Here is a 55,382-nt window from a genome sequence, read left to right on the forward strand (position 1 = left end):
GCCCGCTGCCCGCTGCCCGCTGCCCGCTGCCCGCTGCCCGCTGCCCGCTGCCCGCTGCCCGCTGCCCGCTGCCCGCTGCCCGCTGCCCGCTGCCCGCTGCCCGCTGCCCGTCGCCCGCAGCCCGCTGCCCGTCGCCCGCGGTCCCGCGCCGGCAGCCCTCGCGCTGTGCGAGCGCCAGCCCTTGAGCCGGGCCAGCAGGAGCCCTCGAGCCGGGCCAGCGGCCGCCGGGCGGCCGCCGGGCGGCCGCCGGGCTCGTGGACGGCCGGGCCGGCGTCCTCAGGCGTCCAGCGGGGCCGGGTTGCCCGCGTCCTCGGGCCGCGGCGGATAGCCCAGCTCCTCCGGTCGCGGTGCGGTACCGCCCAGGTGCGCCGGCAGCCACCACCGGTCATCGGGCCCGGACGGCTGCTCCGGATAGTCCTGCTGCGCCCGGTCCAGCAGCGCGCTCAGCCGCTGCCGCAGCACCACCGTGGTCGCGTCCGCGGTCGTCACGGTGATCGGCTCGCCGATGCTGATGATGACCGGCACGTGACGCTTGGTCAGTTCCTTCTTCCGGCCCTTGGTCCAGAGCCGGTGCGGCCCCCACACCGCCATGGGGATCAGCGGCACCTCGGCCACCTCGGCGAGCCGGGCCGCGCCCGACTTCAGCGCCTTCACGGTGAACGACTCGCTGATCGTCGCCTCCGGGAACACGCCGACCACCTCGCCGCGGCGCAGGGCGTTCTCGGCTTCCTGGAACGCCGCCGTGCCGGCCTTGCGGTCCACGGAGATGTGGCGCATGCCGCGCATCAAGGGACCGCTCACCTTGTGGTCGAAAACCGACTTCTTCGCCATGAACCGCACCAGGCGTTTGGTCGGCTGGGCGCCCAGCCCGCAGAAGATGAAATCGAGATAGCTGGCGTGATTGCTTGCCAGGACCGCCCCGCCGGTCGCTGGGATGTGGTGCGCACCCTCGACCTGGATCCGCAGGTCGAGCACCCGGAACATCGTCTTTGCCAAGGCGATCACGGGGGGATACACGATTTCCATCCGGTTACGGTACCGGGGCCGCATGAACCTTTCCTGGGAGAGATGCAACCGATCTGCCGTCGGCTGCGTCTTACCTATGACTGCGCTGAGCCGCGCCGGGGTCCACGCTGACGGGGATCATCCGGTTCGCACTTTCCGGGAGGACCCGCATGGACACCGTGTCCGCACGCCGCGAGCTCGCGATCGTGGTGGCGCTGGCGGTCCTGGGCCTGTGCCTGGTGCTGGTGGTGGCCTTCGCCCCCTGGTATGCGTCGTCCGGCTACGGCGGGACGGGCGCGGGGGTCGTCGAGACCGTGCCACCCAAGGCGGCACCGGTGGCCGCGGCCCGCTGACCGGCCCGAGAGAAACCGTCGCGGCCCGCTGGCAGAAGAACCCGCTGGCGAAAGAACCCGCTGGCGAAAGAACCCGCTGGCAAAAGAACCCGCTGGCGAAAGAACCCGCTGACGAAGCTGGGAAGAGAACCCGTGGCCCGCTGACCGGCGGGAAGGCGCCGCCGGAGCCGGGCGATGACCCGTCACATCGCCCCGTGGTGTTCACTGGGATGATGTCCGACGGCACGCCCACCCCCACCGCCTTCCCGCGGCCGGGTGGCGCGTGGGCCTCCGGGACGGTCACCGCTTACGGCGTACCCCCGCTCGTGCCGCCTCCGCCGCCCGCCCCGCCGGAGCCGCCCGGCGGTGACGGGCCACGACGGCGCCGGCGGCAGATGATGGTTTTCGGTGGGATCGCCGGCGCGATCGTCGTGATCGGTCTGACCATCATCCTGATCGTGGCGCTGACCTCGGACGGTGACGCCTTCGGCGGCAAGAAGGCGTCCGGTCCCACGGACGTACGGCCGCCGCTCGCGCAGATGTGTCCCGCGCCGACCGTGGCGCCGAGCCAGGGGCCGACCGGCAAGCCGCAGAAGGTCCCGCCCGCCACCGGGGAACGGACGACCGACACCGAGGCGGGCATCTCCTACCGGAAGTACGGCGCGCCGTGGGTGCCCTGGGACACGACGTGGCGGGCGGGCACGCTCGAGGTTCCGTACAAGGTGGGGCAGCACTTCGTGACGGAGACGTACAGCGGGGGCACGTATCACGCGTCGATCCTGTCGGCGGCGGTGCCGGCGGCCGACAACGATGCCGTGACGCTGAACCTGGAGTGCGTGGGGCGGCAGGTCGCGGCGGACGTCCGCGCCGAGTATTACCCGCAGCCGAACACGCTCGAGCCGCTGCGCGACGGGATGACCACGCTGGGCGGGCGGCCTGCGTACCTGAGCGAGTTCCGTCTTCACTTCAAGGCCGAGGGGCTGACGGCCACCGAGGAGTTGTCCGCAGTGGCCGTCATCGACGTCGGCAAGACCACGGCCGCCGTGCTGTACGTGTCGATCCCCGGCACCCACAAGCAGTTCGACTACGTGATCGACGACGTGCTGAAGTCCGTACGGCCGCTCTGAGCGGGGTCAGGAGCCGGTGAGGCCCCAGCGCTTGCGCAGCGCGTTGTCCGCCGCGTTGAAGAGCAGGTCGATCAGGATGCCGATCACCAGCACCACGATGATGAAGCTGATCACCAGGCTGGACTCGTTGAGGTCGCGGGCCTGCTGCATGCGTACGCCGATCGACAGCGCCCCCGGCACGATGACCAGCAGCTCGCCGGCCATGAGGCTGCGCCAGGAGAACGCCCAGCCCTGCTTGAGCCCGGAGATGAAAGACGGCAGCGACGCCGGCAGGATCAGGTGGCGGTACTTGGCGAAGCCGGTCATGCCCAGCACCTGACCGACCCGCAGCCACGTGCGCGGCACGTAGTCGATGCCGCTGATGAGGCCGTTGGCGACCGACGGGGCGGCGCCGATGACCACCACGAACATGATGGCGCTCTCGCTGATCTGGAAGAGCAGGATCGCCAGCGGGAACCACATGATCGAGGGCATGGTCTGCAGGCCGGTGATGAGCGAGCCGATGGCCGCCCGCAGCGGGGCGAACCGCGAGACCGCGGCCCCGACGATCGTGCCGATCAGGACGGCGAGCGCGAAGCCGGTGACCGCGCGCGTCATGGTCAGCCGTACGCCGTCCCAGAAGTCCCCTGTGGTGATCAGCGAGCCGAGGTCCTCGAAGACCGTCGCCGGGCCGGGCAGCACGTACGCCGGTTTCCATTCCGCCCAGACGACGGCCTGCCACGCCACCACCACGATGGCGACCGCGAGGAGCTTGGGCCAGGCGCTGCGCCAGATGCGCTTGCCGAGCGCGCTCTGCTCGCCCTTGCCGGCCAGTTCGAGCGCGTCGAGCCCGGTGACCCGGTCGGCGGCCCGGTCCGACTCCGTCCGCTGGTCCGGGGCCTGGGTGGGGATCTCAGCCTGCATGACGGGCGACCTCCGCGCGGAGCCGGTCGGTGATCTCGGCGGCCTGCCCGGCCACCTCGGGGGAGTCGATGCGCCGCGGCCGCTGATGGGTCACCGGGAAGTCCTCGATGACCCGGCCCGGGCGGCTGCTGAGCAGGATCACCCGGTCGCCCAGCCGGACCGCCTCGCGCACGTTGTGGGTGACGAACAGGACGGTGAGCTCCTGCTCGCGCCAGATGCGCTCCAGCTCGTCGTGCAGGATGTCGCGCGTCATCGCGTCCAGGGCGCCGAACGGCTCGTCCATCAGCAGGATGTCGGCGTCCTGGGCGAGGGCCCGGGCCAGCGCGACGCGCTGGCGCATGCCGCCGGAGAGCTCGTGCGGCCGCTTGTGGCCGAAGCCCTTGAGCCGCACGATCTCCAGCAGCTGTTCGGCGCGTTCCCTGCGGGTGGCGCGGGGGATGCCGCGCAGCCGCAGGGGAAGCTCGACGTTGCCGGCAACCGAGAGCCACGGGAAGAGCGCCGCCTCCTGGAACATCAGCGAGACGGCCCGGCCGCCGGTGTCCAGCGTGCCGCCGCTGATCCGGTCGAGCCCGGCGACGAGCGAGAGCAGCGTGCTCTTGCCGCAGCCGGAGGCGCCCAGCAGGCAGACGAACTCGCCCTTGCCGACGCTCAGCGAGACCTTGTCCAGGGCGAGCAGCGCGTCGGCGCCGGTGCCGTACCGCTTCGAGACGCTGTCGAGGCTGACGACCGCCTGCCGGGTGCGCTGGTGGGTGGCTTCGAGAATGCTCATGACGTGACTCCCGGTTGTCCGGCGGCGATCAGGAGGCGGCGGCGTCGCTGACCTCGGGCTGACCGTCGGCCTTGAGCAGCTCGTTGAGCGGGCCGAGGTCGTAGATGCCCTTGAGGTCCACCGGCTTGAGCAGGCCGACGTCCTCGGCGTGCTTGGCGCTGGTGTAGAGCGACGAGGCGATCGGGTCGTTGGTGAACGTCAGGTTCTTGAACGCGGCGGCGAGGATGTCGTCCTTGAGCGGCTTGCCGGACAGGGCGGCGAGCTGCTCGTTGGCGGCCTTCTGGGCGCCGGCGCTGTCCGTGGCGATGTACTTCTCCGCGGCGATGTGGCCCTGCAGCAGCTTCTTGACGGTGTCCGGGTGCTTCTTGAGGAACTCCTGCTTCACGATCAGGTGGGTGGTGACGAACTGCCCGTTCGGCCACAGGTCCTTCTCGTTGACCAGGATCTTGCCCTTGGACTCGAGCACCATCTTGCTGAGGTTGGGCTCGGGGACCCAGGCGCCGTCGATCGCACCCTGGGCGAACGCCTGCACCGCGGTCGCGTTGTCCTGCGGGAGCACGGAGACGTCGCCGCCGCCCTGCTGGTCGGCGTTGAGGCCGTTCTCCTTGAGCCAGGCGCGCAGCGCGACGTCCTGGGTGTTGCCCAGCTGCGGCGTGGCGATCTTCTTGCCCTTGAGGTCGGCCGGGCTGTTGATGCCCTGCTTGACGACCAGGCCGGCGCCGCCCGAGGTGCTGCCCGCGATGATCTTCAGCGCGGTGCCCTTGGAGGTGGCCCAGCCGTTGATGGCCGGGTTCGGCCCGATGTACGTGGCGTCGATCGCCCCCGAGAACAGCGCCTCGATCGCCGCCGGGCCGGCGTTGAAGGTCTTCGGCTCCAGCTTGGTGTCGCCCAGCGCCTGCTGGAAGAGGCCGTTCTTGACGCCGACGAGCGCGGGCGCGTGGGTGATGTTCGGGAAGTACCCGAGCCGCAGGGTGTTCGCGTCACCACTCGCGGCGGCGTCGTCGCTGCCGCAGGCGGTCAGGGCCGAGGCGGACAGCAGCGCGGCGGCGGCAACGGCAAGCGCACGAAGAGCGCGGGATTTCATTGTCACTCCTAAGCGGAGACGGTGAGTTGGGCGAGGGTGCGGTGGTTCACGACCCCCTCGATGGCCTCCTCCACCGCGAGCCAGACGTCCTTGAGGCCGGTCGCGACCCCGTGGTACGTCGTGGTCGTGGTGGGCAGGCCACGAACGGTGGTCAGCGCCCCGCCGACGGCCCGGACCACGTCGCCGACGGTGATGTCGTCGGCCGGCCGGGCCAGGGCGTACCCGCCGTCGACGCCGCGGTGGCTGTGCAGCAGGCCGGCGCGGCGCAGGTCGAGCAGGATGCCCTGGAGAAAGCTGAGCGGGATGTCCTGGCCGGCCGCGAGCGACGCGGCCTTGACCAGGTGGGGGTGGTCAGCGGCGATCGCGAGCATGGCCCGGACGGCGTAGTCGGTGCGTGCCGAGACGTACACGGGGGGATGTCCTCTCGGTCCGGCGGAGCAAACTCTGCTTTCTCTATCTGATGGATGGGAATAGTGGACGAGGTGCGGTATCGGCGTCAACCCCGAACCGCATCATGGGATGTTCCTCTGCCGGATTAGTAGGAGAAGCCCCCCGATGGGGTGACGCCGGCCGGGCGCCGCCCGCGCGGGCGAAACACAAATGACCACGAGCTGTGGCACTATCTGCGCGTGTTCGCCGTGTCCGAGCGCCGTCGGACGTCACAGGTGGTTCGCCTGGCGCCCGGGGTACGGGTCCGCGGGTCGATCGCGTACGTCCCGCGCCGGGACCACTTCTTCGCCCTCGACGCCCGCCACGAGGCCGTCCTGCGCCGCCGCACGGGCGACGACGAAGCCATCCGTACGCTCGCCGAACTGGGCATCTGTGACACCGAGCCGGCCACCCCGCGCCGCGCCTTCTTCGGCCGTTCCGTGGTCGGGCACCTCGCCGCGCTCCCCGCGGTCACCGAGCCGCTGGTCGTGAACTGCTTCTCGACCGCCTTCTGCCCGCTGCGCTGCCGCTACTGCCACGCCGACGACCTCATGACCCCCGGCTACCGGGAACGCGAGGACGACCGCGGGCTCGACCGGGTGCTGCGGGTCGCCGGAGCCACCCCCGCGATGGTCGGCGTGGTCACCGGCGGGGAGCCGCTAGCGCGGGCGGAGCGTACGGAGCGCCTGGTGGAACGGCTCGCCGCCACGGGCAAGGCGGTCGTGCTGGACACCTCGGGGGTCGGCGACTTCAGCCGCATCGTGCCCCTGCTGCAACGTCACCACGTGCACGTACGCGTCTCCCTGGACAGCGCCGACCAGGCCGTCAACGACGCGCTGCGCCCCGCCAACCGGCAGTTCGTGCCGCCGGGCACCAGCTCGGCCGTGTACGCCCGCGACGCGATCCGGCGGGCCGTACGGGCCGGCGTACCGTGCAGCGTCCAGACCGTGGTGACCCGGCGCAACGGTGACCTCCCCGGCCTGCTCGCCCTGCGCGACCAGGTGGCGGATCTGGGCGTGACCACGTGGGTGCTGCACGTCGTCGTACCGGTCGGCAAGGCCGCCGACCCCCGCCGCGCGGACCTCCTCGCCCCGGAGGGCGTGCACGGCGTCGTGGAGGAGCTGGTGCGGCGCAGCGCCGCGGACGGTGTGGCCATGGACATCCGGCTCACCAGCACCCACCGGGCGCCGAACTCGACGCTGCTGATCAGCGCCGACGGCGAGCTGGCGGTGGAGGACGTGATCAACGGCGGCAAGAGGACGTTCCGCCTGCCGCGGGTCGGCGCCCGGGCGGCGGTGCTCCGGCACTTCCGCGAGCACGTGGACCTGACCGGGCACGCCAGCCGTTACCTCAACGGCTCGCTGGCACCCTTCGAGAACGCGACGGGCGCTACCCTGCCGCGGGGCTGACCGACCAGGCCGCCGCGGTCTCGAGCAGCGCCTTCACGCTGGTCTCGTCGCCCTCGGAGAGGCGTAGCACCCGGGCGGGCACGTAACCCTGCGGGTCCATCTCGCGCAGCCAGGCCGCGGCGAGCGCCGTCCGGTTGGCCGTCTCGAAGACGCTGACGATCTCGGCGGCCGCGGCGAGCCGCCGGCGCACCAGGTAACCGGGGCGGGTCGGCGCGGCGAACCAGGACTCGAACTCGCCCACGCTCGAGGCCCCGGCGACGTACGCGGTCAGCTCCCGGCCGAGCACCGTGACGCACAGCTCCGCGTGGTCGTCGACGGTCGCGATGCGGTGCCCGACGCGTTCCACAACTGCGGCAGTCATGCCTCGACGCTAGCTCCGTACCGCCAAGACCGCGACCGCCGAACGGTCTTTCATGGCAGAAAGACATTTGTCACCCGGGCGGCCAGGTCGTCGAGGACCGGCTTGCCGTCCTCGTCCGCGGCGACGAAGGCCGCCCATGAGTCCAGCGGGAAGTCGTCGGTCTCCGGTACGGGCTCGTGGTTGAGGTAGCCGGGCAGCAGCAGCGCGTTCTGGAACAGCCAGGGGATGTAGCTGCCCTCCGCGTCCCATCCCGGCAGCTCCCGGGTCCGGTGCAGATGCCGGGTCAGCTCCTCCTGCGACGACCAGCGCAGCATGTGGGCGTCGTGTTTCAGGTTCCTGATGTACGGGTTGTAGAGGTGCCCCGGCCCGAACCCGAACGTCTGCCGCCACTGCGCCCACAGGATGGCCTCGTCGCGCCCGCCCAGCGTCATCACGTCGTTGGTCGTGCTCTCCAGGAGCATGCTGTTCAGGTACGGCCACAGCGTCAGCGGCGTCAGCAGGTTGCGCGCGTCCGTACGCAGCACCGCCTGCACGATCGGCCACGCGTTCTTCTCCAGCTCGTCCCACGACGTCAGGTTGGGTACGGCCTTCACCGCCGCGAGCAGGCTGTACAGCGACGGGTTGTGCTCGCCGTAGAACATCCGCGCCACCGACCAGGGGTCCGTCGGGCGCAGCAGTGCCTCGGGGTTGCCGGCGGCCGGATACCGGGCGCCCCGGTCGAGGAACTCCGACAGGCTGACGAACTCGCGGACCGCGCCGTGACCGGTGTGGTCGATCCAGCGGTCGAGGTCGTCGCGGAAGCCGGTCTGCGCCTCGGTGTCGCGCAGGCCGACGTCGTCGATGCAGACGCGCACCTCCACGCCGAGACGGGCGAGAGCGCCGGCCACGAACGCCTGCACCATGTGGATCACGGAGGCGCGGGGGCGCAGGCGTACGGGCCAGAGCAGCCGGATCGGCTGGACCGTGCCGCGCTGCTGCGTCACCCAGCCGAACCGGCGCTCGAGCTGGAGCAGCAGCCCCGGCACGTCGCGCGGCGGGCTGCTGTCCGGCTGGGAGACGAGCTGGCGTTCCCAGGCGTGGTGGCGTACGCGGTTCTTGAGCCCGGTGGCACGCGGCGGCACGGCGACGCCGGCGCGTTCGGCCAGGGCCGGGAGGAGCCGCTCCGAGTCGACGCCGGGGAAGCACTCGACGGCCACACCCGTGTTCTCGCGCAGCCGGGCGGCCGCGCTGAGGGCGGTGGCCGCGTCCGGGTCGTTGAGCGTCCAGAGCACGCGTACGGGCCGGGTCCGGGCGACCGCCGCGGTGATCGTCCCGGCCCAGTCGCTGCTGCCGATCACGCACACGGTGTCGCCGCGGATGAGGTCGGCGGTGGTGGCGACCAGGGGCGCGTTCTCTGCCAGGTGCGCCGGATCGTGCAGCAGCTGGGGGCCGCGTACGTGCAGGGTGGGCCGCCAGAAGCCGTGCAGGTGGAAGACGCGTACGGCGCCGTCGGAGCCGCCGGCGTGCCCGAAGCCGCCCGCCGAGTCCAGCGGCAGGCTGACCGCCCGGCCGCCCGCGTCGCGGATGGCGATCTCGAGCAGCGGGTCGAAGTTCGTGGTCAGCACCCGGTGGTCGAACGCCTCGGGGATGCTCGCGAGCAGGTGACCGAGCGCCTGCACCCCGCGCGGGAGCAGCCAGGAGAAGCGGTCGTTCTCCACGCCCTCGCCGACCGCACGGTCGAGGCGCTGCCCGAGCCCGTGCGTGGCCAGCGGCGACTCCATCGGGTCCGGCGCCGCGTACGCCTTCAGCACGGCCTGCTGCGCGATCACGTCGAACGCCCCGCCCGACACCCAGTCGGTGAACACCCGCCGGTACGCCCTGTACACGTCCACGGGCCGCGCGCCGACGAGCTCCGCGCGCGCCTGGGCCAGCGCCCGTTCCAGCGCGCCGTCGTCGTTGCGTCCCGCCGCGTAGCTGTCGGCGATCTCCAGCACACCCTGCACCCGGGGGACGGCGGTGGCCGTGACGCCCGAGCCGATCACCAGCGTGATCTGGTCGGCGTCCTGCAGGGCTGCCGTCAGCCGGTCGATCAGCAGGCGCTCGCCGGGGCTCAGGCCGTCGCCCGCCGGGTCCGGCTCCGGCGCCGTCATCGGCCCGCCTGCAGCGACTGCCACAGCTCGCCGGGGCGTTCGGTGAACACCTGGCGGGCGGTGTGCCGGCTCGCGACCAGGGCGCCGCGGTCGAGGTATTCCTCGAGCTCGCCCGAGCGCCAGCCCAGGTAGCCGACGAACACCCGCATGGCGTCCACGCTGCCGGTCACATCCTCCGGGTTACCCGAGAGGTGCAACGTGCCAAGCCTTTCCCGTACGGGCGTGAAGCGCAGCGGCTTGGGCGCGCCCGCCCGCAGCAACGTCACGACGATGTAGCCGTCCTGGGCGACCGGGCCGCCGTGGAACAGCATCACGGGGTTGCGCAGCAGCCGCCGCCACGAGTCGGGGAAGTCGGCCGGCAGCTCGCCCTCCGGCCGGGTGATGCAGACCCCGAGCGCGCCGGTCTGGTTGTGCCGCAGTACCAGCATCGCCCGGCGGCCGAGGTCCTCGTCGACGAACCAGGGCGCCGCGTACAGCACCGTGCCGGCGAGGTTGTGTCTGGGCGCGGCGGGGTTGTGCACCAGCGCGATCTCGCCGCCGGAGTCGCGGGCGCGCAGCTCCGGACGCTCGAACCCGCGGCGCAGCATCGCGCGGCGTACCGTGCGCCAGACGGCGTGGACGGTCAGCGCGGGCGGCGCCGGTTCGGGCGGTGGCGGTCGCAGGCCGTCGCGGAGCAGCCGGATCAGCTCGCCCGTGAAGGCGGTGTGGACCTCCCCGCGCGGCGCCATCGCGGGCCGGTTGGCGGGAGCGGAGACGAGCAGGCACGTCCCGTCGGTCTCGGCCTTGTCGGCGACCGCGTCGGTGCCGCTGCTGTCCCCGCCGATCTCGGCGCCCGCGCGGCCGGAGTAGCAGCAGTCGAGGATGACGACCCGGCGGCGGGCGCGGGAGTCGGCGACCGCGCGGCGGATCCACTCGTACGGGACCCCGCGCTCGTAGGGCACCTCCGGGTCGCAGCCGGGCAGGCCGAGGATCAGCCGGTCGTCGTCGGGGTCGACCAGGCCGTGCCCGGCGAAGTACACCAGCAGCAGCCCGTCGCGCTCGGTCGCGGCGGCGGCCCGGCGGACCGCGCGGCTCACCTCGGCCGGATCCTCCGGATCCACCAGCACCTGGCAGTTGTCCGCGGGGACACCCCAGAGATCCTCGCCCGCCAGCAGCTCGCGCAGGTCGGTCACGTTGCGCCCGGCGGCCGGCAGCTCCGGGAGCCTCCGGTACGCCGAGACGCCGATCAGCACGACCTGCGAGGCGGCCGGGTCGGCGACGTCACTCATCGGTCCCTGCCGCCCGCCCTCCGCCCGCCTCTTCCAGCCGCGCCAGGGCGTCGGCCAGCGTCCGGTGGTCCGCCGCCTCGATCCGCGTCGTGGCACCGTCCGCGGCCGTGTGCACGATCGTCACCTTCGGGGACGGCCGGCGCGAGTCCCGCCACGAGGCCACCGCGAGCGCGAGCTGACCGGCCGACAGCCCGCTGCCGATGACCAGCGTCAGCACGTCGAGCAGGGTGCCCATCGTCTGCGGGTCGTCGCTGCGGGCCCGGGCCAGCCGGCCGTCGACGCGTACGGCGTCCTCCCGGCGCAGCCAGCGGTGCAGCGACTCGGCATCCTCCGGCGACGGACACTCCAGTCGGAGCTCAACCGGCATGAAAGTCTCCCCGTGTCATATCGATGCACGTTTCTGGCTTCGCGGACACTGCTAGGCGAAGCTAGCATCGAGCGTCGACGCGGTGACCGGGCGTACCCGTCGGATGCCGCGGCGGGATAGATTCTTGGGGTGGCCCGCACAATGAAGATCCCCGCGACGAAATACCCGGTCGAACGGTTCACCCTCGACAACGGCCTGCGGGTGGTCCTCACGCCCGACCGCAGCGCTCCCGTCGTCGGCGTGGCCGTCGTCTACGACGTCGGCATCCGGTCCGAACCGGAGGGTCGCACCGGCTTCGCCCACCTCTTCGAGCACCTCATGTTCCAGGGCTCGGAGAACCTCGAGAAGCTCGCCCACTTCCGGCACGTCCAGGGCGCGGGTGGCAGCTTCAACGGCTCCACCCACCTCGACTACACCGACTACTTCGAGGTGCTCCCGGCGGGCGCCCTGGAGCGCGCGCTGTTCCTCGAGGCGGACCGCATGCGCGGCCCCCGGCTCACCGAGGAGAACCTGCGCAACCAGGTGGACGTGGTGAAGGAGGAGATCCGGGTCAACGTCCTCAACCGCCCGTACGGCGGCTTCCCCTGGCTGAAGCTGCCGCCGGTGATGTTCGAGACGTTCCCCAACGCCCACGACGGGTATGGCTCCTTCACCGACCTGGAGAGCGCCACGGTCGAGGACGCGCAGGAGTTCTTCGGCAAGTACTACGCCTCGGGCAACGCGACGCTGGCGGTCGCCGGCGACTTCGACGTGGCCACCGCCACCAGGCTCATCGAGGCGCACTTCGGCGACGTGCCGGCCCGGCCCAAGCCGGAGCTGCCCGACTTCGCCGAGCCCGGCCTGAGCGCCGAGCGCCGGGAGAGCTACGTCGACCGGCTCGCCCCGCTGCCCGCCATCGCGGCCGGCTACCGGGTGCCCGACCCGATCGCCGACTTCAGCGCCTACCTGCCGTACGTGGTGCTCGCCGAGGTCCTCACCGACGGCGACGCGTCCCGCCTGGTCGAGCGGCTCGTGCAGCGCGACCGCATCGTCACCAGCGTCGGCGGCTACATCGGATTCATGGGCGACGAGTACCAGGTGCGCAACCCCACCGCGCTGCTGCTGCAGGCGCACATGCCGCCGGGCGGCGACGCGGACAAGGTGCTGCGGGTGGTCGACGAGGAGCTCGACCGGCTGGCCACCGGAGGCCTCGCGCCCGGCGAGCTGTCCCGCACCCAGGCCCGCATGGCGACGCACCTGCTGCGTGACACCGACGCGGTGCTCGGCCGGGCCCTGCCGATGGCCGTGCTCGAGCTGCAGCGCGGCAGGCCCGAGCTGCTCAACGAGCTGCCGCGGCTCGTCGGCGAGGTCACCGAGGCGCAGATCGTCGCGGCCGCCGCCAGCCTGCGGCCCGAGAGCCGTGCCACCGTCGAGGTCGTCCCGGGAGCCAACCAGTGAGCGTCAAGACCCTGCCGGACCTCGTGCCGGATTCGAAGATCAAGCTGCCCAAGCAGGCCGAGCGCACGCTCAGCAGCGGCCTGACCGTCATCGCCATCCGCCGGCCGGCGGTGCCCCTGGTCGAGCTGCGGCTGCGGGTGCCGTTCGGGCGTGCCCCGCTGGCCCGGGCCACCCTGCTGTCGCAGGCGCTGTTCACCGGCACGGCCACGATGTCCAGCATCGACATCGCGGCCGAGCTGCAGGCGGTCGGCGGCGGCCTCTCCGCGGGGCTCGACCCGGACCGGCTGCTCATCACCGGCAACTCGCTCGCCGCGGGGCTGGACCGGATGCTGGAGATCCTTGCCGCGGTGCTGACCGACCCGGCGTACCCGGCCGATGAGGTGGGCACCGAGCGGGACCGGCTCGTCGACCACATCCAGGTGGCGCAGAGCCAGCCGGCGCACCTCGCCCGGACGGCCCTGCTCAAGCGGATGTACGGCAAGCACCCGTACGCGGTCCAGACGCCCGAGCCGGAGCAGGTCAGGGGCGTACGCCCGGGGCAGCTGCGGACCTTGCACGCCGAGCGGGTGCGCCCGGAGGGCTCGGTGCTGGTGCTCGTCGGCGACATCAACGTCGAGAAGGCGATCGACGCGGCGGAGAAGGCGCTCGGCGACTGGATCGGCTCGGGCCGCGACGGGGCCGTGCCGCCGACGCCCGCGCTCGAGCCCGGCCCGCTGCTGCTGGTCGACCGGCCGGCGTCGGTCCAGTCGTCGCTGCGGATGGCGTTGCCGGCGGTGCCGCGCACCGATCCCGACCACGCGGCGCTGCAGCTGGCGAACATGGTCTTCGGCGGCTACTTCTCCTCGCGGTGGGTGGAGAACATCCGAGAGGACAAGGGCTACACGTACGGCCCGCACACCGCCATCGAGCACTTCGTCGCCGGCTCCTCGCTGGTGGTGGCCGCCGAGGTCGCCACCGAGGTGACCGGCCCTGCGCTGCTCGAGACGCTGTACGAGCTCGGCCGCATCGCCAGCCTCCCGCCCGGTGAGGAAGAACTCGAGCAGGCCCGCCGGTACGCCCTCGGCACCCTGCGCCTCGGCATGTCCACGCAGGCCGGCCTGGCGGGGCTGGCCAGCATCTACGCCAGCTTCGGGCTGCGGCTGGACTACCTCACCGAGCACTCGGCGGCGCTCGCGGCGGCGACCCGCGAGCAGGTGGCCGAGGCCGCGGCCCGCTACCTGGCGCCGTCGCGGGCGGTGTCGGTCGTGCTCGGCGACGCGGAGAAGGTGGAGGGGCAGCTGTCCGCCCTGACGAGCGTGGAGCGCGGCGCCGCGTGACCGGGCCGGTGCAGGAGGACCAGCCGGACGTCGGCGAGCAGCCCGGCCTCGACGGTCCGCCGCTGGCGCGGACCAGCCTGGACCGGGCCGCGCACCGCCGCAAGGACGACGCGTGGCTGGCCGAGGCGTGGAAGAGCGGCCTCGTCCTGGTGATCGACATCGCCAAGGGCGGCCGCGCGCTGATCGCCGGAGCCGACGGGGACAAACCGTCGCTCGTGCTGGTCGGTGCGGAGGAGGCGCCCGAGGGGGAACGCCTGTTCCTCGGCGTCGACCCGGCCGGGGTGCCCATCTTCGCCGTCGACGCGCCGCTGCCCGAGGCGGCCGGCGCAGAGGTCCGCAACCTGCGCGACATCGGCGACCGGCTCGACCCGCGCGACGCCGGCATCTTCACCACGGCCGCCGCGCTGGGCAACTGGCACGCCACGCACCGGTTCTCCCCGCGCTCCGGGCAGCAGACCCGGGTGGTGGAGGCCGGCTGGTCGCGCGTCGACGAGGATGGGCGGCAGATGTGGCCGCGGACGGACCCCGCGATGATCGTGCTGGTGCACGACGGCGTCGCCGGGCCGGACGGCCGGTGCCTGCTCGGCCACAACGCCGCCTGGCCGGCGGTCGACGGCATCCGCCGGTTCTCCTGCCTGGCCGGCTACGTCGAGCCCGGCGAGTCGGCCGAGACCGCCGTCGTCCGCGAGGTCCGCGAGGAGGCCGGCGTCCGGCTCCGCTCCGTCGTGTACGAGGGCAGCCAGGCGTGGCCCTTCCCGGGGTCGCTGATGCTCGGGTACACCGCCGAGGCGGATCGCGACCAGGCGCTCGCCCTCGACCCCGAGGAGATCGACGAAGCGCGCTGGTTCACCCGCTCGGACATCGCCCGGATGATCGCCGGTGATTTCGTGGACCCGGCGAGCGGCGTACGGATGAATCTGCCCATGCGCTCTTCCATCGCCTTTTATCTGGTTGAGCGATGGTTGGGGGATTCCGCCCGATAAGGGATTCACATTTCTCTAATCAGAGGGATCTTCACACGGAATTAGCAACCATCGGGGCAGGCTCTCGCGTCTGGGAGATCAGACACGGAGAGGTGGTAGTGGCATGTCGCTGCTTGCGGAGCAGACCTGGACCCCGATGACCGCTGACGAGCGCGCGCAGTTCCAGCGCGACGGTTTCCTCGTCATTCCCGGCGTACTCAACGAGGACGAGGTCGCGGTCGCACGGACCGCGATCCTGCGATCCAAGGAGAAAGCGGCTCGGGAAGGAGGTCTGGGGCCCACCGGCGCCCTGCACCAGTTGTCCGCGGTGACCAACAACCCCGAGCTGGCGTTCCTGCTGGACCACCCGAAGGCCTTCAAGTACATCTGGTCGATGCTGGGCTGGAACGTGCACGTGTACCACTCGCACGTCGACGTGCACCCGCAGATCCACGAGAAGCAGAAGGACTGGTGGCACTGGCACCAGGACGGCGGCCGGCAGAACCGGGAGCTCGAGACCGACCCGCGACCGATGATGAGCGTCAAGCTCGCGTACTGGCTGTCGGACGTCTCCGAGACCGGGCGCGGCAACTTCACCGTGCTGCCGGGCAGCCACCTCACCAACTGGCTTCCGGGCCCGCCGTCGCGCGGCGTGCCGTGGCCGCAGCCCGAGGGCGCCCTGCAGATCACCGCCAACCCCGGCGACCTCGTCGTCTTCGACCGCCGGCTGTGGCACGCGCGCTCGGACAACTACTCGCCGATCACGCGCGTGGGTGCCTTCTTCGGGTACACGTACCGCTGGGTCGCCGGCCGCGACGAGGTCGCCCACCTGCCCGGCACGCCCGAGTGGGAGACGTTCAACCCGGTGCAGCAGCAGCTGCTCGGCGGCGCGGGCGACGGCACCGGTGACCACGCCTGGGGCCACTACCCGGAGACCACCCCGCTGTACGTGGAGCTGAAGCGGCAGGGCCTGCTCGACTCGAGCATCCCCGCGCTCATCCCGTGACCCGGGGCGGGCCGGCCGGCCTCTCCCCGCCGAGCCCGCTCCGCCGGATGTCCCCGCACCTTCGCCCGCCGCCCCGGGCTGGGTGCGGGGCGCGACCACCGGCCCTCGCCCGCCGCCACGGGTGGGGTGCCGGCGCGGACAGGAACGGGCCGCCCCCGGGTTCCGGAGGCGGCCCGTTCCGTTGCCGTCAGGCCGACAGGCTCGCCAGGTGCTGCTTGACCTGGACGATCGACGGGTTGGTCATCGCGGTGCCGTCGTCGAAGCGCATCGTCGGGACCGTCTGGTTGCCGCCGTTCACGCTCATCACGTAGTCGGCCGCCTTCGGGTCCTGCTCGATGTCGATGACTTCGTACGCGATGCCCTCCCGGTCGAGCTGCGACTTGAGCCGGTGGCAGTAGCCACACCAGGGCGTCGAGTACATGGTCAGCATCGGTCTGGTCCCTTCGCAGAGGTCACATGGCACTACGCCATCCGACGAAACGTCGGACCCGGGTGCCATGATTCCCGGTTGTGACAGCGGAACGCGTTCTTGCCGGGCTCGACCCCGATCAGCGCCGGGCGGTCACCGCTCCCGCGGGGCCGGTGTGCATCCTGGCCGGGGCCGGCACCGGTAAGACCAGAGCGATTACCCACCGCATCGCATACCGAACACTTTCCGGGGAGATCGACCCGCGGCACGTCCTCGCCGTCACGTTCACCGCCCGGGCCGCCGCGGAGATGCGCGCGCGCCTCACCGGGCTGGGCGCGGGCCGCGTGCAGGCCCGCACGTTCCACGCCGCCGCGCTCCGGCAGGTGCGCTACTTCGCCCCGCGGCTGCTGGAGGGCCGGGCGATGCCCGAGCTCGTGGAGAGCAAGGCGCGGCTGGTCGCCCTGGCCGCCGCCAAGGCGGGCGTACGCGCCGACCGCACCGCCGCCCGCGACCTGGCGAGCGAGATCGAGTGGGCCAAGTCGTCCCTCGTCGAGCCCGGGGAGTACGTGGTCGCCGCCACCAAGGCGCTGCGCGAGCCGCCGTACGACGCCGCCAAGGTGGCCGAGGTGTTCTCCGCGTACGAGTCGCTCAAGCGGCGCCAGGGCGTCATCGACTTCGAGGACATGCTGCGCGCCGCGGTCTGGGGCATCGAGGACCACCAGGACGTCGCCGAGCAGGTCCGCTCGCAGTACAGGCACTTCGTCGTCGACGAGTACCAGGACGTCAACCCGCTGCAGCAGCGCCTGCTGGACGCCTGGCTCGGTGGCCGCGACGACCTCACGGTGGTGGGCGACGCCAGCCAGACCATCTACTCCTTCACCGGCGCCACGTCGTCGTACCTTGTGGATTTCCCCCGGCAGCGCCGCGACGCCGTCGTGGTCCGCCTGGTCCGCGACTACCGCTCCACACCCCAGGTGGTCGGCCTCGCCAACGCGGTGATCCGCCAGGCCCGCGGCACCGAGGCCAAGCTGCGGCTGGAGCTGATCGGGCAGCGCCCGCCCGGCGCCGAGCCCGACCTCAAGATCTTCCCGGACGAGTCGGCCGAGGCGGTCGCCGTGGCCAAGCGCTGCCGGGAGCTCATCGCCGCCGGCACCCCGGCGCGGGAGATCGCGGTGCTGTTCCGCACCAACGCCCAGTCCGAGACGTACGAGAAGGCGCTGGCCGAGGCCGAGGTGCCGTACGTCGTCCGCGGCGCCGAACGCTTCTTCGAGCGCCCCGAGGTGCGCCAAGCCGTGATCGCCCTGCGCGCGGCGGTGCGCTCCACGCCGGGCGAGACCCCTTTGGTCCAGGCCGTCGTCGACGCGCTCTCCGCCACCGGCTGGGCCCGCGACCGCCCTCCGCCCGGCGGCGCGCAACGCGAGCAGTGGGAGGCACTCGCCGCGATCGTCGCCCTCGCCGAGGAGTACGAACGCAGCCCCGACGTGCTGCCGCTGGGCCAGGCCGGGGCGGTGCAACGCGACGTGTCCCTGTCCGCGTTCAACGAGGAGCTGGCCCGGCGCGCCGAGCAGCAGCACGCCCCCGCCGTGGAAGGCGTGACGCTGGCGTCCCTGCACTCCGCCAAGGGCCTCGAATGGGACGCCGTGTTCCTGGTCGGGCTCGCCGACGGCACGCTGCCCACCACGTACGCGAAAACGCCCGAGCAGTTGGAGGAGGAGCGGCGGCTGCTCTACGTCGGCGTGACCCGGGCGCGGCAGTGGCTCTGGCTCTCGTACGGTCAATCCCGCTCGTCCGGCGGCCGCAGCCGGCGCCCCTGCCGGTTCCTGCCGCAGCTGACCGACACGCGGCACCGCACGTTCGAAAAGGCCGGAGCGGGCAGTCGGAAACCCGTCACCCGGCGCGCCCAGGTGGTCTCCTGCCGCATCTGCGGGGCCACCCTCCTCGCCGGCGCCGACCGCAAACTGGGCCGCTGCCCGACGTGCCCGTCCGACCTCGACGAGGAGCTGTTCGAACGGCTCCAGACGTGGCGCGCCCGCACCGCCGCCGAGCAGAAAGTCCCTGCGTACGTGGTGTTCACGGACGCCACGATCGTGGCCATCGCGGAGCGCCGCCCCGGCACCCCGCCGGAGCTGCTCGCCATCGCCGGGATAGGCCCCCGCAAGCTCGGCCAGTACGGCGCCGCGGTGTTCGCTCTGGTGGGCGGCGCGGACCCGGCTGAGGTGTCGCCGGAGGACGCCCCAAAAAACTTTGAAAACTAGTGCGTTAATTCGTTTGCCCTCGCTTGCGGGGACGGCATAGCCTCAGTTCACACCTTGGCGAGCGGCATGCTCAACGGGGTTTCTACGACGAGTGCAAGGCGATGGAGGAGGTGGCACCGATGAAGCTCAACTACACGATCGAGCGACCGTCGACGCTGCCTGCTGTCTGCACTCCGTCCGCTTCCTGGCTTGCCGTCTCCGCGCCCGTGGCGAAGTCCGTCCTTGCGACGGAGTCCGCCTATGTGGCGGTGCCGGCTGCCGAGCGGGCCCCGGCTTCGCAGGCGCACCAGGTCCAGATCCAGGCCGAGCTGGTCCGGATCCTGGCGTCCGTCGATGGAAGCAACGGGACCACTGGGTTCGTGGGCAGCAACGGCATGAAGCGTCGTCTGACGGATGGTGCCGACGGTGTCCCGCCTCGAGGAAGGCCGGTCTGAGCGATCAGACCTCCGGCTCACCTCGAGGCCGCGGAACCCGTAACCGGGATCCGCGGCCTACTTTTTTTGCCGGCTTACCGGCCGGTGCGAACAGCATCACGATCCAGAAGATCGACAAAGAGAGAGGTGACCGGGCTTTATGAGTCTGGCGCTGGCCCCCCTCGACGTGAGCGTCGAGATGGAGGCAAACCTGCCCTGTCGGAAGTTCGACCCTGACCTGTGGTTCTCCGACTCCCCGGCCCAGCTGGAGCTGGCCAAGTCGCTCTGCGGGGACTGCCCGCTGCGCGTCGAGTGCCTGGCCGGCGCGGTCGAGCGAGCCGAGCCCTGGGGTGTCTGGGGCGGCGAGATCTTCGAGCGCGGCGCAGTCGTCCCCCGCAAGCGGCCCCGCGGCCGCCCGCGGAAGGTCGACGTGGCCCGCGACGCGGAACTCGCGGTCGAAGTGGAGGAGCGGCTCGCTGCGAGCGGCGTCGAGACCCGCAACTCGGTCCGGCTGGCGGCCTGACATGACCACCCTCACCACCCCATACCGGAAGACGGAAGACGTAGCTATGAGCCCGAACGGAGCCCCGAAGGTGAAACTCATCCAAGAAGCGCTCTCCCGAGCACGAATGCGTCGGCCTCAGGCCGACCAGCACCCTGAGGCGCACCGCCCCGCACGCCAGATCGCCATCACAGCCCGCCACCGTACGGCGCGGGAACTGGGTGGACGCCTCTGAAACGACGGACGGCCCACTACGGCCCCGCCCGCAGTCACATCGGCTGCGGGCGGGGCCATTTCCATGCGCTCGGCGTTGCTGCGGCAGGCTCGGGCTTGGCTGCGGTGCGCTCGCGTCGCTGTGGAAGGCTTGCGCGTCGCTGCGGCTCGCTCACCGGCGTTGCGCCGCGCTCAGCGCCCCCTTGCGGTGCGCTCAGCGCCCTTGCGCCGCGCTGAGCGCGCCCTTGCGCCGCGCTGAGCGCGCCCTTGCGCCGCGCTGAGCGCGCCCTTGCGCCGCGTCCCTCTTTTCTGCGGCCGGCCGTTGCTTGACGCTGAACCGCGGCGCACCCCGCCGCGTCATCTGCCGGTGGCGGGCGGGCGTACTGCTACGGCACGGGGGCGAAGCCGGGTAGCCACTTCTGCAGGATCGCCCGGTACGGCGCCTTCGCCTCCAGCTGGCAGAGGACGCCGATCGAGCCGAGCGTCACCCTGTGGATCAGCAGGTACGACGGCGGCAGGTTGAGCTTGCGGCTCAGCTGGAACGCGGGGGAGCGAGGGCTCGAGAGGCGCGTCGCCTCGGAGCGGATCCAGCTGCGGGTGAAACGGAACTCGTCGACCGCGACCGGCTCGATCATCGGGCGCAGGAAGTCGAGGACCGCCTGGGCGTCCAGGTCGTCGTCCGGCTTGATGAAGCCCTCGTCACGCAGCCCGTCGACGACCGCCGCGGCGTCGCCGTCGAGCGCGAGGCGGACCAGGCGGCCGATCGGCTCCGGGTGGCCGTCGGGCAGGCGGGCCACCGCGCCGAAGTCGATGACGCCGAGGCGCCCGTCCGGCAGGATGCGGAAGTTGCCCGGGTGCGGGTCGGCGTGCAGCAGGCCTGCGCGGGCCGGGGCGGAGAAGTGCAGGGTGGCCATCAGCCGGCCGGCCTCGTCGCGCTCCGGCTCCGTACCGTCGCTGATGATGCGGGACAGCGGCGTGCCGTCGACCCACTCGGTGACGAGCACCGTCGGCGCCGAGGCGACCACGCGTGGGACGAAGATCTCCGGATCGTTCGCGTACGCCGCCGCGAACGCCTTCTGCGTCTCGGCCTCCATGGCGTAGTCGAGCTCCTCGGTGATGCGCTCCCGCAACTCCGCCAGCAGGGGCTTCATGTCCATGCCCGGCTGGATGATCTTGAACATGCCGGCCAGGCGGCCCAGCTGCTTGAGGTCTGCGAGCAGGGCGTCGCCCGCCCCCGGATACTGCACCTTGACGGCCACCGGCAGCGTCTTGGGCCGGGCGCCCTTGCGCGTCGGCGGAAGCTTCCAGACCGCCCGGTGCACCTGCCCGATGCTCGCCGCCGCGGCCGGGCTGTCGTCGAACTCGGCGAACTTGTCGCGCCAGTCCGCCCCCAGCTGCTCCGTCAGCACCCTGTGCACGCTGGCGACCGGCATCGGCGGAGCGGCCTCCTGCAGCTTGGTGAGCGCCTGCCGGTACGGCCCCGCCATCTCCTCCGGCATCGCCGCCTCGAAGACCGACAGCGCCTGCCCGAACTTCATGGCGCCGCCCTTGAGCTGCCCGAGGACGCTGAAGAGCTGCTCGGCGGTGCGCTGCTGGATGTCGGCGGAGATGACGTCGGTGGCGATCCCGGTCACCCGCTTGCCGAGCCCCAGCACCGTACGGCCGGCGAAGCCGAGGGGGAGGGCGGCGAGCTTGGCTGTCCGGGACGCCGCACGACGCGGGATGTCGGTCACCAGATCATTGTGACCGAGAAATGGCCGATCGACCGCTCGGGAGCGGAGGCCCGGCCCGGGGCGAGCGTGGGGACGACCACCCCGGCATGCAGAAACAGGCGGGATGCGAGGTCCAGCTCCGGCGGCGGACGCGGCCCGGGGCGCTGATCTCGATCTCCGCCCCGAACGCCGTCGACGGGTCGCCGTCGATGAAGGCGAGAACCTCCCCGGCGGCATAGCCGGTGGCGGCGAGCAGGGTCGAGACGGCGCACGGCTCCGCCTCTGCCGATCCCGGACGGGGATGTGCCCAGCCCGTGTTGTCAGCCGTGGCCGGGCTGCTCGCGGCCGTCGAGCCGTCGAGGATTCGGGTTTCGCGGTCTCGGCGGTGCAGGTCCACGCAGTTCAGGCACGGACCGCCGGGCGCGCGTACGAGCGGTCCGATGACGGGGACCGCCTCGCGGATGGTGACCGGCAGGTAGGGCTGGCGCCGTTGGGCGTAACCGGCGGCGAGCAGGGCCACCGGCTGGTCGTACTCGAGCTGGACGACGAGCGAGGCGCCGCCGCGGCGTACCGGTCGGGTCTCCGCGGTGGGGGCGGCCCGGCGGATGGCGGCGCCGATGGCCTCGGCGCGGGGCCGGCCGAGGTCGGCGTCGCGCAGCGGGCTGCCGGGGCGGTCGTGGTGGGTGACCGCTCCGGGCACGTCGGCGTGGACGTGCCCGACACCGGCTTCGGCCAGGGCTACCGCGATGCCGGCGGCGAGCCTCCCGCGGCCGGTGACAGTGACTCGCGCGGCCCGTCGCCGGCGCAGGACGACCGCCGGAGCAACCGGGTCGGCGGCGGATGTGGCCGGGGGCAGGGGCGGGAGCGGGCGGAGAGCGATCGCGGCGGCTTCGCTGGAGAGGCGGTGGCGGGTGTCTTCGTCGAGGGCGGCCGGGTACAGGGCCGGCGCCGGCAGCACGAGGCCAGCTTCGCGGAGGCCGTCCAGGAGGGCGAGGGCGTCCTTCACGGGTACGCCGAGGGCCGCGGCGTGGCGCAGGATCGTGCGTTCCGGGCGGGAGCCGTCGAGCAGGTCGAGCAGCGCGGCGGCCGAGGGGTCCGGGAGGTCCAGCAGGTAGGCACGGGTGGGGTGGGTGCCGAGTTGCACGGTGCGGGCGTCTCGCCAGATGCGGCGCAGGCCCGGCACGAGGGTGGGGCGCGGCAAGGGGGAGCGCGAGGCCGCCGAGCGGGACGCTGCTGACCCGGGGCGTGGCACTGAGGGGAGCGGTGCTGAGGGGAGCGGGAGGCGGCTCATGCGTGACAGGTTGTCACGGCGTCGACGCGGAGGGGTGTGGTTGTCCACAGGCGCCCGGTCGCTCGTGCTCGGTTGTCCACAAGCTGGGGCGAGTTATCCACAGGGGTGCGGCACGCGTGGATAACTACTCAACGTTGCGGGGCGAACACGGTTATGCCCCGGGCGGGTGAGTCGTCCAGGGCCGGGACGACGGTAGGGGCGGCCGCGCGGCCGCCCCTACCGTCGAGTGCGTCCGGTCAGGCCTTGGCCTTGCCCAGGATGCGGTTCACCGTGGTGCCGCAGACCGGGCACTTGCCCTTGGCCATGTTCATGCCGGTCTTCGAGACCTCGACAGTCCCCTGGAAGTCGCGCTTCTCCTTGCACTTCACGCAATAGCCGTTGTACGTGTTGTCGGCCACGGTTCCTCCTCGTCATGTTGTCGGCCGGGTCGGCCCGATGGTCCGGGCGCGGCCAGATCCTGGAGAGGACCTGGACCTCCCGGGGTCCCTGCTCGCGGCGACAGGCCGCGATCTGTGTTCGGCGCTGGACCGCTCCGCGACCACGTGGATGTGGCCACCCGTTCGGGGCGGTCACTACCCAGCTCCGGCCATTTCCATGTCAGCGCGGCGCCGGCGGTGTCGTCGACGTCGTGAGTCTGCCGGTCAGGATGCTGCTTTTCCGGAACATTCAGGCAGACACGCCGACGAAGCGCCCAGAAAACCCAAAACAGGACTAGGCGGGAGCTTCTGCCGTAGTGGCTGGGTGGGCTGAGTGGGCCGCGGAGGTGGGCGGCGGGGGGTGGGGGAAGAGGCAGGTGGCAGAGGGGGGAGAGGAGGGCGGGGCTGCCGAGGCAGACCCGTGCGAGAGGGCGGACGCGGGTCGGACGGGAAGCGGACGCGGGGGCGGGCCTGGAGGCGGACGCGGGGGCGGGCCTGGAGGCGGACGCGGGGCGCGCGTGGAGGCGGACGCGGGGCGGGCCTGGAGGCGGGCGTGAAGGCAGTGCGTGGGGGCTGGCGCGAAGGCGGGCGTGGAGGAGTGCGAAGAGGGCGGCGGCGGTGGCGGTCGGTGGCACCGGACCTCAGAGCTTTTTCTGGAGGCAGGAGGTTTAGGGGCGCCCGCGGTGGTCACGTTGACGGCGTATAGCGTGGGTCGTGCTCCCCGCTGCATGTTGCAGCTTTGGAAAATATTTTCGGATTTTCTGGGGCGAAGCTCACATTTTGGGTGCGTGTCGTTTGCCGTACCCTTGCGGCCACCTGGCCCTGACGGATTAACGTCGCAATGTGAACCCCAGTGTGGGCTGCGCAGGCCGGTAATGGCCAGGACGCGCAAGCCTGTCGTCGAAGTGCGGCGCAGCCAGCGCCGTCGTCGCACGGTGTCCGCGTACCGCGAGGGCGAGCGCGTCGTCGTCCTGATTCCCGACCGGTTCTCGCGCGCCGAGGAGACCGAGTGGGTCGCGCGGATGCTCGAGCGGCTGGCCGCCCGTGAGGAGCGCGTCCAGCGTACGGACGGGGAGCTGCTCGCGCGGGCGCAGCGGCTCACGGCTCGATATCTGCCCGACCATGCGAGGCATGTGATCCCGGCCAGCGTGCGATGGGTCACCAACCAGAACGGCCGCTGGGGCTCCTGTACGCCGGACGATGGCACGATCCGCATCTCCCACCGTATCCAGGAGATGCCGGACTGGGTCATCGACTATGTGCTCCTGCACGAGCTCACCCACCTGGTCGTGCCCAGCCACAATGCCACCTTCTGGGAGCTGGTGAACCGCTATCCGAAGGCGGAACGGGCGCGTGGCTACCTGGAGGGCATCTCCGCCGCCACCGGGCTGGTCCTCGCCGACGACTAGTGTGCGGGCGTGACCAGACGCGTCGTGGTGGCCCTGCTCAACCCCGTGACCTGGAGTCCTCCCGGCGTCGAGCTGGGCCGATGGCGTGCGGCGCTGGCCGAGGACGTCGTCGACCTCCTGGCCCGGCTGGCTCAGGCCGAGCCGGCGATCGCGGCCGTCCCCGAGGACCTGGAGCTCGCGCGGGAGATCGCGTGGCCCGGGATGCCGATCTACGAGGTGCCGACCGCGACGGTGCTGCCGGTGCTGCGGCGAGCGGCCGAGGACGGGTACGAGCAGGGCGCCGTGCTCGCCGCCGACGCCGCCGACGTGCCGGGGATGATTCTGGGGAAGCTCCTGCGGCCGCTGGGCGGCAAGCCCGTGGCTGTGGCACCGGCCGGGCCGGGAGGCGGGGTGCTGGCGGTGGCCGCGAACCTGCCCGTGCCGGAGTGGCTGGCGGACACCGATCTGGACGATGCCACGCCGATGACGCTGCGCCGGACGGCTCCGCGGCCGAGTCTGGTCGAGTCGACGCCCGAGTGGCGCCGGCTGCGCGGGCCGGCCGACCTCGCCACCCTCGACATGGGTCTGGAGGGCTGGGAGAACACCCGGGCGGTTCTCGGGGGTTGATCTTCCCCACTCACGCAGCATGAAGGCCGAGGGCCAGCGGATGCTGGGCCCCCGGCCGGCCTCGGCGGGAGCGACGATCTGTACCACCCGCCGAGCTACGACATCAGGATTGTGATCCTGGTTCTTTGCCTTCGTCGGAATTGCCCAGGTTGTCGAGCTCGGAGATGTCCCAGTCGAGCTTGCTGGTGGCGAACTTCTGCGGGTCGGCGAAGTCCTCGTCAGTGGGCAGCAGGTCCGGGTGGTCCCACAGCGCGTCGCGGCCCTGCACGCCGCGGGCCTCGGTGACCGCAGCCCACAGCGCGCCCGCTTCGCGGAGGCGGCGCGGGCGCAGCTCGAGACCGACCAGAGCCGCGAAGGTCTGCTCAGCCGGGCCGCCGGCCGCGCGGCGGCGCCGGAACGCCTCGCTGAGCGCGGCGACGGACGGCAACCGGTCGCCGGCCGCCGAGTCGACGACGTGGCCGACCCAGCCCTCGATGAGCGCGAGCGCCGTCTCGAGGCGGGCGAGGCTGGCCTTCTGCTGCGGCGTGTCCTCCGGCGTGAAGATGCCCTCGAGCGCCATGGCCTGCATCGACTCCGGGTCGGTCGGGTCGACGCGGCTCATCGCCTCCTCGATCGCCTCCCGGTTGACCGTGATGCCGTTCGCGTACGTCTCCACCGCGCTGAGCACGTGCGCGCGCAGCCACGGCACGTGCTGGAACAGTCGCTGGTGGGCCGCCTCGCGCAGCGCCACGTAGAGCCGGACCTGGTCCTCGGGGATCTCGAGGCCGTCGCCGTACGTCTTGATGTTGGACGGGATGAGCGCGGCGGTGCCGGCCGGGCCGAGCGGCAGGCCGATGTCGCCGGCCGACAGCACCTCCGCGGCGAGCTGGCCCAGCGCCTGGCCGAGCTGGCCGCCGAAGAGCGCGCCGCCGAGCGTGGCGACCATCGACTGCATCGGGCCGAGCTGGGCGCGGGCCTCCTCGGGCACGAGGTCGCCCATCGCGCCGACCATGCGGCCCGCGATCGGGTCGCACAGCTTCTTCCACACGTCGAGGGTGTTGTACACCCACTCGTTCCTGTTCCAGGCGGTCGCGTCGCGGATGCCCGAGGGCAGCGCGGACGCCGGGTCGAGCCACAAGTCGGCGAGGCGCAGTGCCTCGGAGACGGCATTGTGCTCGTACATGTTCACCGACGGGTCACCGGTCGCGCTCAGCTGGCTGGCGGCCACCTGGCGCGCCAGATCCCAGTTGACCGGGCCACTTCCGGGCGCGGCGAACATCTGCTGCAGCTGATTCATGAACTGCTGCATCTGCTGCGGGTCGGAGGGATCGGGCGGCTGGGCGCCCGGCAGGCTGAAGCCGAACGGGATATCAGGCACGTCCCCAACCGTACGCGCGTCAAGGCGCTTCGGGACCAATGCCGGTGTCAGCTCAGAGAGAACTCAGGGTCGGTTGGTACGGTCACGCGCATGAGACGTCGCGGTGTCACGGTCATCCTCGGCGCCCTGATCACCGCACTGCTGGCAGTCGGAGTCATGGCCTTTCCCCTGCCGTACGTGGTGCTCAAGCCCGGACCGACCGTGAACACCCTCGGATCGGACAACGGCAAAGAGGTCATCCAGGTGACGAAGGCCCAGACCTCGACCAGTAAGGGTCAGCTCCGGCTGACCACCGTAGGGGTGCAACCCAGCGTGGAGCTGGTCTGGGCCATCCGGGGCTGGTTCAGCAACGAGCAGGCGGTCGTGCCGCGCGACCTGATCTACCCGCCGGACCGCAGCGAGCAGCAGGTGGAGCAGCAGAACGCCGAGGAGTTCAAGTCCTCGCAGTCCAGCGCCGAGACCGTCGCGCTGCGCAAGCTCGGCTATCCCGTGCAGACATACGTGACGCAGGTGACACAGGACGGGCCGTCGGCGGGACGGCTGGAGAAGGACGATGTCATCACCTCGGTCGACGGCGTGGCGGTGACCGGGCCGGCGAAGCTCACCGAGCTGATCCAGTCCAAGCCCGCGGGGACCGGCCTGACCATCGGCTACACCCGGGACGGCAAGACGGGGACCGTGAAGATCGTCTCGGACAACCTGGAAAGCGGCCAGAAACCGCGCATCGGCGTCGGCATCGGCTACCGCCAGCCGCACCCGTTCACCGTGACCATCGACCTGGACGAGATCGGCGGGCCCAGCGCGGGGCTGATGTTCACCCTCGGCATCATCGACAAGCTCAAGCCCGAGGACCTGACGGGCGGCAAGATCATCGCGGGTACGGGCACGATCGACGACCAGGGCGACGTGGGACCCATCGGCGGCATCCCGCAGAAGCTGGTCGGCGCCCGGGAGGCCGGCGCCCAGCTCTTCCTGGTCCCGATCGACAACTGTGCCGAGGCGCTGCGCAACGCGGTGCCCGGCCTGCCCATGGCCGAGGTCGCGACTGTGGATGACGCCCTGACCGCCCTGCAGACCTTCACCAGCGGCGGAACGCCGAAACCGTGCACGGCCACATGACTTGTCCACAGGCACCAGAGCGGAACGACGCAACACCCTAAAGTGAAGAACCGGTCTTGAAAACTTAGTGGGGTTCACGGTGGTCATGCGTAACAGTCCTCTACCGAGGATGAGCCGGCGCGGTCGCGTGACCGTCGGCGTCCTCGTGGGGGTTTTCCTTCTCTTTACGCTGCTCGGCTGGGGCATCGACGCGTACACCGACTACTTGTGGTACGACGAGGTCCAGTTCACGGAGGTCTTCACGGGCGTCCTGCTGACCCGGCTCCTGTTGTTCCTCGCGATCGGCCTCGCCATGGCGCTGATCATCGCGGGCAACCTCTACCTGGCGTACCGGCTGCGGCCCCTGCTCCGCCCGCACTCCGCCGAGCAGGCCACCCTCGAGCGCTACCGCATGGTGATCCAGCCGCGGCTGGGCACGTGGATCGCGGTCGTCGCCGTCGTCATCGGGTTCTTCTCCGGCCTGTCCGCGCAGAGCCGCTGGAAGGACTGGATGCTCTTCCAGAATTCCCAGCCCTTCGGCGTACGGGATCCGCAGTTCAACGTGGACATCGGCTTCTACGTCTTCGACTACCCGCTGCTGCGCTACCTGCTCGGCGTGGGCTTCACGGCGGTCGTGCTGTCGGTGATCGGCGCGCTCGCCGTGCACTACGTGTTCGGCGGCGTACGGCTGCAGGGCGTCGGCGACCGGATGACGTCGGCCGCCCGCGCCCACCTGACCACGCTGGTGGCGGTGTTCGTGCTGCTGAAGGCGGTCGCGTACATCCTCGACCGGCGCGCGCTCCTGCTCGAGCAGCACGTGTCGCCCGGCCTCTACGGCGCCGGCTACACCGACGTCAACGCGTTGCTGCCGGCCAAGGAGATCCTGGCGTACATCTCGATCGTGGTCGCCATCGCGATCATCGTGTTCTCCAACGCGGTCATGCGGAACCTGGTCTGGCCCGGCGTCTCGCTGGCCCTGCTCGCCATCTCCGCGGTCGCGATCGGCGGCATCTACCCGCTGGCGGTGCAGAACTTCCAGGTCCAGCCCAGCCTGGCGGACAAGGAGGCGCCGTACATCGCACGGTCGATCCAGGCCACGCGCGCGGCCTTCGGGCTCGGGGACACGCAGGTGACCCCGTACGCCGCGGAGAGCGTCGTACCGCCTCCGGCGCTGGCGACCAACGCCAGCGCGCAGAACATCCGGGTCATCGACCCGCAGCTGGTCTCCGAGGCGTTCACGCAGTCGCAGCAGGTCCGTGGCTTCTACGACTTCGGCCCCAAGCTGGACGTGGACCGCTACACGGTGGCCGACAAGACGCAGGACTACGTCGTCGGCGTCCGTGAGATCAACGACCGCGCGCTCACCCAGCAGCAGCAGAACTGGCTCAACCGGCACACCGTCTTCACCCACGGGTACGGGCTGGTCGCGGCGCCCGCCAACCAGTCGTGCGGCGGGCTGCCGTACTTCGTCTCCGGCTTCCTCGGCGGGGGCGCCCAGACCGCCAACTGCTCCTCGCCGTCCGAGCAGATCAAGGTCGACCAGCCGCGCATCTACTACGGCGAGCAGTCCAGCGAGTACGCGATCGTCGGGCAGGCCGACAAGGACAAGAACGTGGAGTTCGACCGGCCGCAGCCCACGGACAGCAACGCCGAGCAGCGCTACACGTACGACGGCCAGGGCGGCGTCCCGATCGACTCGTTCTTCCGCCGGCTGGTCTTCGCGATCAAGAACACCGAGAGCAACTTCCTGCTCTCCGACGCGGTCAACAGCGAATCGCGGGTCATGTACGTCCGCGACCCGCGCTCGCGCGTCGAGAAGGTCGCGCCGTTCCTGACCATCGACGGGGACCCGTACCCGGCCGTCGTCGACGGGCGGATCAAGTGGATCCTCGACGGGTACACGACCGCGGCGACGTACCCGTACGCGCAGCGGATCAACCTGCAGGAGGAGACGCAGGACGAGCTCACCAACCGGGGCACGTTCGCGCTCGCCCGCGACAACGTCAACTACATGCGCAACTCGGTCAAGGCGACGGTCGACGCGTACGACGGCACGGTGACGCTGTACGAGTTCGACGATCAGGACCCGGTGCTGAAGGCGTGGAACAAGGCGTTCGGCGGTGACCTGATCACCCCGAAGGCGCAGATCCCGGCGTCGCTGGAGGCGCACTTCCGCTACCCGTCCGACCTGTTCAAGGTGCAGCGCAACTTGCTGACCAAGTTCCACGTCACCGACCCCGCCGACTTCTTCACCGGCAACGACTTCTGGGCGGTGCCCAACACGCCGGACGGCTCCGAGCAGAAGAAGCAGCCGCCGTTCTACCTGAACGTGCAGCTGCCGGGGCAGGACGCCACCCGGTTCCAGCTCACCTCGGCCGTCACCCCGAGCAACCGGGAGAACCTGGCGGCGATGATCTCCGGCTCGTACGTCGACGGCAAGCCACGGCTGGAGGTCCTCGAACTGCCGGACGAGACCGCCATCCCGGGCCCGGCGCAGGTGCATCAACAGATGACCAGCAACGGTACGGTGCGGCCCGAGCTGAACCTGCTCCAGACGAACAACCAGGCGCAGGTGCTCTTCGGCAACCTCATCTCGTTGCCGGTCGGCAACGGCATGCTCTACGTCGAACCGGTGTACGTGAAGAGCGGCCAGCAGTCCAACGCGGCCCCGCTGCTGCAGAAGGTCCTCATGTCGTACGGCGACGGCGGCCGGTACGCGGTCCTGGCCAACAACCTCCAGGACGGCCTGAAGGCGCTCGTGGCACAGGGCAAGAACCAGCAACCGCCCACATCCACGCAGAACAACAACCCGCCGTCCGGCACGCAGCCACCGGCCAACAGCCAGCTGACCCAGGCGGCTGCGGACCTCGACAAGGCCATCGCGGACGTCAAGGCGGCCCAGCAGTCCGGCGACTTCGCCCGGTACGGCCAGGCGCTCCAGGCGCTCGACACGGCGATGAACAACTTCCAGAACGCCCAGAAGGCGGCCAACACGCCGGCCACGCCGTCGGCGGGACCCTCGACGCCGCCATCCACGCCGGCCTCGACGCCTCCATCTTCGGTGGCGCCCACGCCTAGCGGTGGGTGACGGTTTCTCGTCAGTGTGTGCGGCCCGCCGGGGATTCTCGGCGGGCCGCTTCGTTTCCTGGTCGGCCCGCGCTCCGGCGGGCCGCTTCGTTCCTCGGTCGGCCCTGGTGCGCCGGCCGCTTCGCTCTCCCGGCCAGCCGTTTTGTCGGCCGGCCGCTCCACCTCTCGGGCCTGGTTTCCGCCCGGCCGCCGGCAGGTGTGGGGAGCGTTACGGGGGGTCGTTTTGCAGGCGCCGGAGCCGCACGCTAGGGTTGAGCTACCGACGCGGGGTGGAGCAGCTCGGTAGCTCGCTGGGCTCATAACCCAGAGGTCGCAGGTTCAAATCCTGTCCCCGCTACGAGATGAAGTGCAGGTTGAAGGCCCGTCACCCAGCTGGGTGACGGGCCTTTCGCCATATGGTGGTCGCTTCACCATTCCGCCGGGGCGTCTTCGGATTGCCGCGGCGTTTTCGGATCGCCGTGGCGTCTCGGATTGCCGTGGCGTCTCGGATTGTTGTTTCGGCGAGGTCGCCTGGCCTGCGGATCGCTTACGCGGCGGCTTCGCGGCCCGGCACCAGCATCACCTTTCCGTGCGGGTTGCCCGACAGGCTGAGCGCCACCGCGTCGCGCCATTGCTCCAGCGGGTAGGCCCTCGCGATCGGGAGATGGAATGCACCCTCGGCGGCGAGGGATGCGTACTCCGGCAGGAGCTTGGCGGGCGGCGTCAGGCCGGGCCGTAGCTCGTCCAGGTTGACGCGGGCGCCGAGCCGGCGGGCCTCCTCGTGGTTGCTGATCGTCATGACGCGCCGGGGATCGCCGCCCGCCAGCGCGATGAGGTCCGGCATGGTGCCCGGGCTGGGGCGGGGCGTGTCCAGCACGAGGTCGACGTCTTCACCCCCGGTCAGCGCGCGTACGCGGTCGGGCATGCCTCTGCCGTACGGGGTGACCCGAGCGCCGAGCTGCTCCAGGTCCGCGGCGAACGTGGGGCCGGCGGTGGCGACGACGCGCGCACCGAGACGCAGCGCGATCTGCACGGCGGCGTAGCCGACCATGCCGCCTGCACCGTGGACGAGGAGCGTGGCGCCCGGTTCGACGCGCATCGTCTCGAGGGTCCAGGCGGCCGTCTGTACGACCATGGGCAGGGCCGCCGCCTGCACCGGGTCGAGGCCGGCGGGCACGCGGTACCAATTGTTCAGCAGGGCCACGTCGGCCGCTCCGGCGCTCGGCTGCTCGATGAAGTCGGCGGTGCCGAAGACGACGGCGCCCACCCCGGCCGTCTCGTTGCGGGTCCCGGCGTGACCGCCGCGGTTGCCCACTCCGGCCCTTTCGGTGCGAGAGCTCGCCGGCTGCCCGGCATCACCGCCGCTGTCCGACGCTTCCTCCTCGCGGGCCGCATCGATGTCACCGACCACGTCGATAACCCCGGCCGCGTCGATAACCCCGGCCGCGTCGATGTCACCGACCGCGTCGATGATGCCGGCCACGTCGTAGCCGATGCCGCGGGGCAGTGCGCCCGGGAGGAAGCCACGGCACAGTTCCCAGTCCGCGGGGTTGAGTCCCGTGGCGAGGACTCGTACGCGAACGCGGTTCTTCGGTGGGTCTGGTATCTCGATCCGCTCTTCTTGCAGGACGGCGAGTGGCTCGCCGGTCCGGTGGAAGCGGATGGCGCGGGACGGGACAGCCGGCATGATGTCTCCTCGAGGTTGTGTCAGTGACTGACCTTATCACCGTAACGACAGTGACTGACACAACCTAGGATGTGCCCATGCCGAGAAGTGGTGCCGAGGCGCGGGCGAGACTGCGTGAGGCAGCGTTGGACCTGTACGGCGAGTGCGGCTATGACGCCACGACCACCGCCGAGATCGCCGCCCGGGCCGGGGTCACCGAGCGGACCTACTTCCGGCATTTCCCCGACAAGCGCGAGGTGCTCTTCGACGGCGAGGCCGAGCTGCGCGAGGTCATGACCGGCGCGATCGCCTCGGCTCCCGGCAGCCCCGCACCCTTGGCGCTGGTGCTGCAGGCGTATGTGGCGGCGGTGCCGCTTTTCGTTGCCGGCCGTCCCGTGGCCGAGCGGCGGGCGAAGATCATTGCCACGTCTCCCGCATTGCAGGAGAGGGCACATGCCAAGCGGGATGCCGTGACGGATGCGCTGATCGGTGCCTTGCAGGATCGCGGGATTGCTGAGCCTACGGCGCGTCTGGCCGCGCGAGTGGGCGCTGCTGTCTTCGAGCGGGCCGGCCGGGAGTGGGACGGTGCGTCGGGCTCCGACCTGACGGCGCTGATCGGGCAGGCTGCTGACGAATTGCGTGAGTTGGCCTGAAGGCCGGTGGCCGAGGGTGCCGCGCCGGTAAGGGCGCGCAGCGGGCGCCGTGCCGGCTGGAGATGCGCAGCGGGCGCCGTGCCGGCTACGACCGCGGTCGCGGGTGAGGTCAGCGCTGGGCCGGTGGTCGGCGGATGGACCGTACGTTCGCTTCGACCGGCTGGCTCTCCGTGGCCACGCGCATGCCGTTCAGGTAGCCGTCCGTCTCCCGCTGCTCGCCGTACTCCGCGAGCCGCTCGCTGATGGCCTGCCATTCCCGTTCGCGGTCCGCGGCGAGCGCCGTGCGTACCTCGGCGAGCAGGTCCTTCATCTGGTCCTCGTCCACGGTTCCGCCCTGCTCGGGGGAGAGGCGGCTGAGGATCTGGTCGCGGGAGAAGGCGACGAGGACGGCGAGCCAAGCCAGGACGAACATGCCGGTCACCACGACCAGGACCGCCACGCCCTGGAAGTTCGGGGGCGGGCCCGGTGGCACGCCGGGGATGCCGGGGGGTGGGCCGGGGCGTTCCGGGAAGCCGACGATGAGCGTGACGACCAGGGCGCCCGTCGCGGCGATGGCGACGATGAGGCAGGAGATGAGGAGTTTGCTCATCTGAAGGTGCAGCCCACTCGCGGCGGATCCGTGGTCGGCTTTGGCCCGCGCTGTCATGATGCCGAGATTACGGATGTCGGGCGCGTCACGCGAATGGCAGTTACGCGGTGCGTCGCCGGCGGAGCGCCTTCCGGTATGGATCGATCATCCGATCGAGGACGGTCTCGAGCGCCCGGCGGTCCTCCGCCGGGATCGGGGAGTCGTCGGCGAGCATGCGGGCCAGCTCGTGGACCAGCGGGTGGGTCGCCGGCGGCTGGGGCTGTGGACCACCCACCCGATCCGGGTACGCCGCGAGCACCAGCTCGTTGATGCTCCGGCCGAGCACGGGCGCGATCCGCTCGATGGACCGGATGGTGGGCCGCTGCTCCCCGCTGAGCCAGCGCAGCACCACGGACGGATCCATGCCGACGGCGCGGGCGAAGTGGGTGGGCGTCGGGAAGCGGGCGGCCTGGATCGCTTCCTTGAGGTAGCCGCCGAAGCTCATCGGCACAGCATAAGCGGCTTGCGACACCGCGCGGCGATTGGTTGAAGGGCACTGTGCTGATAGCGTCATTGGTTGGAAAGCCAATGGCCCGGGCCGCCACCCGTCGCTGCACGCCCGAGAGAGAGGTCGTGTCTTCGTGGTGCAGGTAACGATCATCATGCTCGCCCTGGTGGGCCTGGCGGTGCTGACCGCCCTCGGCGTGCTGCCGACGCGCACCCGACGGTCGCCGCACGACACGCCACCTGCGGCGACGCGGCCCGACGGGCCGGATGGCGTTCTGGCCCCGACGCGACCGGCGCCTCGTCCGCACCTGCCTGCGGTGGCGGCCGCGGCAGGTGCGGGTCCCATCCCGGTTGTCACCCGGTCACCGGCACGACCGGAGTCACCCGAACGGGTGAACGCGGTCGAGGAGCCGAGGAGCCGGGTGAGCCCGGCCGCCCGCCGAGCCGCCGCGAACAGCGGGGCCAAGAGGTTCGACGCGGCCCGCGGAATGAGCGCCGCCCGCCTGCGGTGAGCGGCCGCGCCGGCCGAGGGGTGCGCGGCCGCGTCGGCCAAGGGGTGCGCGGCCGCGCCGGCCAAGGGATGAGCGGCCGCGCCGGCCGAAGGTTAAGCGGGCGGCCGGCCCAGCGACAGGCGATCGGCTGGCAAGGTGCGGAAGGGCGACCGCGCAGGAGGAGAGACAGCGGCACTCGGAGCGGGAAAGACGGAAGGCCGGTTCTCGAGTCGAGAACCGGCCTTCCGCACTTTGTAGCGGGGACAGGATTTGAACCTGCGACCTCTGGGTTATGAGCCCAGCGAGCTACCGAGCTGCTCCACCCCGCGTCGGCTCGGCAACGTTAGCACGGCCGCCCGGAGAGCCCGCCCGGCAGGGTGAGGCAGAAGCAGCGCGGCGCCCGCAGAACCCTGCCGGGGAAGCAGGGGCAGGCGGGGAAAGGACAACGCGGCTCCCGGCCGGGGGCGGGCCGGGAGCCGCGTCGGGCTTGTCGGGTCAGCAGTACGTGATGCCGCTGCCGCTGCCCCACTTGCAGGAGTCGATCGACTTGCCGGAGGCCGTACGCAGGTACGCCGTGTCGCCGCCGTTGTTCCAGATGTAGCCGGTGCGGTTCCAGTAGCGGTGCTTCGTGTCGGGCTTGCCGTTCGTGCCCTTGCCGGTGTGGACGTACATGTACTTGCCGGCGCCCAGGCGGTAGTCGCTGCCGAAGGTGTACGTGTGACCCGCCGCGTCGCGTACCGTCCAGCCCTTGAGGTTGATGGTCGCCGAGGTCTTGTTGGTCAGGCGTACCCATTCGTTGTTGAGGCTGGTGTTGCTGCCGGTGTCCGTACCCGGGGAGTTGTACTGGATCTTCGAGAACTGGACGGCGCCCGCCTTGACGGTCGGGGTGGACGGGGTGGTCGGCGCGGGGGTCGACGGGGTTTCGCCGCCGCCGCTGCCCGTGCCGCTGCCCACGTTGATCGCGACGCTCTCGGTCTGGCCCTTGAGCAGGTTGTTCTCGGTGTCGGCGTCGATCACGGCGCGGTAGTACTTGGTGCCGCTGCCCTGACCGGTGAGTGTGGCGCCGTAGATGGCGGCCGGGTCGGAGGTGTAGCCGCTCGCCACGTCGGTCCACACGCCGTTCGCGCCGCGCTGGATGTGCACGCGCAGGTGCGGCTGCGCGGGGTCGGCCGAGACGTTGACGTTGACGGTGCCGTTCTCGGCGGTCAGCGTCATCGACGGCACGATGCCCATCGCGACCGAGATGCGGCGGGACTCGACGCCGTTGACCTTCACGTAGAAGCGGAAGCCGGAGTCGAGGAGCCGGTTGATCGACCAGGTGCCGGAGCCACTCGCCTTGGTGGTGACGTAGCCGCCGGTCGCGTAGTCGGGCGACGGGTAGAAGTCGTTGAAGATGTACGCCGACTCGTACAGTTCGACGGTCGCGCCGGCGGTGGCCGTACCGGTGAGGGTGATCGTCCCGTATCCCTGGCGGCTCGCCGGGGCCGAGATCGTCGGTGTGTCGGCGGCCGCCGCGGGGGCGGCGAGGCCGACGGCGGCGGCGAGGCCGAGGGCGACGAACAGGGCCGTCTTGCGTGCACGCATCAGCAGGGTCTCCTTGAGCGTTCGGGGGCGGTCACCGAAGCCTAGATAGAATGACTGTGCGTAGTCACCCGTACGGACGGTCCTGGTTATTGGCTGGTAGGACGATCGGGGCGGCGACTCGCAGTTACTTTCGGTCACCGCAGGCGGTCGCGGCAGGTAAGGGGTGAATCGGATATCGTGGGGCGGGTCAGGGGAGAGAGTGGGATGACGGAGCTGGTGCTGCGCGCCGACTGCAGCCGGTGTGTGGGGCTGTGCTGTGTCGCGCCCGCATTCGCCAAATCGTCGGATTTCGCCATCGACAAACCGGCCGGGCGGCCCTGCCCCAACCTCGGCGACGACTTCCGCTGCGGCATCCACGACCGGCTGCCGGAGAAGGGCTTCCCCGGCTGCGTCGTCTTCGACTGCTTCGGCGCCGGCCAGCACCTCACCCAGGTGACGTTCGCCGGCCGGGACTGGCGTACGCCCGGCGTCGCCGGCCCGATGTTCGCGGCCCTGCCGGTCATGCGCCAGCTGCACGAGCTGCTCTGGTACGTGACCCAGGCGCTGGACCTGCCCGCGGCCCGCCGGGTGCATCCACGGCTGCGGGCGGCGCTCGACGAGACCGTCCAGCTCACCAGGGGTACGCCCGAGGAGCTGATGGCGCTCGACGTGGATGCCCACCGGGCCAGGGTGAACCCGTTGCTGCAGAAGGCGAGCGAGCTCGTACGCGCCCAGGCGGGTGGCCGGCGTCCCGATCACCGGGGCGCCAACCTGATCGGCCGCCGGATGCGCGGCGCCGCGTTGCGGGGAGCCAGCCTGCGGGGCGCGCTGCTGATCGGGGCGGACCTGCGCGACGCCGACCTGCGCCTGGCCGACTTCACCGGCGCCGACCTGCGCGGCGCGGACCTGCGCGGAGCCGATCTGACCGGGGCGCTGTTCCTCACGGAGTCGCAGCTCACGGCCGCGGTGACCGACGGGACCACCCGGTTGCCTCAGCCGGCGGTGTCCTCGAGGCGGTAGTAGCGGTCGGTGTCGGGCCACAGCGGTGCCGGCGTGCGCGGCGCGGCGGCCAGTCGCCGGCGACGCGCGAGCCACCACCACGCCGCGCCCGCGCCGGTGAGCACGAGGACCGCCGCGGAGGCGATGAGTGCCCAGATCCACCAAGCCGGCCCGCTCGCGGCCGGGGTGAGGCCCTGAGCGGGCGCCGACTCCGGGACGGTGGCAGTGACGGTGGGCAGCGGCCCGGTCTGCACGCCCACGCCCTCGGCGTCCGCCGGGAGCTGCAGGATCCACCCGGGCAGGATCGACTCCGGCTTGGTGAGCCGCAGTCCGTCGGGCTGCAGCCGGCCCCGGTTGAGCGCGAAGATCTCCTCGTTGCGGTCGCCGGAGCCGAGGAAGCGCTGGGCGATCTCGAAGAGGAACTCCGGCTCGCCGTTGAACTGGTTGCGCACCACGTAGTACTTCACGGCCGCGGCGTCGGCTGAAGGAGCCGGGGTGGCTGCGAGAGCCGGGGCCGCAGCGCGCGCCGGGGTGGCGGCGAGCGCCGGGGTGGCGGCGAGCGCCGGTGGGGCCGCGACGGTGGTCAGGGCGGCGAGCAGGAGAGCGACGAGCACGCGGCGAAGCATCGACCGTCCTTGATGGGAGTGGCTGCTGAGGCGAGCGTACGGCCGCCCCGGCCGCCCCGGCCCGCTTTCTTCCCGGACGCACCAGCGAAACGCGCCCGTGCGCACCAACCCCTAGGATGAATTTGTCGATCGGCCGAGAGCTGGAGTGTGCCAGTCATGCAGGTGCCCGGGCTCGTCTGGACGCTCACGGTGGCCGGGATCATCGGCCTGGTCCTGTTCGACTTCTACTTCCATGTCCGGCGCGCGCACATCCCGTCGCTGCGCGAGGCCGCGATCTGGTCCTCGGTGTACGTCGGTCTCGCCGTCGTCTTCGGGCTCGGCGTGCTGGTGTTCGGCGGCCGCGACATGGGCGCCGAGTACTTCGCCGGCTGGGTGACGGAGAAGGCGCTGTCGGTCGACAACCTCTTCGTCTTCCTCATCCTGCTGGGCAGCTTCAAGGTGCCGCGCGCCGACCAGCAGAAGGTGCTGCTGTTCGGCATCGTCGTGTCGCTGATCGCCCGGACCGGCTTCATCTTCCTCGGCGCGGCCCTGATCAACTCGTTCGCCTGGGTCTTCTACCTGTTCGGGCTCGTGCTGCTGATCACCGCCGGCAACCTGCTGCGGTCCGACCAGGGCGACGAGCGCTCCGCGGACAACATCATCATCCGGGTGGCGCGCCGGTTCCTGCGGACGTCCGACGAGTACGACGGCGACAAGCTTTTCACCGTACGCGACGGGCACCGCGTCATGACCCCGATGCTGCTGGTCATGGTGGCCCTGGGCGGCACCGACATCCTGTTCGCGCTCGACTCGATCCCGGCGATCTTCGGCCTTACCCAGAGCGTCTACCTGGTCTTCACCGCGACCGCGTTCTCACTGCTCGGCCTGCGCCAGCTCTACTTCCTGCTGGACGGGTTGCTGGACCGGCTCATCTACCTGTCGTACGGGCTGGCGGCGATCCTCGCGTTCATCGGCGTGAAGCTCGTCCTGCACGCGCTGCACGAGAACAACGTGCCGTTCATCAACAGCGGGGATTCCGTCGAGGTGGTGGAGATCAGCACGGTGGCGTCGCTGGGCGTCATCATCGGCGTCCTGACCATCACCGTCATCGTGTCGCTGCTGAGCCCCAAGGGCCGGGCGCAGACGTACGTGGCCGCGGCGCGCCGGCACGCCCTGGAGTACCTGGACATCGAGACGGACCCGGCGTACTGCGACGAGATCTTCCACAAGCTCGTCGTGGAGGAGGAGCGGATCAAGGGGCTGCCGCCCAAGTACCGGGCCCGGATCCGTCAGGAGCAGGAGCTGATGGAGCTGCTCCAGCGCACGCACCGGCTGCACGAGCAGCGGCTCGCGGCCGGCGTCTGCTTCGTCCCGGCCCCCGAGCCGGCGGTCCAGGCGTAGCTCGGCCCGGCACGGCCGAGCCGCCGCAGCCGATCCCAGCCGGCCGTCGCCCGCAGCCGGCCGTCGCCCGCCGGCCGCCGCGCGCAGCCGGCCGCCGCGCGCAGCCGGCCGCCGCGCGCAGCTGGACGGGTCAGCGGCGGTGGCCGTGGGGGGTCGTGCCGGGCTCGCGCTCGGGGCGGCGGACCGTCGCCTTGCCCTTGGCGGAGTTGGCCGCGAAGCGGGCCGATGCGCGACGGACGCGTTCCGCGCGGGCCGACAGGTCGCGGGTGGGCTGGTCGGAGCGGTCCACCACCTCGGCGCCGGACACCAGGTTGGCCACGCGGGCGGCCAGCTCGGCGGCGCGGGTCGCCAGATCGGGGTGGGCCTGGTGGACGGCCTCCTCCGCCGCGGCGGCCTGCAGGGCGCGGGCCTCGTCCGCGGCCAGGCCAGGGCGGTGACCCGGCAGGCGCGCCGGTCCGGCCGTCCCGACCGCGTGCCGGGCGGGCGCGGGCGCCGGCTCGGGAAGGTGGTCGAGCGGCGGGACCTCGGCCGGGGCGAGGCCGTCGGACAGCTGCGGGTCCAGGTAGAGGGCCGCTTCCGGGGCGGGCTCGGCGGGCGTCGCCGCGTGCGGCACCGGCAGCGCGCCGAGCAGCGAGATCGTCTGGCCGTCGCCGCCGTGGAGGCTGGTGAACTCCGGCCCGATCAGCAGGCGCGACAGCATCCGTGCCTGCGGCGTGGTCAGGCCGAGCTTCTCCGCGTTGTCGACCCGGAAGCGGGCGATCCCGTGCCGGATGACGTTCGCCAGGCGGTCGGCCTCGCGCACCTCGGTCACGTCGCCGCCGGCGAACACCAGGGCCGGGAAGGAGCCGTCCGCGCCGCCGCACACGAGCTGGACCTGGGTGGCCACGGCGGGGCGGCCGGGGGTGCGGGAGCCGGGCTGCACGCGCAGATGCTGCGGGTAGAGCCAGCGCAGCTCGCCCGAGGTGATCTCGAGGTCGTCGGGGGAGTCGGAGGTGGTGTGGGCGTACAGGATGCGGTGGTCGGTGACGAGGACCTCGGTCGACTCCGGCAGCGTCCAGCGCGGGAGCGAGGCGGCGCGGTCGAAGGCGTATTCCGCCACGGCGCAGCGGCCGCGCCACAGCTCGCGCTCGCCACCGTGCAGCGGCCCGAAGATGTCAGGGGCCGGCGGAGAGGTTGCGGGCCGGGCGGCGGACGAGGGCTGAATATATGCGGGCTGGTGGGCCGGGAAGGTCGGGTCCAGCATGCCCTCGATTAGATCGGGGAGCGCCCGGCCCTACAAGTCGTGGAACTGTCGGATTGCCGCATGGAGCAACGACGGTCCGCACGTGCTGAATCGATTGAACCTTCGGCGGACGTGAGCCGTACTCGGATCTAGGGTCGCGCGCTGAACAGGCCCTCGGGCGGCGCCGGGGACGCCACCGCGTCGGCGTCCGTGGCCGGCCGGCGGCCGCCGGTGAATCGATCCAGGTCGGTCTCCACCCGGCCGGGGAACCAGTCGCCCGCCGCCCGCCGGCTCAGCTCCGCGACCGGGGGCGGGGTCCGCCCGGCGAGCACGACGAGGTTGCCGAAGCGGCGCCCGCGCAGCACCGCGGCGTCCGCGACGAGGCAGGCCTGCGGCAGCGCGGACCGGATCGTGGCGACCTGGGTACGCGCGTACGCCAGCGGCGGCCCGTCGGCGACGTTGGCGATCAGCCACCCGGTGGGCGCCAGCACCCGCGCCACCTCCCGGGCGAACTCGGCCGACGCGAGGTGGGCCGGGGTGCGCGCGCCCGCGAACACGTCGACGATGACGACGTCGTACCCGGCGTCGCGCATGCCCGTCACCGCCTCGCGCGCGTCGCCGACGCGTACCCGGATCTTCGCTCGGGGGTCCCAGGGCAGCGCGCCGCGCACCAGCTCGACCAGCGGGCCGTCGATCTCCACCACCCGCTGCGGCGACCCGGGCCGGGTCGCCGCGATGTAGCGGGGCAGCGTCAGCGCACCGCCGCCCAGATGGAGGACGCGCAGCGGCGCGCCCGGCGCCGCCAGCAGGTCGATCGCCGCGGCCATCCGGCGGATGTACTCGAACTCGAGGTGCGTGGGGTCGCCGAGGTCGACGTGCGACTGCGGGGCGCCGTCGAGCAGCAGCGTCCATCCGTCCGGTCGATCCGGGTCGGGCGCGAGCTCGGCGACCCCCGAGCCGACCGTCTCGACCCGCCGTTCACCCCGCCTGCGCTGCGCCACGGCTGCACAGTATGCCGGTTGCGGTTGGGGAGCACGGCGGCCGGAATGCGACGGACCCGGCGCGGGCGGCCGACGACGGTGGATGTGACGGCTACGGACTTCCTGCCCGCTGACCCGTTGCTGCACCTGCTGCGCCGCGCCACGTACGGACCGACCCCGGCCTCGACCGCCGAGATCCGCCGCCTCGGGGCCACCGCCTGGCTGGAGCGGCAGCTCAAACCCGCCTCGATCGCCGACCCGGCCGCCGACGACCTGGTCAGGCGTCTGCCGCTGAGCGGGCTCAGCGTCGATGGCGCCCGCGCGAAGGTGCGCGAGGGCGTGTACAAGATGTACGGCTGGGAGCCGATGTTCGAGCTCGGGTACGCCACGGTGGCCCGCGCGGTCTGGAGCGAGCGGCAGCTCCTCGAGGTCATGGTCGCGTTCTGGTCGAACCACCTCAACGTGGCGAACCCCTCCGGCGACGTGTGGGACAGCCGCCCCGACTACGACCGGACGGTGATCCGGCCGTACGCGCTGGGCCGCTTCGCCGACATGCTGAAGGCGAGCGCCCGGCACCCGGCGATGCTGACGTACCTGGACAACCGGTTCTCCACCCGCGCCGCGCCGAACGAGAACTACGGCCGTGAGCTGCTGGAACTGCACACCGCCGGGCTGGGCTACACCGAGGCGGACGTCAAGGGCGCCGCCCGGCTGTTCACCGGCATGACCGTCAGCTGGGACACCGGCCGCTACCGGTACGACGCCGGCCAGCACGCCACCGGCGCGGTGAAGGTGCTGGGCTTCCGCCACGCCAACGCGACCGCGTCCGGGGGCCAGGCCGCGGCGATGGCGCTGCTGGATCACCTGGCGTCGCACCCGGCCACGGCGAAGCGGATCGCCACGAAGCTGTGCGTACGGTTCGTCGCCGACGAGCCCCCGGCCACACTGGTGACCAAGCTCGCCAAGGTCTACCTCGACAACCGCACCGCGATCGCCCCGGTGCTCCGCGCGCTGTTCGCCTCGCCGGAGTTCGCCACGTCGGTGGGTGCGAAGACCCGGACGCCGTACGAGGACATCGTCGCCACGGTCCGGACCCTCGGGTACGCGCCGGAGAAGTCGGGCACGCAGGGGCTGCGGGCGCTGTACTGGATGACCGAGGCGGCCGGGCAGGCGCCGATGGCGTGGGCCCCGCCGAACGGCTACCCGGACGTGGCGAGCGCCTGGGCGTCGCCGTCCGGCCAGGTCAAGCGCTGGAACGCGCACCTGAGCATCGCCGCGGGCTGGTGGCCGACCACGCTGCAGCGGCCGGCGTCGCCGCTGGCGGAGTACGCGGGCGGCCGCCTGCCGGCCACGTACGGCGCCCTGGTCGACGCCGTCGCGACCCGCCTGCTCGGGCGCACCCTCTCCGCCGCGCACACCGCCGCCCTGACCGCGTTCTACGGCAAGAAACCTGCCAGCCCGCTGAAGGCCGGCGACGCCGCGGCGGGGTGGGCGTTCCCGTACCTGCCCGCGCTGCTGCTCGACTCTCCCTACTTCGCCCTGAGGTGACCGTGAAGACAACCGAGAAATGCGGCTGCCCGGTCAGCCGGCGCAAGCTCCTGGCGGCGGGCGCGGCCGGGCTCTTCGCGGGCCTCGCCGGCGAGCAGCTCAGCACCCAGCTGGCGTTCGCGTCGCCCGGGTACGGCGGGGACGTGTTCGTGCTGCTCTCGCTGCGGGGCGGCTTCGACGGGCTGTCCGCGGTCGTGCCGGCCGGGGACGCCGGGTACTACGCCGCGCGGCCCGGGATCGCCGTACCGAAGCGGCAGTTGATCGGCGGTGACGCGTACTTCGGGCTGAACCCCGCGCTGGCGCCGCTGCTGCCGTACTGGAAGGCCGGGACGCTGGGCGCGGTGCAGGCGGTCGGGCAGCCGGCGCCGAACCGGTCGCACTTCTCCGCCATGGAGGAACTGGAACGGGCCGCGCCGGGCACCTCGATCCGTACCGGCTGGCTGGACCGCATGATGGGCGGGCTGGGCGCGACGGGCGCGTTCGACGCCGTGTCGGTGGGCAGCGCGATGCCGGCCCGGGTGCTCGCGGGCCCGGCCCCGGACCTGGGACTCAGCGCGGTCGACGAGTTCGTGCTCTCCGGGGAGGACAAGAACCGCCCGATGGCGGCCACCATCGCGGCGCTGTACGCCGGGGCCCCGCCGGCCCTCGCGGCCACCACGGCGATGACCACGTCCGCGCTGGCCACCACGGCGCGGCTGAAGGCCACCGGCTACACCCCGGCCGACGGTGCCGCGTACCCGGACACCGACCTGGGCAGGGCGCTCAAGGACGTGGCCCGGCTGATCAAGGCGGACGTCGGCCTGATGAGCGCGTGCGTGGACTCCGGCGACTGGGACATGCACGAGAACCTCGGCACCGCCGCGCCCGGGAAGCGCATGTACGACCACCTCGCGGCGCTCGCGTCGGCCCTCGCCGCATTCGCCCGGGACCTCGGCCCCGGCGGGCTGGGCCGGGTCACGCTGGTGACGATCAGCGAGTTCGGCCGCCGGGTCGGGCAGAACGGATCCGGCGGGCTTGACCACGGGTACGGCAACGCGATGCTGATGCTCGGCGGCGGCGTCCGCGGCGGCAAGGTGCACGGGAAGTGGCCGGGCCTGGCCGCGGACCGGCTCGTCGACGGCGACCTGGCCGTCACGACCGACTACCGGGCGGTGATCGGCGAGATCCTGCGCGCCCGCTGCGGCGTCTCCGACGTGGCGGCTGTCTTCCCCGGAGTGCACCCGTCCACGCTGGGGGTCGTCAAGGCACGCTAGGTGCGTCGCACGGCGAAGCGGGCGTACGTGAAGCCGCCGTCGCGGTGGATCGACAGCGAGTCGCACAGCTGCTGGACCAGCCACAACCCCATGCCGCCCACCGTGCTCGGGTCGGGCAGCAGGTAGCCGGCCAGCGGCTGGGGCGTGCCGGGGCCGTCGTCGATGATCTCGCCGACCACGGCGTCGTCCAGCACCCAGATGCGCAGCTCGCGGCGCTCGCCGCCATGCCGGATGCCGTTCGTGGCGAGCTCGCTGACCGCGAGGGCCAGCAGCTCCGCGCGATCGGGCGGAAGCCACCCCTCCGCCGACGCGCGCTGCCGCATGGCCACGCGCAGCTCCGCCACGGTCTGCGCGATGGGCACGGTCAGCAGCGGATTGCCGGTGACCGGCCAGAGCGGCTCGGGCGTGACGGTGAGGAACTGCTCGGGAGCTTCGTATCCGGCGCTGTCGCGCCAGTCGCCGTCGTGCAGCCGGGGGTGGGTGCGTCCGGCGGCGGCCAGGACGGTCGTCGGCAGGCGGGAGCGATCGTACGGGCACAGCAGATGGCCGTGGAGCTCGGCGAGGCTGCGGTTGAGCGCCGCCTCGAAACGCACCCACGAGTCGGCGCCGTCGGCGTACGGGATCTCCCCGATCAGCCGGGTGTACGGCCGTCCGTCGTCGGCCGCGGACCGCAGGATCCGCGCCCAGCCGGCGATCGTGCGCACCGGGCGCACGTACCACTCGTCGGCCGGCAGGAAGCGGACCACCTTGGCGTCGCCGGCCAGGGTGTCGCGCAGGAGCTCGAGCCGGCTCGGGGGCGCGGCCACCGCCACCGCCTCGCCGCGCTCCAGCCCGTCCCGGACGAACCCGGACAAAGTGGAGGCGTACGCGGAATCGCCGTCATAGAGGAACGCGGAGTGGGTGAAAACCACCTGGTCACCTCCGAGTACCGCTGATCGACCACGGTAACACCGTCCCGATCCCGGCCGGGCAGGCGATGGCGGCCGGGGCACCGCTGCGGGTGAAAGCCGGTGCCTGGAAACGTGAAACGCCCGTGCCGTTCCGCCGGGGCGGTCCACACTGGGCGCGATCGACGAATGCGGAGGTGAGTGGTGTCGGGTACGGGCAGCGCACTGGCGGAGATCATCGGTGGTGGGCCGGGGCGGGCGTCCGAGCCACCGGCCACCGACATGACGGCAGTCCTGGCGGCCGTCCAGCACCGGTCCGGGCCGCCGCTGAAGATCCGGCGGCAGGAGTCCGACGAGGGGCCGGCGTACTGGCGCTGGGACTGCGGCAACTGCGGTGAGTACGGCGGCGGCCGGCACCACTCCGACGCCGTGAGCCGGGCGATGCGCCACTGCGCGGAGCACCCGGAGCACCGCTCGTCGCTGCTCCCGCCGGCCCGCTGCCGCGAACGGGACCACCGGCTGGCCGTGCACCCGATGCTGTTCGCCCTGGACGACGACCCGGGGCCCCCGCCGCTCGCCGTCTGACGGGCGAGCCGGCGGGGCCGGGTCATGGGGTCACTGCTGCTGGGTGTCGCCCTCGCCGGTACGCGCCTGCGCCTGGTCGACGCCCTTGTCGATCTGGTCCGAGTACTTGTTGCCGGTGCGCTGGTCGACCTGGTCACCGGCCTTGTCGAGGCCCTGGTCCACCTGCTCGTCGTGCTTGTCGGCGAAGTCCTTGGCCTTGTCCATGAAGCTCATGGCGTCGTCCTCTCCTCGGTGTACGCCTCACGAACTTCCCGGTCAGGGGCCTCGGAAACCTCACTGGCGGGTGTCGCCGTCGCCCGTACGCTTCTGCGCCTCGTCCACGCCCCGGTCGATCTGGCTCGTGTACTTGTGGCCCGTGCGCTTGTCGACCTCGTCGCCGAGCTTCTCCAGCACCTGGTCGACCTGCTTGTCGTGCTTGTCGGCGAACTCCTTCGCCTTGTCCAGGAAACTCATCGGGCCCTCCTCGCGCTCAGCACCCCGGCGATCCGCGCGACCCGCGGATCCTCCCCGATATTCTCCAACGCGGTGCGCAGCGGCATCCTCCAGTTCGGGTACTCATCCGTCGTGCCGGGCAGGTTGGGCTGGTCCAGCTCGCCCAGCACGTCGTAGAGCGAGGCCGTGACGAAGCGCGACGGCGTACGGGCCAGGAACTCGTGCATCGCGACCACGATGTCCTCGGGCGTGCTCTCCGTCGTGATCAGCCCCTCCTCGGTGAGGCGGACGAGCAGCTGCTCGCGGTCCCTGTCGGCGTTCTTGCGTTCGTCCTCGACGGGGCCGGCGAGCTGGCCGAGCTCGGCGCGTACCTTCACCTGCTCGCCGGCGAGGAAGCCCGCGGCGGTCGGCAGGTCGTGGGTGGAGATCGTGGCGAGCGCGTTGCGCTTGTACCGCGACGCCGGCAGGTAGCCCTCGTCCGGATCGTTCTCGTAGTCGCGGGTGAACCACAGCACCGCCGAGCCGAGCATGTTCATGTCCTCGAGCGTCTCGGTGACCACCGGGAGCACGGTGCCGAGGTCCTCGCCGACCACCACGGCGCCGGCCCGCTCGGCCTCCAGCGCGAGGATGCCCAGCATGGCGTCGGGGTCGTAGTGCACGTACGTGCCCTCCGCGGGACCCATGCCCGGCGGCACCCACCAGAGCCGCCACAGGCCGGCAACGTGGTCGACGCGCAGGCCGCCCGCATGCCGGAAGATGCGCCGGAGCATGTCGCGGTACGCCGCGTAGCCGGTGGCGATGAGCTGGTCGGGCCGCCACGCCGCGAGCCCCCAGTCCTGCCCGAGCTGGTTGAACGCGTCCGGCGGGGCACCCGCGTGCACGCCGGCGGCCAGCACGTCCTGCAGCAGCCACCCGTCCGCGCCGCTGGGGTCGATGCCGACGGCGAGGTCATGCACGATCCCGACCGGCATGCCGTGCGCCCGGGCGGCCTCGTTCGCCGCGTCGAGCTGGGCGTTGAGCAGGTCCTGCAGCCAGACGTGGAACGCGACCCGTTCGCCCTTGCGGGCCTCGCGTACCTCCGGGGTGTCCGGCCGGCGCAGCTCCTCCGGCCAGTCGTGCCAGTTGGCGCCGTGCTCCTCGGCCAGCGCGCAGAAGGTCGCGAAGTCGGTCAGGCCCGGGTCGGCGTCCACGTCGATCTCGCCGGCCAGCGGCCAGAGCAGCTCCAGGGCCGTTCGTTTCGCCTCCCACACCGCGGTGTAGTCGATGAGGCCGTCCGCGGTCGGACCGGGCCGCAGCGCGTCGACCCGCGCCCGCAGCTCGGCGTCGGCCCGCCGGTACGCGTCGGTGTCGGCCACCCGCAGGTACAGCGGGTTGGCGAAGCGCCGGCTCGACGGCGAGTACGGCGACGTCTGCACGGGTGTGGTGGGCGTGATGGCGTGCAGCGGGTTCAGCAGGATCAGGTCGGCGCCGTGGCTGTGCTCGACGAACGTCCGCAGGTCGCCGAGGTCGCCCATGCCCCAGGAGGCGGCGGAGTGCAGCGCGTACAGCTGGATCATCCAGCCCCACGCCTCGGGCGGCTCGGGCAGGCGCTGCGGCACGACGACCAGCGTGACCTCCTGGTCGGCGACGGTGAGCCGGTGCCAGCCCAGCGGCAGGTCCGCGGTGATCTCCGTGACCTCCAGCGCGGTGCCGTCCTCCTGGACGATGCTGCCGGGCCCGGGCAGCGGCCTCGACTCGCCCTGCCGCACCACGATCGTGCCGGGCAGCCGCTGCTGCTCCTCCGCGGCCCGGATGGCGGCGAGCTCGCGCTCGATCGAGGCCGGGGACGACGCGTCCACGCCCAGCAGGCCGAGCACCCCGATCACCGACTCCGATGAGACGTCCTTGCGCTCGCGGTGCCAGTCCTCGTACCAGGTCGCGACCCCGTGCGCCTCGGCCAGCGCGGTCAGCTCAGCGTCCAACTTCGCCCCCTATCTGAAGTTCCTGCTGCATACCCTGCCCTGTCCCGGCTATGCGGGGGTACCCGCCCGGCCGGTCTTGCCGAGATCGGCCAGACTGGGTGCCATGTCTTCTGCAGCGAAGTGGTGGGCCCGGTTGAGCGCGGCCGTGACCGGAGTGGCATTGACCCTCGTAGTGCCCGTGCACGCCTGGGCGGCGAGCAAGGGCGTCGACGGCGTCGTCGTGGAGGCGGCGAAGTACCGCCGCCGGCGCAGCGGTTTCGGCTTCTTCCCGATCGTCGGCGGGCTGTGCTGCCTGCTCGTGGTCGGCGGCATCATCCTGGCGGTCGTCCTGATTTCCCGGAACCGCAAACGCCGCTGAGGGGCCGCCCCTACCGTCGAGGGGTGAGGTTGCGGGCAAGCGTCGTCGCGCTGGGCGTGGGGATCGCCGCGGTCTGCACCGTGCCGCTCGTCGTGTCGATGACCGCGGACGCGGCACCGGACGTGTTGCTCTCCCGGACGCACCCGGTGCTCGCGTCCAGCGCCAAGGACGCCGCCCGGACGGGAGCGATGGCCGTCGACGGCGACGTCACGACCCGCTGGACGAGCTCCACCGCGGCCGGCACCCAGTGGCTGCGCCTCGACCTGGGCCGTACGCAGGCGGTCACCCGCGTACGGCTCACCTGGGACAAGGCGTACGCGCGGGCGTACCGGCTGCAGCTGTCCGCGGACGGCGCCACCTGGACCGACATCTACCGCACCCGGACCGGCAACGGCGGTGCCGACGACCTCAAGAACCTGCGCGGTTCGGGACGCTACCTGCGCCTGCTGGCGACGCAGCGCGCGTGGGCCTCGGGATACTCCTTGTTCGAGATGCAGGCGTACGGCCCCGGCCCGGCCGGCCGGATCACGCCCACCACAGCACCCGCCACCGTGCCGCCCGCGGCCACCGGGCTGGCCGACCCCGCGAAGAAGGAGCTGGCCTTCCAGCTGGTCTCCAGCGCGGAGAACTCGACGCTGAACTGGCGCGGGCAGTTCGGCTACCTCGAGGACATCCGGGACGGGCGCGGCTACACCGGCGGCATCATCGGCTTCTGCTCCGGGACCTCGGACATGCTGGCCGTGGTCGCCGAGTACACCCGGCGCTCCCCGCAGAACAAGCTCGCGAGGTATCTGCCCGCCCTGCGGGCCGTCGACGGTTCGGACTCGCACGCGGGTCTCGACCCGGGCTTCCCCGCCGCGTGGAAGGCCGCCGCCGCCGACCCGGTCTTCCGCAGGACGCAGGAGGACGCGCGGGACAGCATGTACTTCGACCCGGCGGTCACCCTGGCCACCGCCGACGGGGTGCGGGCGCTCGGTCAGTTCGCGTACTACGACGCGGCGGTCATGCACGGCATGTCGGGGCTGCGCAGCATCCGCTCGGCCGCCCTGCGCGTCGCGAAGACCCCGAAGCAGGGCGGCGACGAGACGGTCTGGCTGGAAGCATTCCTCGACGCCCGGGTCGCGGAGATGCGCACGGAGGAAGCGCACAGCGACGTCAGCCGGGTCGAGACGGCCCAGCGGGTGTTCCTGCGTACCGGCAACCTCGACCTCGACGCGCCGCTGACCTGGCACGTGTACGGCGACCGCTTCGCCGTGGCGTGAACGGCGGCGGCCGGCGCCCTCTCGGGTCACCGGCCGCCGGGGTGGCTTGACGACGTCAGGCCTTCGTCCACTTCTGGTTGCTTCCGCCGGTGCAGTCCCAGAGGATGAGCGCGGCGCCGTTGGCGCTGTTCCAGTCCTTGATGTCGACGCACTTGTTGGCGGAGACGTTGACCAGGTCACCGGCGCCGGAGAGGGTGAACCGCTGCACCGGGTTGCCGTTGCACGTCACCAGCTGGATCGGCGTGCCGCTGCTGAGCGCGCCGCCGGCCGGGTCCATGCACTTGCCCATCGCCTGCAGGGTGCCGTCGCCGGCGAACGACCACTTCTGCGCGTTGCTGTTGTTGCAGTCGTACATCTGCAGCCGGGAGCCGTCAGCCGGGTTGGCGCCCGGGATGTCGATGCAGCGGCCGCTGAAGTTCGACTTGAGCGCGGTGCCGCCGGTGGCCGGCGGGGGCGTGCTGCCGCCGTCGTTGTTCCAGGCCGACACGCGGACGTAGTCGACGAGCATGGTCTGCGGGAACTGGGTCGTGCCGTCCGGGTAGCCCGGCCAGTAGCCGCCGACCGCCACGTTCAGGATCATGAAGAAGTTGTGGTCGAACACCCACTGGTCACCGCCCAGGTTGGACGGCGTGACCCGGAAGTACTCCGAGCCGTCGAGGTACCAGACGATGAGGTTGGGCGACCAGTCGACCCGGTAGTTGTGGAAGCCGTCGGCCAGCGGGGAGCCGAGCGTACGGTTGCCGCCGATGCCCTCCGCCCCCGAGTAACCGGGGCCGTGCACGGTGCCGTACACGGTGTTCGGGGCCTTGCCGACGTTCTCCATGATGTCGATCTCGCCGGTGTTGGGCCAGCTGTTGCCGCCCAGCATCCAGAACGCCGGCCAGATGCCCTGACCGCGCGGGATCTTGATGCTGGCCTCGAAGCGGCCGTACGTCTGGGAGAACTTGTCCGCCGTGAGGATGCGGCCGGACGTGTACTGGCAGGTGCCGTAGTGGCACTGGTAGCCGGCCGGATTCTCCTTGCGCGCGGTGATCGCGAGGTGGCCCTGCCCGTCCATCGAGACGTTGCTCGTGGAGTTGGTGTAGTACTGCCGCTCGTCGTTGCCCCAGCCGCTGCCGCCGATGTCGAACTTCCACTTGGCGGGGTCGATCGAGGAGCCGGCGGAGCCGTTGAACTCGTCGGACCAGGTGATGCCGCCGATCGCGGCGTCGGCTGTGTCGTTACGGGAGGCGGCGAAGAGGCCGCCCGAGACGGTGACCGCGACTACCGCCGCGGCCAGGAGAACTCGTGCTGCGCGCATGGGGATGTGCCTCCGGGGGAAGAGGTTTGTAACACTCTTAGCAGTCTTTACAAATCGACTGCCGCCAGTCAAGGGAGATCAGTTCCGGAACTCCCCGATAACCGTTTTCCCGCGGAGGTTTTCCCTCAGAGCTTCTTGAAGAGGCTGGGCAGCGCGGTCGGCTCCCAGCCGGGCAGCGAGGTGTGCGCCTCGAGGACCTCGTAGTCGGCACCCTTGAAGGTCACGATCTGGCCGGCGGTGTAGTCGGTGAACGGCTTCCACGCCTGCTTGGCCGGCTTCGACGCGGGCGGCGTCGTGGGCGGGGCGGTCGTGGTGGGCGCGACGGTCGGCTCGGTCGTCGGCGGAGTGGTCGGCTCGGCCGTCGGCTCCGTCGTCGGCGGGGTGGTCGCCGGCGCGGTCGGTTCCTCGGTGGGCGCCGAGGTGGTCGGGGCCGCCGCGGCCACGCTCACCGCGTCGACGACCATGCGGGCCGGAAGCTCCGCACGGCGGGCGTCGGTGACCACGAGGCTCAGGGCGAGGCTGAACGGCCGGTCGGTCCCGCCGCGAACCTGCATCTGCCGGACCACGCCGCCGTCGACGGAGAACGTGACGGAGTCGGGCGTCCAGGCGAGCGCGTACGTGTGGAAGCCGTCGCCGACCGGCTCGGTGAGCAGGTCGATGGCGCCGCCGCCCGCGGTGATCACCTCGAACGCCGGCTTGATCCCCTCGTCCGCGGGCGTCTGGATCCGGGCCGAGATCTCGCCCGACTCGCGGCGGAACGTCTGCCGGGACACCAGCCGGGCCGAGGTGAGCCCGCTGCGGCGGCCCTCGCGGGCGGTCAGCAGCAGGTTGCCCTCGCCGTCCAGGCGCGCGTTGCGGGTGCTCTGGCTGAACTGCAGGCCGTCGTCGGAGCGGCTCGTGTCCAGCACCCACTTCTGCGGGTCGACGGTGCTGCCGGCCGCCCCGTCGAAGTCGTCGGTGAAGCTGTCCAGCGAGGTGTCGCCCGGCCAGCCGTGACGCTGCTCGGTGCTGCCCGCGCGGTCGCGCTCCGACGCGTCCGCGCTGTCGTTGCGCGTCGGCAGCCAGATCGCGGTGGCCAGGCCGGCGGTCGCGACGGCGAGCGTGACGACGAGTCGGGGACGCAGCCAGGCGGGCTGCTGCTGCGCGCTGTGTCGCGGCACGGGGGAACCTCCGGGGGAGCGGTGGCGGTGTTGCTGGTGCTTCAGCAGAGACCTAAGAAGATCCAGGGGCAAAGGTCAAGGGTGAATCCGGGCAATTAAAAAAAGATTCAGGTTTTCAGCCGGGGGTGCGGCTCGAGATGCGTACGGCCGTCCCTTCGGGTCCGCTTTTGATCGCGAATGTGTCGGTGAGCTCCCGGACGAGATAAAGGCCCCACCCGCCCGGCTCGTCGGGCGCGGGTTTCCCGTCGCGCAGCCGGCCCACTCCGGCACCGTGGTCGGCGACTTCGCACGTGATGGCGCGCGGTTCGCACCACAGGGTCAGGTGGCCGGTGCCGCCGCCGTGCCGCACGGCGTTGGTCAGCAACTCGTTCACGGCCACGACGAAATCGTCCAGCCCGTCGCCGGTGAGCCCGGCCGCGCCCGCCCGGGCCGCGACGGCATGCCGCAGCGCCGCGACCTGGCTGCGGTCGAACGTCTCGGAGATGAGCACTTCCGTACCGATGTCTTCAGACGGTAGGCGACCCCTGATCATTCCGCTCGGTGAGTAGGGTCGGCCCATGGCGGAATCGAGCGGGCTGCAGACGCCGCTCTGGCGGGCGATCGCGGTGTACCGGATCGCCGCCCTGGTGTACGTGACCATCCTCGTGGTGCAGAACGTCAGCGTGTACGAGCGCCCCGTGCTCGCCTGGCCGGTGCTCGCGCTGACCGCGGGCTGGACCGTGTTCACGACGTACGCGTACGCCGTACCGGCCCGGCGCCGGCCGCCGCTGTTCGTCGCGGACCTCGTCGTCACCATGGCGGTGATGGCGTCCAGCGCGTGGATCGTCGGCCCGGCCGCGCTCAAGGACGGCAAGCCCACCCTCGCCGTCGCCTGGCACGTCGCCCCGGTCATCGCCTGGGCCGTGGCCGGCGGCCGCCGCTGGGGCATCGCCGCGGCGCTCGCCATGGGCGCCACGGACCTGGTGGTGCGCAACCACTACGACCAGGCGGCGTACACGGGCACCGTGCTCATGCTGCTCGCCGCGCTCGCCGTCGGCTACATGGTGGGCATCGCCGAGGTGTCCCAGCGGCGCCTGGAACGCGCGATCCAGATGGAGGCCGCCACGCGGGAGCGGGAACGGCTCGCGCGCGACATCCACGACTCGGTGCTGCAGGTCCTCGCCCTCGTCAAGCGCCGGGGCGCCGGGCTCGACGGGGAGGCCGGGGATCTCGCGCGCCTCGCCGGTGAGCAGGAGGCGGCGTTGCGCACGCTCGTCACCGGGCGTACCGCGGCGCCCGTGGACGCCAACGCTGAGGTCGACCTGATGACGCTGCTGGAGCCGTACGCGTCATCGACGGTGTCGGTCGCGGCACCCGCGGGAGCGGTCCGTCTGCCCGGCCACGCCGCCACGGAGATCGCGGCCGCGGTCGCGGCCGCCCTCGACAACGTCACCCGGCACTGCGACCCCGGCACCAAGGTGTGGGTGCTCGTCGAGGACGAGCCCGGCTTCGTGACGGTCAGCGTGCGCGACGACGGCTGCGGCATCGCGCCCGAGCGCCTCACCGAGGCCGAGCAGCAGGGGCGGCTCGGGGTCGCCCAGTCGATCCGGGGCCGCGTCGCCGACCTCGACGGCACGGTGACGATCACCTCGACGCCCGGCCAGGGTACGGAGGTCGAGCTCCGCGTCCCGCGCCCCTCGATAGGGTGAGCGGCGTGGCAGTCAAGGTGATGGTGGTCGACGACCACCCGATGTGGCGCGACGGCGTGGCGCGGGACCTCGCCGCGGCCGGGTACGACGTCGTCGCGACGACCGGGGAGGGCCGCCAGGCCGTGCGGATCGCCGGCGCCGCCCGGCCCGACGTGGTCGTGCTCGACCTCCAGCTGCCGGACATCTCCGGGGTCGAGGTGATCACCGGGCTGCTCGCGGCGCTGCCGTCGGTCCGGGTGCTCATGCTCTCCGCCAGCGGGGAGCAGCAGAGCGTCCTCGACGCAGTCAAGGCCGGCGCGTCCGGATACCTGCTCAAGTCGGCCGGTCAGGCGGAGTTCCTCGAGGCGGTGGGGCGTACGGCCGCCGGCGACACCGTGTTCACGCCGGGGCTGGCCGGGCTGGTGCTGGGGGAGTTCCGGCGGCTGGCCGTCGAGCCCGCCGGGGACGACGGCATGACACCCAAGCTGACCGAGCGCGAGACCGAGGTGCTGCGGCTCGTGGCCAAGGGGCTGTCCTACCGGCAGATCGCCGAGCGGCTCGTGCTGAGCCACCGGACCGTGCAGAACCACGTACAGAACACGCTGGGCAAGCTGCAGCTGCACAACCGGGTGGAGCTCACCCGCTACGCGATCGAGCAGGGCCTGGACTGACGAGCGCCCCGGCGGCCGTCGCCGCCGGGGCACCCGGGCTCTCAGTGGTAGTTCGGGGCGTTGGTCTCGTGCATGGCCGCCTCTTCCGCCGAGGCGCCGCCGCCGGCCGCCCCCGCGTCGTACGCGACGCTGTCCGGCTCGTCGTCGGTGCCGAAGCCCTCGTCCGACTCGACCAGGCGTCCCACCGGCCGCGGGCTCGCGTCGTCGAGCTGGCCGTCGTCGTACATCGAGACGGGGGAGTTCGGGTCGGACGTCGGGCTCTGGCCCCACACGTCCGCGTCGAGCTGCCGCTGCTCGGGGTCGTCGACCGTCTCGTCGTACGGGTCGCGCCGCGGCGGGAGCGGGTCCTCGGCGCCGACGTCGGGCCGCTCCTGGCTGAGCCGGTAGTCGAGCGATTCGCCCTCGCGCTGCTCCTCGGCGGTGTTGCCGTAGCGGCTGGCGCCACCCGGTCCCACCCCCGCGAGCGCGGCGGGGTCGGGGCCGTCGGCCCAGCGGCCGCTCTCCACCTCGTCGTACGCGTTGGAATCGTCGTCCGCGGTCTCGGGCAGGCCGGACGCCTCCGGATCGGAGACCTCGGTCGGGAAGTCGTCGTCTCGCATACCGTGCAAGCTACCCGCGGGAGCGCCCGGCCATGCCTGTGCCGCGCAGATCGCCCGCCGGCTCCTCGTCGCCCGCGAGCGCGGCCCACACCACCTTGCCGTCGCTCACCGGCAGGCAGCCCCACCGGCTGGCCACCGAGTCGATGAGCAGCAGGCCCCGGCCGCCGTACGAGGTCACCGGCACGGGCTCGCCGGAGTAGCGGGGCACGTCGGGGGAGCGGTCACGCACCGCCACGGTCATCGTCCCGCCGTGCAGCCCGAGCAGGACGACCATGTCCGTGTTCGCGTGCGCCACCACGTTGTTGACCATCTCGGTGACGACGATGCACGCGGGACCGGCCAGGTCGCGCAGCTCCCAGCGCGCGCAGGCCTCGGTGATGAGCTCGCGGGAGC

54 protein-coding genes, 2 tRNA genes and 1 pseudogene (1 of these 57 running past the window's edge) are annotated in these 55,382 nt (G+C 71.9%); 26 read left to right on the forward strand and 31 right to left on the reverse strand.

Annotated features, from left to right (window positions below; translation table 11 throughout):
- Positions 1 to 276: 276 nt before the first annotated feature.
- Positions 277 to 1,026, reverse strand: coding sequence for a lysophospholipid acyltransferase family protein (locus IT780_RS11610; protein ID WP_199511516.1), 750 nt, complete (start codon positions 1,024 to 1,026; stop codon positions 277 to 279).
- Between the two features lie 149 nt (positions 1,027 to 1,175).
- Here IT780_RS11610 and IT780_RS11615 point away from each other — a divergent pair, with 149 nt between their 5' ends.
- Together IT780_RS11615 and IT780_RS11620 are read left to right on the forward strand one after the other, a co-directional pair.
- Positions 1,176 to 1,358, forward strand: coding sequence for a hypothetical protein (locus tag IT780_RS11615; RefSeq protein WP_199511517.1), 183 nt, complete (start codon positions 1,176 to 1,178; stop codon positions 1,356 to 1,358).
- A gap of 194 nt (positions 1,359 to 1,552) precedes the next feature.
- Positions 1,553 to 2,464 carry a hypothetical protein gene (locus tag IT780_RS11620; protein ID WP_307831151.1) on the forward strand — a complete coding sequence of 304 codons (912 nt, stop codon included), beginning with the start codon at positions 1,553 to 1,555 and terminating at the stop codon, positions 2,462 to 2,464.
- 6 nt (positions 2,465 to 2,470) lie between these two features.
- Here the strand turns inward: IT780_RS11620 and IT780_RS11625 are convergent, their stop codons facing one another.
- The 4 genes from IT780_RS11625 to IT780_RS11640 are packed head-to-tail and all read right to left on the reverse strand — an operon-like array spanning position 2,471 to position 5,630.
- The gene (locus IT780_RS11625; RefSeq protein ID WP_199511518.1) at positions 2,471 to 3,367 is read right to left on the reverse strand and encodes an ABC transporter permease; all 897 of its coding nucleotides are present in this window, start codon (positions 3,365 to 3,367) and stop codon (positions 2,471 to 2,473) included.
- Positions 3,357 to 4,136 (reverse strand): ABC transporter ATP-binding protein, encoded by a 780-nt coding sequence (locus IT780_RS11630; RefSeq protein WP_199511519.1) that lies wholly within the window; start codon positions 4,134 to 4,136, stop codon positions 3,357 to 3,359. The genes IT780_RS11625 and IT780_RS11630 overlap by 11 nt, the downstream gene beginning before the upstream one ends.
- Positions 4,137 to 4,164: 28 nt before the next feature.
- Positions 4,165 to 5,220 carry an ABC transporter substrate-binding protein gene (locus tag IT780_RS11635; protein WP_199511520.1) on the reverse strand — a complete coding sequence of 352 codons (1,056 nt, stop codon included), beginning with the start codon at positions 5,218 to 5,220 and terminating at the stop codon, positions 4,165 to 4,167.
- 8 nt (positions 5,221 to 5,228) lie between these two features.
- Entirely contained in the window at positions 5,229 to 5,630 is a 402-nt protein-coding gene (locus IT780_RS11640; protein WP_199511521.1) for an RrF2 family transcriptional regulator, read from the reverse strand.
- A 219-nt stretch (positions 5,631 to 5,849) separates the two neighbouring features.
- Here IT780_RS11640 and IT780_RS11645 point away from each other — a divergent pair, with 219 nt between their 5' ends.
- On the forward strand, positions 5,850 to 7,058 hold the full coding sequence (locus IT780_RS11645) for a radical SAM protein (RefSeq protein ID WP_199511522.1): 1,209 nt from the start codon (positions 5,850 to 5,852) through the stop codon (positions 7,056 to 7,058).
- Here the strand turns inward: IT780_RS11645 and IT780_RS11650 are convergent.
- Genes IT780_RS11650 through IT780_RS11665 form a run of 4 tightly spaced genes read right to left on the reverse strand, consistent with a single transcriptional unit; the run spans position 7,039 to position 11,183 of the window.
- The gene (locus IT780_RS11650) at positions 7,039 to 7,419 is read right to left on the reverse strand and encodes a hypothetical protein (RefSeq protein WP_199511523.1); all 381 of its coding nucleotides are present in this window, start codon (positions 7,417 to 7,419) and stop codon (positions 7,039 to 7,041) included. The genes IT780_RS11645 and IT780_RS11650 overlap by 20 nt on opposite strands.
- 50 nt (positions 7,420 to 7,469) lie before the next feature.
- On the reverse strand, positions 7,470 to 9,548 hold the full coding sequence (locus IT780_RS11655) for an SIR2 family protein (RefSeq protein ID WP_199511524.1): 2,079 nt from the start codon (positions 9,546 to 9,548) through the stop codon (positions 7,470 to 7,472).
- Positions 9,545 to 10,816 carry a YqgE/AlgH family protein gene (locus IT780_RS11660; protein WP_199511525.1) on the reverse strand — a complete coding sequence of 424 codons (1,272 nt, stop codon included), beginning with the start codon at positions 10,814 to 10,816 and terminating at the stop codon, positions 9,545 to 9,547. Before IT780_RS11660 ends, IT780_RS11655 begins: the two co-directional genes overlap by 4 nt.
- Positions 10,809 to 11,183 (reverse strand): effector-associated constant component EACC1, encoded by a 375-nt coding sequence (locus IT780_RS11665; protein ID WP_199511526.1) that lies wholly within the window; start codon positions 11,181 to 11,183, stop codon positions 10,809 to 10,811. The genes IT780_RS11660 and IT780_RS11665 overlap by 8 nt, the downstream gene beginning before the upstream one ends.
- 141 nt (positions 11,184 to 11,324) lie before the next feature.
- On the opposite strand from IT780_RS11665, the gene IT780_RS11670 reads away from it, so the two are divergent.
- From IT780_RS11670 to IT780_RS11685, 4 genes are all read left to right on the forward strand, one after another.
- Positions 11,325 to 12,620: a M16 family metallopeptidase gene (locus tag IT780_RS11670; RefSeq protein WP_199511915.1), complete on the forward strand. Its 1,296-nt coding sequence runs from the start codon at positions 11,325 to 11,327 to the stop codon at positions 12,618 to 12,620.
- The gene (locus tag IT780_RS11675; protein WP_199511527.1) at positions 12,617 to 13,936 is read left to right on the forward strand and encodes a M16 family metallopeptidase; all 1,320 of its coding nucleotides are present in this window, start codon (positions 12,617 to 12,619) and stop codon (positions 13,934 to 13,936) included. Before IT780_RS11670 ends, IT780_RS11675 begins: the two co-directional genes overlap by 4 nt.
- Positions 13,933 to 14,919, forward strand: coding sequence for an NAD(+) diphosphatase (nudC, locus tag IT780_RS11680; RefSeq protein WP_307831152.1), 987 nt, complete (start codon positions 13,933 to 13,935; stop codon positions 14,917 to 14,919). The genes IT780_RS11675 and nudC overlap by 4 nt, the downstream gene beginning before the upstream one ends.
- 103 nt (positions 14,920 to 15,022) lie before the next feature.
- On the forward strand, positions 15,023 to 15,904 hold the full coding sequence (locus IT780_RS11685) for a phytanoyl-CoA dioxygenase family protein (protein WP_199511528.1): 882 nt from the start codon (positions 15,023 to 15,025) through the stop codon (positions 15,902 to 15,904).
- A gap of 187 nt (positions 15,905 to 16,091) precedes the next feature.
- Here IT780_RS11685 and IT780_RS11690 read toward each other — a convergent pair whose 3' ends face one another.
- Positions 16,092 to 16,334: a mycoredoxin gene (locus IT780_RS11690; RefSeq protein ID WP_199511529.1), complete on the reverse strand. Its 243-nt coding sequence runs from the start codon at positions 16,332 to 16,334 to the stop codon at positions 16,092 to 16,094.
- A gap of 80 nt (positions 16,335 to 16,414) precedes the next feature.
- On the opposite strand from IT780_RS11690, the gene IT780_RS11695 reads away from it, so the two are divergent.
- The 3 genes from IT780_RS11695 to IT780_RS11705 all read left to right on the forward strand — a co-directional run bounded on the left by IT780_RS11695 (position 16,415) and on the right by IT780_RS11705 (position 19,504).
- A complete protein-coding gene (locus IT780_RS11695; RefSeq protein WP_199511530.1) occupies positions 16,415 to 18,568 on the forward strand; it encodes an ATP-dependent DNA helicase UvrD2 in 2,154 nt (717 codons plus the stop codon).
- 119 nt (positions 18,569 to 18,687) lie between these two features.
- A complete protein-coding gene (locus IT780_RS11700) occupies positions 18,688 to 19,002 on the forward strand; it encodes a hypothetical protein (protein ID WP_199511531.1) in 315 nt (104 codons plus the stop codon).
- 139 nt (positions 19,003 to 19,141) lie between these two features.
- Positions 19,142 to 19,504: a WhiB family transcriptional regulator gene (locus IT780_RS11705; protein ID WP_199511532.1), complete on the forward strand. Its 363-nt coding sequence runs from the start codon at positions 19,142 to 19,144 to the stop codon at positions 19,502 to 19,504.
- Positions 19,505 to 20,082: 578 nt separating this feature from the next.
- Here IT780_RS11705 and IT780_RS11710 read toward each other — a convergent pair.
- The 3 genes from IT780_RS11710 to IT780_RS11720 form a co-directional block, all read right to left on the reverse strand.
- The gene (locus IT780_RS11710; protein ID WP_199511533.1) at positions 20,083 to 21,429 is read right to left on the reverse strand and encodes an ABC1 kinase family protein; all 1,347 of its coding nucleotides are present in this window, start codon (positions 21,427 to 21,429) and stop codon (positions 20,083 to 20,085) included.
- 4 nt (positions 21,430 to 21,433) lie between these two features.
- Positions 21,434 to 22,609, reverse strand: coding sequence for a PqqD family protein (locus tag IT780_RS11715; RefSeq protein ID WP_233412705.1), 1,176 nt, complete (start codon positions 22,607 to 22,609; stop codon positions 21,434 to 21,436).
- Between the two features lie 326 nt (positions 22,610 to 22,935).
- A complete protein-coding gene (locus IT780_RS11720; protein WP_015625326.1) occupies positions 22,936 to 23,097 on the reverse strand; it encodes a DUF5679 domain-containing protein in 162 nt (53 codons plus the stop codon).
- Between the two features lie 893 nt (positions 23,098 to 23,990).
- Here IT780_RS11720 and IT780_RS11725 point away from each other — a divergent pair.
- Entirely contained in the window at positions 23,991 to 24,524 is a 534-nt protein-coding gene (locus IT780_RS11725; protein ID WP_199511534.1) for a M48 metallopeptidase family protein, read from the forward strand.
- 9 nt (positions 24,525 to 24,533) lie between these two features.
- Positions 24,534 to 25,130: a hypothetical protein gene (locus IT780_RS11730; RefSeq protein WP_199511535.1), complete on the forward strand. Its 597-nt coding sequence runs from the start codon at positions 24,534 to 24,536 to the stop codon at positions 25,128 to 25,130.
- A gap of 103 nt (positions 25,131 to 25,233) precedes the next feature.
- On the opposite strand, the gene IT780_RS11735 is transcribed toward IT780_RS11730, so the two are convergent.
- Positions 25,234 to 26,418 (reverse strand): zinc-dependent metalloprotease, encoded by a 1,185-nt coding sequence (locus IT780_RS11735; RefSeq protein ID WP_233412747.1) that lies wholly within the window; start codon positions 26,416 to 26,418, stop codon positions 25,234 to 25,236.
- 159 nt (positions 26,419 to 26,577) lie between these two features.
- On the opposite strand from IT780_RS11735, the gene IT780_RS11740 reads away from it, so the two are divergent.
- From IT780_RS11740 to IT780_RS11750, 3 genes are all read left to right on the forward strand, one after another.
- Positions 26,578 to 27,606 carry a YlbL family protein gene (locus tag IT780_RS11740; RefSeq protein ID WP_199511537.1) on the forward strand — a complete coding sequence of 343 codons (1,029 nt, stop codon included), beginning with the start codon at positions 26,578 to 26,580 and terminating at the stop codon, positions 27,604 to 27,606.
- Positions 27,607 to 27,715: 109 nt separating this feature from the next.
- Positions 27,716 to 30,673, forward strand: a complete 2,958-nt coding sequence (locus IT780_RS11745; RefSeq protein ID WP_199511538.1) for a UPF0182 family membrane protein — start codon at positions 27,716 to 27,718, stop codon at positions 30,671 to 30,673.
- Between the two features lie 262 nt (positions 30,674 to 30,935).
- Positions 30,936 to 31,009 (forward strand) — tRNA-Met (locus IT780_RS11750).
- 189 nt (positions 31,010 to 31,198) lie between these two features.
- Here the strand turns inward: IT780_RS11750 and IT780_RS11755 are convergent.
- Positions 31,199 to 32,338, reverse strand: coding sequence for an NADP-dependent oxidoreductase (locus IT780_RS11755; protein ID WP_199511539.1), 1,140 nt, complete (start codon positions 32,336 to 32,338; stop codon positions 31,199 to 31,201).
- A gap of 77 nt (positions 32,339 to 32,415) precedes the next feature.
- Between IT780_RS11755 and IT780_RS11760 the strand changes: the two genes are divergently transcribed.
- Entirely contained in the window at positions 32,416 to 32,970 is a 555-nt protein-coding gene (locus IT780_RS11760) for a TetR/AcrR family transcriptional regulator (RefSeq protein WP_199511540.1), read from the forward strand.
- 109 nt (positions 32,971 to 33,079) lie between these two features.
- Here the strand turns inward: IT780_RS11760 and IT780_RS11765 are convergent, their stop codons facing one another.
- Both IT780_RS11765 and IT780_RS11770 read right to left on the reverse strand, forming a co-directional pair.
- Entirely contained in the window at positions 33,080 to 33,616 is a 537-nt protein-coding gene (locus tag IT780_RS11765) for a hypothetical protein (RefSeq protein ID WP_199511541.1), read from the reverse strand.
- Between the two features lie 43 nt (positions 33,617 to 33,659).
- Entirely contained in the window at positions 33,660 to 34,043 is a 384-nt protein-coding gene (locus IT780_RS11770) for a helix-turn-helix domain-containing protein (protein ID WP_199511542.1), read from the reverse strand.
- A 136-nt stretch (positions 34,044 to 34,179) separates the two neighbouring features.
- Here IT780_RS11770 and IT780_RS11775 point away from each other — a divergent pair, with 136 nt between their 5' ends.
- Positions 34,180 to 34,557 carry a hypothetical protein gene (locus IT780_RS11775; RefSeq protein WP_199511543.1) on the forward strand — a complete coding sequence of 126 codons (378 nt, stop codon included), beginning with the start codon at positions 34,180 to 34,182 and terminating at the stop codon, positions 34,555 to 34,557.
- Positions 34,558 to 34,791: 234 nt separating this feature from the next.
- Here IT780_RS11775 and IT780_RS11780 read toward each other — a convergent pair.
- Together IT780_RS11780 and IT780_RS11785 are read right to left on the reverse strand one after the other, a co-directional pair.
- Positions 34,792 to 34,865: transfer RNA gene (locus tag IT780_RS11780), tRNA-Met, on the reverse strand.
- A 166-nt stretch (positions 34,866 to 35,031) separates the two neighbouring features.
- Positions 35,032 to 36,120, reverse strand: coding sequence for a lamin tail domain-containing protein (locus IT780_RS11785; RefSeq protein ID WP_233412706.1), 1,089 nt, complete (start codon positions 36,118 to 36,120; stop codon positions 35,032 to 35,034).
- Between the two features lie 204 nt (positions 36,121 to 36,324).
- On the opposite strand from IT780_RS11785, the gene IT780_RS11790 reads away from it, so the two are divergent.
- A complete protein-coding gene (locus IT780_RS11790) occupies positions 36,325 to 37,119 on the forward strand; it encodes a pentapeptide repeat-containing protein (protein WP_199511544.1) in 795 nt (264 codons plus the stop codon).
- Here IT780_RS11790 and IT780_RS11795 read toward each other — a convergent pair.
- Positions 37,092 to 37,724, reverse strand: coding sequence for a hypothetical protein (locus IT780_RS11795; RefSeq protein WP_199511545.1), 633 nt, complete (start codon positions 37,722 to 37,724; stop codon positions 37,092 to 37,094). The two genes, IT780_RS11790 and IT780_RS11795, sit on opposite strands and share 28 nt — an antisense overlap.
- Positions 37,725 to 37,880: 156 nt before the next feature.
- On the opposite strand from IT780_RS11795, the pseudogene IT780_RS11800 reads away from it, so the two are divergent.
- A pseudogene (locus IT780_RS11800) lies at positions 37,881 to 38,861 on the forward strand (TerC family protein); the annotation flags it as partial.
- A 373-nt stretch (positions 38,862 to 39,234) separates the two neighbouring features.
- Here the strand turns inward: IT780_RS11800 and IT780_RS11805 are convergent.
- Positions 39,235 to 40,347 carry a translation initiation factor 2 gene (locus IT780_RS11805; protein WP_199511547.1) on the reverse strand — a complete coding sequence of 371 codons (1,113 nt, stop codon included), beginning with the start codon at positions 40,345 to 40,347 and terminating at the stop codon, positions 39,235 to 39,237.
- Between the two features lie 128 nt (positions 40,348 to 40,475).
- The gene (locus tag IT780_RS11810; protein ID WP_199511548.1) at positions 40,476 to 41,327 is read right to left on the reverse strand and encodes a spermidine synthase; all 852 of its coding nucleotides are present in this window, start codon (positions 41,325 to 41,327) and stop codon (positions 40,476 to 40,478) included.
- 84 nt (positions 41,328 to 41,411) lie between these two features.
- On the opposite strand from IT780_RS11810, the gene IT780_RS11815 reads away from it, so the two are divergent.
- Positions 41,412 to 42,854 carry a DUF1800 domain-containing protein gene (locus IT780_RS11815; RefSeq protein ID WP_307831153.1) on the forward strand — a complete coding sequence of 481 codons (1,443 nt, stop codon included), beginning with the start codon at positions 41,412 to 41,414 and terminating at the stop codon, positions 42,852 to 42,854.
- Positions 42,851 to 44,107, forward strand: a complete 1,257-nt coding sequence (locus tag IT780_RS11820; RefSeq protein ID WP_307831154.1) for a DUF1501 domain-containing protein — start codon at positions 42,851 to 42,853, stop codon at positions 44,105 to 44,107. The genes IT780_RS11815 and IT780_RS11820 overlap by 4 nt, the downstream gene beginning before the upstream one ends.
- On the opposite strand, the gene IT780_RS11825 is transcribed toward IT780_RS11820, so the two are convergent.
- The gene (locus IT780_RS11825; protein ID WP_199511550.1) at positions 44,104 to 45,018 is read right to left on the reverse strand and encodes an anti-sigma factor RsbA family regulatory protein; all 915 of its coding nucleotides are present in this window, start codon (positions 45,016 to 45,018) and stop codon (positions 44,104 to 44,106) included. The two genes, IT780_RS11820 and IT780_RS11825, sit on opposite strands and share 4 nt — an antisense overlap.
- Before the next feature lie 180 nt (positions 45,019 to 45,198).
- Between IT780_RS11825 and IT780_RS11830 the strand changes: the two genes are divergently transcribed.
- Positions 45,199 to 45,579: a hypothetical protein gene (locus IT780_RS11830; protein WP_307831155.1), complete on the forward strand. Its 381-nt coding sequence runs from the start codon at positions 45,199 to 45,201 to the stop codon at positions 45,577 to 45,579.
- Positions 45,580 to 45,609: 30 nt separating this feature from the next.
- On the opposite strand, the gene IT780_RS11835 is transcribed toward IT780_RS11830, so the two are convergent.
- From IT780_RS11835 to malQ, 3 genes are read right to left on the reverse strand one after another with little or no spacing between them, the layout of a single operon-like run.
- Entirely contained in the window at positions 45,610 to 45,792 is a 183-nt protein-coding gene (locus IT780_RS11835; protein ID WP_199511551.1) for an antitoxin, read from the reverse strand.
- Between the two features lie 60 nt (positions 45,793 to 45,852).
- On the reverse strand, positions 45,853 to 46,032 hold the full coding sequence (locus tag IT780_RS11840; protein ID WP_199511552.1) for an antitoxin: 180 nt from the start codon (positions 46,030 to 46,032) through the stop codon (positions 45,853 to 45,855).
- Complete coding sequence (malQ, locus tag IT780_RS11845; protein ID WP_199511553.1) at positions 46,029 to 47,972, reverse strand: 4-alpha-glucanotransferase; 1,944 nt, start codon at positions 47,970 to 47,972, stop codon at positions 46,029 to 46,031. Before malQ ends, IT780_RS11840 begins: the two co-directional genes overlap by 4 nt.
- Before the next feature lie 103 nt (positions 47,973 to 48,075).
- Here malQ and IT780_RS11850 point away from each other — a divergent pair, with 103 nt between their 5' ends.
- Both IT780_RS11850 and IT780_RS43060 read left to right on the forward strand, forming a co-directional pair.
- Entirely contained in the window at positions 48,076 to 48,330 is a 255-nt protein-coding gene (locus IT780_RS11850; RefSeq protein WP_199511554.1) for a hypothetical protein, read from the forward strand.
- Positions 48,331 to 48,353: 23 nt separating this feature from the next.
- Positions 48,354 to 49,592, forward strand: a complete 1,239-nt coding sequence (locus IT780_RS43060) for a chitosanase (RefSeq protein ID WP_307831156.1) — start codon at positions 48,354 to 48,356, stop codon at positions 49,590 to 49,592.
- Positions 49,593 to 49,647: 55 nt separating this feature from the next.
- Here the strand turns inward: IT780_RS43060 and IT780_RS11860 are convergent, their stop codons facing one another.
- The 3 genes from IT780_RS11860 to IT780_RS11870 form a co-directional block, all read right to left on the reverse strand.
- Complete coding sequence (locus IT780_RS11860; protein WP_199511555.1) at positions 49,648 to 50,892, reverse strand: glycoside hydrolase family 16 protein; 1,245 nt, start codon at positions 50,890 to 50,892, stop codon at positions 49,648 to 49,650.
- Positions 50,893 to 51,017: 125 nt separating this feature from the next.
- Entirely contained in the window at positions 51,018 to 52,052 is a 1,035-nt protein-coding gene (locus tag IT780_RS11865; protein WP_199511556.1) for a carbohydrate-binding protein, read from the reverse strand.
- A 115-nt stretch (positions 52,053 to 52,167) separates the two neighbouring features.
- The gene (locus IT780_RS11870) at positions 52,168 to 52,584 is read right to left on the reverse strand and encodes an ATP-binding protein (protein WP_199511557.1); all 417 of its coding nucleotides are present in this window, start codon (positions 52,582 to 52,584) and stop codon (positions 52,168 to 52,170) included.
- 25 nt (positions 52,585 to 52,609) lie between these two features.
- Here IT780_RS11870 and macS point away from each other — a divergent pair, with 25 nt between their 5' ends.
- Positions 52,610 to 53,740 (forward strand): MacS family sensor histidine kinase, encoded by a 1,131-nt coding sequence (macS, locus tag IT780_RS11875; protein ID WP_199511558.1) that lies wholly within the window; start codon positions 52,610 to 52,612, stop codon positions 53,738 to 53,740.
- A gap of 20 nt (positions 53,741 to 53,760) precedes the next feature.
- Positions 53,761 to 54,390 carry a response regulator gene (locus tag IT780_RS11880; RefSeq protein ID WP_199511921.1) on the forward strand — a complete coding sequence of 210 codons (630 nt, stop codon included), beginning with the start codon at positions 53,761 to 53,763 and terminating at the stop codon, positions 54,388 to 54,390.
- Positions 54,391 to 54,431: 41 nt separating this feature from the next.
- Here the strand turns inward: IT780_RS11880 and IT780_RS11885 are convergent, their stop codons facing one another.
- The gene (locus IT780_RS11885; protein ID WP_199511559.1) at positions 54,432 to 54,989 is read right to left on the reverse strand and encodes a DUF5709 domain-containing protein; all 558 of its coding nucleotides are present in this window, start codon (positions 54,987 to 54,989) and stop codon (positions 54,432 to 54,434) included.
- 10 nt (positions 54,990 to 54,999) lie between these two features.
- A protein-coding gene (locus IT780_RS11890) for an ATP-binding protein (RefSeq protein ID WP_233412708.1) crosses the window boundary here: on the reverse strand, positions 55,000 to 55,382 show its 3' end. It continues 391 nt past the right edge of the window; 383 of the gene's 774 nt are visible here — the last part of the coding sequence; the start codon falls outside the window, past its right edge — the gene reads right to left on this strand; the stop codon is at positions 55,000 to 55,002.

Source organism: Nucisporomicrobium flavum (genome assembly GCF_016464385.1).
Lineage (GTDB): Bacteria > Actinomycetota > Actinomycetes > Mycobacteriales > Micromonosporaceae > Actinoplanes > Actinoplanes flavus_A.

Coding starts and splice junctions, on each gene's coding strand:
- IT780_RS11610 (WP_199511516.1), bottom strand. CDS start 1,026: ATGGAAATCGTGTATCCCCCCGTGATCGCCTTGGCAAAGACGATGTTC.
- IT780_RS11615 (WP_199511517.1), top strand. CDS start 1,176: ATGGACACCGTGTCCGCACGCCGCGAGCTCGCGATCGTGGTGGCGCTG.
- IT780_RS11625 (WP_199511518.1), bottom strand. CDS start 3,367: ATGCAGGCTGAGATCCCCACCCAGGCCCCGGACCAGCGGACGGAGTCG.
- IT780_RS11630 (WP_199511519.1), bottom strand. CDS start 4,136: ATGAGCATTCTCGAAGCCACCCACCAGCGCACCCGGCAGGCGGTCGTC.
- IT780_RS11635 (WP_199511520.1), bottom strand. CDS start 5,220: ATGAAATCCCGCGCTCTTCGTGCGCTTGCCGTTGCCGCCGCCGCGCTG.
- IT780_RS11650 (WP_199511523.1), bottom strand. CDS start 7,419: ATGACTGCCGCAGTTGTGGAACGCGTCGGGCACCGCATCGCGACCGTC.
- IT780_RS11655 (WP_199511524.1), bottom strand. CDS start 9,548: ATGACGGCGCCGGAGCCGGACCCGGCGGGCGACGGCCTGAGCCCCGGC.
- IT780_RS11660 (WP_199511525.1), bottom strand. CDS start 10,816: ATGAGTGACGTCGCCGACCCGGCCGCCTCGCAGGTCGTGCTGATCGGC.
- IT780_RS11665 (WP_199511526.1), bottom strand. CDS start 11,183: ATGCCGGTTGAGCTCCGACTGGAGTGTCCGTCGCCGGAGGATGCCGAG.
- IT780_RS11670 (WP_199511915.1), top strand. CDS start 11,325: ATGAAGATCCCCGCGACGAAATACCCGGTCGAACGGTTCACCCTCGAC.
- IT780_RS11685 (WP_199511528.1), top strand. CDS start 15,023: ATGTCGCTGCTTGCGGAGCAGACCTGGACCCCGATGACCGCTGACGAG.
- IT780_RS11690 (WP_199511529.1), bottom strand. CDS start 16,334: ATGCTGACCATGTACTCGACGCCCTGGTGTGGCTACTGCCACCGGCTC.
- IT780_RS11700 (WP_199511531.1), top strand. CDS start 18,688: ATGAAGCTCAACTACACGATCGAGCGACCGTCGACGCTGCCTGCTGTC.
- IT780_RS11705 (WP_199511532.1), top strand. CDS start 19,142: ATGAGTCTGGCGCTGGCCCCCCTCGACGTGAGCGTCGAGATGGAGGCA.
- IT780_RS11725 (WP_199511534.1), top strand. CDS start 23,991: ATGGCCAGGACGCGCAAGCCTGTCGTCGAAGTGCGGCGCAGCCAGCGC.
- IT780_RS11735 (WP_233412747.1), bottom strand. CDS start 26,418: ATGCAGCAGTTCATGAATCAGCTGCAGCAGATGTTCGCCGCGCCCGGA.
- IT780_RS11740 (WP_199511537.1), top strand. CDS start 26,578: ATGAGACGTCGCGGTGTCACGGTCATCCTCGGCGCCCTGATCACCGCA.
- IT780_RS11745 (WP_199511538.1), top strand. CDS start 27,716: ATGAGCCGGCGCGGTCGCGTGACCGTCGGCGTCCTCGTGGGGGTTTTC.
- IT780_RS11755 (WP_199511539.1), bottom strand. CDS start 32,338: ATGCCGGCTGTCCCGTCCCGCGCCATCCGCTTCCACCGGACCGGCGAG.
- IT780_RS11760 (WP_199511540.1), top strand. CDS start 32,416: ATGCCGAGAAGTGGTGCCGAGGCGCGGGCGAGACTGCGTGAGGCAGCG.
- IT780_RS11765 (WP_199511541.1), bottom strand. CDS start 33,616: ATGACAGCGCGGGCCAAAGCCGACCACGGATCCGCCGCGAGTGGGCTG.
- IT780_RS11770 (WP_199511542.1), bottom strand. CDS start 34,043: ATGAGCTTCGGCGGCTACCTCAAGGAAGCGATCCAGGCCGCCCGCTTC.
- IT780_RS11785 (WP_233412706.1), bottom strand. CDS start 36,120: ATGCGTGCACGCAAGACGGCCCTGTTCGTCGCCCTCGGCCTCGCCGCC.
- IT780_RS11790 (WP_199511544.1), top strand. CDS start 36,325: ATGACGGAGCTGGTGCTGCGCGCCGACTGCAGCCGGTGTGTGGGGCTG.
- IT780_RS11795 (WP_199511545.1), bottom strand. CDS start 37,724: ATGCTTCGCCGCGTGCTCGTCGCTCTCCTGCTCGCCGCCCTGACCACC.
- IT780_RS11805 (WP_199511547.1), bottom strand. CDS start 40,347: ATGCTGGACCCGACCTTCCCGGCCCACCAGCCCGCATATATTCAGCCC.
- IT780_RS11835 (WP_199511551.1), bottom strand. CDS start 45,792: ATGAGCTTCATGGACAAGGCCAAGGACTTCGCCGACAAGCACGACGAG.
- IT780_RS11840 (WP_199511552.1), bottom strand. CDS start 46,032: ATGAGTTTCCTGGACAAGGCGAAGGAGTTCGCCGACAAGCACGACAAG.
- IT780_RS11850 (WP_199511554.1), top strand. CDS start 48,076: ATGTCTTCTGCAGCGAAGTGGTGGGCCCGGTTGAGCGCGGCCGTGACC.
- IT780_RS11860 (WP_199511555.1), bottom strand. CDS start 50,892: ATGCGCGCAGCACGAGTTCTCCTGGCCGCGGCGGTAGTCGCGGTCACC.
- IT780_RS11870 (WP_199511557.1), bottom strand. CDS start 52,584: ATGATCAGGGGTCGCCTACCGTCTGAAGACATCGGTACGGAAGTGCTC.
- macS (WP_199511558.1), top strand. CDS start 52,610: ATGGCGGAATCGAGCGGGCTGCAGACGCCGCTCTGGCGGGCGATCGCG.
- IT780_RS11880 (WP_199511921.1), top strand. CDS start 53,761: ATGGTGGTCGACGACCACCCGATGTGGCGCGACGGCGTGGCGCGGGAC.
- IT780_RS11885 (WP_199511559.1), bottom strand. CDS start 54,989: ATGCGAGACGACGACTTCCCGACCGAGGTCTCCGATCCGGAGGCGTCC.